Source organism: Achromobacter sp. HZ34 (assembly GCF_002209485.1).
Classification (GTDB): Bacteria; Pseudomonadota; Gammaproteobacteria; order Burkholderiales; family Burkholderiaceae_B; genus Bordetella_C.
On record NZ_NJIX01000001.1, the window covers coordinates 1 to 57,671 of the forward strand.

Annotated in this window: 38 protein-coding genes and 1 tRNA gene (1 of these 39 running past the window's edge); 30 read left to right on the forward strand and 9 right to left on the reverse strand. The window is 64.3% G+C overall.

Annotation, left to right across the window (positions count from 1 at the left end):
• Positions 1-27 precede the first annotated feature (27 nt).
• The 9 genes from CEY05_RS31370 (at position 28) to CEY05_RS00045 (ending at position 15,379) form a co-directional block, all read left to right on the forward strand.
• Positions 28-5,934: a VCBS domain-containing protein gene (locus tag CEY05_RS31370; protein WP_304528855.1), complete on the forward strand. Its 5,907-nt coding sequence runs from the start codon at positions 28-30 to the stop codon at positions 5,932-5,934.
• 102 nt (positions 5,935-6,036) lie between these two features.
• Positions 6,037-6,112, forward strand: a tRNA-Ala gene (locus tag CEY05_RS00010).
• Between the two features lie 552 nt (positions 6,113-6,664).
• Positions 6,665-8,149, forward strand: coding sequence for a TolC family outer membrane protein (locus CEY05_RS00015; RefSeq protein ID WP_088596158.1), 1,485 nt, complete (start codon positions 6,665-6,667; stop codon positions 8,147-8,149).
• A 6-nt stretch (positions 8,150-8,155) separates the two neighbouring features.
• Positions 8,156-8,383 (forward strand): hypothetical protein, encoded by a 228-nt coding sequence (locus CEY05_RS00020; RefSeq protein ID WP_088595353.1) that lies wholly within the window; start codon positions 8,156-8,158, stop codon positions 8,381-8,383.
• Positions 8,361-10,538 carry a type I secretion system permease/ATPase gene (locus tag CEY05_RS00025; protein WP_088595354.1) on the forward strand — a complete coding sequence of 726 codons (2,178 nt, stop codon included), beginning with the start codon at positions 8,361-8,363 and terminating at the stop codon, positions 10,536-10,538. Before CEY05_RS00020 ends, CEY05_RS00025 begins: the two co-directional genes overlap by 23 nt.
• Positions 10,535-11,983, forward strand: a complete 1,449-nt coding sequence (locus CEY05_RS00030; RefSeq protein WP_088595355.1) for an HlyD family type I secretion periplasmic adaptor subunit — start codon at positions 10,535-10,537, stop codon at positions 11,981-11,983. The genes CEY05_RS00025 and CEY05_RS00030 overlap by 4 nt, the downstream gene beginning before the upstream one ends.
• A gap of 7 nt (positions 11,984-11,990) precedes the next feature.
• Entirely contained in the window at positions 11,991-12,611 is a 621-nt protein-coding gene (locus tag CEY05_RS00035; RefSeq protein WP_233161290.1) for a response regulator transcription factor, read from the forward strand.
• An 83-nt stretch (positions 12,612-12,694) separates the two neighbouring features.
• The gene (locus CEY05_RS00040) at positions 12,695-13,378 is read left to right on the forward strand and encodes a transglutaminase-like cysteine peptidase (protein ID WP_088595357.1); all 684 of its coding nucleotides are present in this window, start codon (positions 12,695-12,697) and stop codon (positions 13,376-13,378) included.
• A gap of 18 nt (positions 13,379-13,396) precedes the next feature.
• A complete protein-coding gene (locus CEY05_RS00045; RefSeq protein ID WP_088595358.1) occupies positions 13,397-15,379 on the forward strand; it encodes a LapD/MoxY N-terminal periplasmic domain-containing protein in 1,983 nt (660 codons plus the stop codon).
• Between the two features lie 66 nt (positions 15,380-15,445).
• Here the strand turns inward: CEY05_RS00045 and CEY05_RS30725 are convergent, their stop codons facing one another.
• Positions 15,446-15,766: a hypothetical protein gene (locus CEY05_RS30725; protein ID WP_143220240.1), complete on the reverse strand. Its 321-nt coding sequence runs from the start codon at positions 15,764-15,766 to the stop codon at positions 15,446-15,448.
• A 201-nt stretch (positions 15,767-15,967) separates the two neighbouring features.
• On the opposite strand from CEY05_RS30725, the gene CEY05_RS00050 reads away from it, so the two are divergent.
• The 8 genes from CEY05_RS00050 (at position 15,968) to CEY05_RS00085 (ending at position 34,748) form a co-directional block, all read left to right on the forward strand.
• On the forward strand, positions 15,968-17,731 hold the full coding sequence (locus tag CEY05_RS00050) for a TolC family outer membrane protein (RefSeq protein ID WP_233161291.1): 1,764 nt from the start codon (positions 15,968-15,970) through the stop codon (positions 17,729-17,731).
• A gap of 6 nt (positions 17,732-17,737) precedes the next feature.
• Positions 17,738-17,953 carry a hypothetical protein gene (locus CEY05_RS00055; protein WP_088595359.1) on the forward strand — a complete coding sequence of 72 codons (216 nt, stop codon included), beginning with the start codon at positions 17,738-17,740 and terminating at the stop codon, positions 17,951-17,953.
• Positions 17,931-20,102 (forward strand): type I secretion system permease/ATPase, encoded by a 2,172-nt coding sequence (locus CEY05_RS00060; RefSeq protein WP_088595360.1) that lies wholly within the window; start codon positions 17,931-17,933, stop codon positions 20,100-20,102. The genes CEY05_RS00055 and CEY05_RS00060 overlap by 23 nt, the downstream gene beginning before the upstream one ends.
• A 2-nt stretch (positions 20,103-20,104) precedes the next feature.
• The gene (locus CEY05_RS00065) at positions 20,105-21,526 is read left to right on the forward strand and encodes an HlyD family type I secretion periplasmic adaptor subunit (RefSeq protein ID WP_088595361.1); all 1,422 of its coding nucleotides are present in this window, start codon (positions 20,105-20,107) and stop codon (positions 21,524-21,526) included.
• A 21-nt stretch (positions 21,527-21,547) separates the two neighbouring features.
• Entirely contained in the window at positions 21,548-22,177 is a 630-nt protein-coding gene (locus tag CEY05_RS00070; protein WP_088595362.1) for a response regulator transcription factor, read from the forward strand.
• 91 nt (positions 22,178-22,268) lie between these two features.
• On the forward strand, positions 22,269-32,003 hold the full coding sequence (locus tag CEY05_RS31575) for a retention module-containing protein (RefSeq protein WP_088595363.1): 9,735 nt from the start codon (positions 22,269-22,271) through the stop codon (positions 32,001-32,003).
• Positions 32,004-32,072: 69 nt separating this feature from the next.
• On the forward strand, positions 32,073-32,756 hold the full coding sequence (locus CEY05_RS00080; RefSeq protein WP_088595364.1) for a transglutaminase-like cysteine peptidase: 684 nt from the start codon (positions 32,073-32,075) through the stop codon (positions 32,754-32,756).
• A gap of 18 nt (positions 32,757-32,774) precedes the next feature.
• Positions 32,775-34,748, forward strand: a complete 1,974-nt coding sequence (locus CEY05_RS00085; RefSeq protein ID WP_088595365.1) for a LapD/MoxY N-terminal periplasmic domain-containing protein — start codon at positions 32,775-32,777, stop codon at positions 34,746-34,748.
• Positions 34,749-34,822: 74 nt separating this feature from the next.
• Here CEY05_RS00085 and xth read toward each other — a convergent pair whose 3' ends face one another.
• The 5 genes from xth to CEY05_RS00110 all read right to left on the reverse strand — a co-directional run bounded on the left by xth (position 34,823) and on the right by CEY05_RS00110 (position 38,283).
• Positions 34,823-35,602, reverse strand: a complete 780-nt coding sequence (gene xth, locus CEY05_RS00090) for an exodeoxyribonuclease III (RefSeq protein WP_088595366.1) — start codon at positions 35,600-35,602, stop codon at positions 34,823-34,825.
• A gap of 108 nt (positions 35,603-35,710) precedes the next feature.
• On the reverse strand, positions 35,711-36,043 hold the full coding sequence (locus CEY05_RS00095) for a hypothetical protein (RefSeq protein ID WP_088595367.1): 333 nt from the start codon (positions 36,041-36,043) through the stop codon (positions 35,711-35,713).
• Positions 36,044-36,149: 106 nt separating this feature from the next.
• Positions 36,150-36,665, reverse strand: coding sequence for a hypothetical protein (locus tag CEY05_RS00100; RefSeq protein WP_088595368.1), 516 nt, complete (start codon positions 36,663-36,665; stop codon positions 36,150-36,152).
• Positions 36,666-36,747: 82 nt separating this feature from the next.
• Complete coding sequence (locus CEY05_RS00105; RefSeq protein ID WP_088595369.1) at positions 36,748-37,236, reverse strand: hypothetical protein; 489 nt, start codon at positions 37,234-37,236, stop codon at positions 36,748-36,750.
• 174 nt (positions 37,237-37,410) lie between these two features.
• Entirely contained in the window at positions 37,411-38,283 is an 873-nt protein-coding gene (locus CEY05_RS00110; protein WP_088595370.1) for a sulfite exporter TauE/SafE family protein, read from the reverse strand.
• A 110-nt stretch (positions 38,284-38,393) separates the two neighbouring features.
• On the opposite strand from CEY05_RS00110, the gene CEY05_RS00115 reads away from it, so the two are divergent.
• Complete coding sequence (locus CEY05_RS00115; protein WP_088595371.1) at positions 38,394-39,170, forward strand: helix-turn-helix domain-containing protein; 777 nt, start codon at positions 38,394-38,396, stop codon at positions 39,168-39,170.
• Positions 39,171-39,308: 138 nt separating this feature from the next.
• Entirely contained in the window at positions 39,309-39,737 is a 429-nt protein-coding gene (locus CEY05_RS00120; protein WP_088595372.1) for a molybdopterin-binding protein, read from the forward strand.
• An 87-nt stretch (positions 39,738-39,824) separates the two neighbouring features.
• Here the strand turns inward: CEY05_RS00120 and CEY05_RS00125 are convergent, their stop codons facing one another.
• Both CEY05_RS00125 and CEY05_RS00130 read right to left on the reverse strand, forming a co-directional pair.
• A complete protein-coding gene (locus tag CEY05_RS00125; RefSeq protein ID WP_088595373.1) occupies positions 39,825-41,294 on the reverse strand; it encodes an NAD-dependent succinate-semialdehyde dehydrogenase in 1,470 nt (489 codons plus the stop codon).
• Complete coding sequence (locus CEY05_RS00130; protein ID WP_088595374.1) at positions 41,291-42,553, reverse strand: 4-aminobutyrate--2-oxoglutarate transaminase; 1,263 nt, start codon at positions 42,551-42,553, stop codon at positions 41,291-41,293. The genes CEY05_RS00125 and CEY05_RS00130 overlap by 4 nt, the downstream gene beginning before the upstream one ends.
• 191 nt (positions 42,554-42,744) lie before the next feature.
• Between CEY05_RS00130 and CEY05_RS00135 the strand changes: the two genes are divergently transcribed.
• The 7 genes from CEY05_RS00135 (at position 42,745) to CEY05_RS00165 (ending at position 51,538) form a co-directional block, all read left to right on the forward strand.
• On the forward strand, positions 42,745-44,238 hold the full coding sequence (locus CEY05_RS00135) for a PLP-dependent aminotransferase family protein (RefSeq protein WP_088596160.1): 1,494 nt from the start codon (positions 42,745-42,747) through the stop codon (positions 44,236-44,238).
• Positions 44,239-44,435: 197 nt separating this feature from the next.
• Positions 44,436-46,196 carry an allophanate hydrolase gene (gene atzF / locus CEY05_RS00140; protein ID WP_255407740.1) on the forward strand — a complete coding sequence of 587 codons (1,761 nt, stop codon included), beginning with the start codon at positions 44,436-44,438 and terminating at the stop codon, positions 46,194-46,196.
• A gap of 154 nt (positions 46,197-46,350) precedes the next feature.
• A complete protein-coding gene (locus tag CEY05_RS00145) occupies positions 46,351-47,364 on the forward strand; it encodes an ABC transporter substrate-binding protein (protein ID WP_088595376.1) in 1,014 nt (337 codons plus the stop codon).
• A 3-nt stretch (positions 47,365-47,367) separates the two neighbouring features.
• On the forward strand, positions 47,368-48,210 hold the full coding sequence (locus CEY05_RS00150) for an ABC transporter permease (RefSeq protein WP_088595377.1): 843 nt from the start codon (positions 47,368-47,370) through the stop codon (positions 48,208-48,210).
• Between the two features lie 3 nt (positions 48,211-48,213).
• A complete protein-coding gene (locus CEY05_RS00155; RefSeq protein WP_088595378.1) occupies positions 48,214-49,035 on the forward strand; it encodes an ABC transporter ATP-binding protein in 822 nt (273 codons plus the stop codon).
• Between the two features lie 41 nt (positions 49,036-49,076).
• Positions 49,077-50,828: an AtzE family amidohydrolase gene (locus CEY05_RS00160; protein ID WP_088595379.1), complete on the forward strand. Its 1,752-nt coding sequence runs from the start codon at positions 49,077-49,079 to the stop codon at positions 50,826-50,828.
• Positions 50,825-51,538, forward strand: a complete 714-nt coding sequence (locus CEY05_RS00165; protein ID WP_088595380.1) for a GntR family transcriptional regulator — start codon at positions 50,825-50,827, stop codon at positions 51,536-51,538. The genes CEY05_RS00160 and CEY05_RS00165 overlap by 4 nt, the downstream gene beginning before the upstream one ends.
• A 75-nt stretch (positions 51,539-51,613) precedes the next feature.
• On the opposite strand, the gene CEY05_RS00170 is transcribed toward CEY05_RS00165, so the two are convergent.
• Positions 51,614-52,537 (reverse strand): LysR family transcriptional regulator, encoded by a 924-nt coding sequence (locus tag CEY05_RS00170; protein ID WP_088595381.1) that lies wholly within the window; start codon positions 52,535-52,537, stop codon positions 51,614-51,616.
• A gap of 235 nt (positions 52,538-52,772) precedes the next feature.
• Here CEY05_RS00170 and CEY05_RS00175 point away from each other — a divergent pair, with 235 nt between their 5' ends.
• The 4 genes from CEY05_RS00175 to CEY05_RS00190 form a co-directional block, all read left to right on the forward strand.
• Positions 52,773-54,938: an FAD-dependent oxidoreductase gene (locus tag CEY05_RS00175; RefSeq protein ID WP_088607510.1), complete on the forward strand. Its 2,166-nt coding sequence runs from the start codon at positions 52,773-52,775 to the stop codon at positions 54,936-54,938.
• A complete protein-coding gene (locus CEY05_RS00180) occupies positions 54,935-55,795 on the forward strand; it encodes an N-acyl homoserine lactonase family protein (protein ID WP_088595383.1) in 861 nt (286 codons plus the stop codon). Before CEY05_RS00175 ends, CEY05_RS00180 begins: the two co-directional genes overlap by 4 nt.
• Before the next feature lie 67 nt (positions 55,796-55,862).
• Positions 55,863-56,843 carry a tripartite tricarboxylate transporter substrate binding protein gene (locus tag CEY05_RS00185; protein ID WP_088595384.1) on the forward strand — a complete coding sequence of 327 codons (981 nt, stop codon included), beginning with the start codon at positions 55,863-55,865 and terminating at the stop codon, positions 56,841-56,843.
• A 20-nt stretch (positions 56,844-56,863) separates the two neighbouring features.
• Positions 56,864-57,671, forward strand: the 5' portion of a protein-coding gene (locus tag CEY05_RS00190) for an MmgE/PrpD family protein (RefSeq protein ID WP_088595385.1). It continues 599 nt past the right edge of the window; the window shows 808 of its 1,407 coding nt (coding positions 1-808); it begins with the start codon at positions 56,864-56,866; the stop codon falls past the right edge of the window.

Genomic DNA, 57,671 nt, shown 5'->3' on the forward strand with positions numbered 1-57,671 from the left:
GGTCATGGCGGCACGGCCACCAAGTCGGTGTCTGTCACGATCAACGGTACGGACGATGCGGCGATCATCACCCCGCACGCGGTGGGTGCTGACGCGGGTACGGTCAAGGAAGACACGACGCTGACCACCAGCGGCAAGCTGGATATCGTCGATCCGGATGCTGGCCAGGCGGTCTTCGTGGCTCAAACCGGCACCGCCGGAACCTACGGTTCGTTCACCATGGGTACGGATGGAACCTGGTCGTACACGCTGAACAACAGCAGCGCCGCGGTTCAAGCGCTGGGCCTGGGCGACTCCAAGACGGAAACGTTCACGGTCGCTTCGGCTGACGGGACGACCAGCAAGGTCACGATCACGGTCCAAGGTACCAACGACGCGCCGGTTATCAACGCTCCGGCCGGTTCGACCGCTGGTTCTGTGACGGAAGACGGCACGCAGACGGCTACGGGTCAGTTCAGCAAAACGGACGTTGACACCAACGACACCCACACCTGGACGGTGGACGGCAATGCGAAGGGCACTTATGGCACCTTCAGCGTTGACCAGACCGGCAAGTGGACGTACGCGCTGGATAATGCTGCTGCTCAACAGCTGACTTCCAAGGACCACATCACTGAGACTTACACAGTCAAGGTCGATGACGGCCACGGCGGTACGGCGACGAAGTCGGTCGCTGTTACGATCAACGGCACGGACGACGCTGCGATCATCACCCCGCACGCCGTGGGTGCGGATGCTGGCACGGTCAAGGAAGACACGACCCTGACCACCAGCGGCAAACTGGATATCGTCGATCCGGACGCCGGCCAAGCGGTCTTTGTTGCTCAAACCGCGACGGCTGGTACCTATGGTTCCTTCACCATGGGTACGGATGGCACGTGGTCCTACACCTTGAACAACAGCAGCGCTGCGGTTCAAGCGCTGGGCCTGGGTGAATCCAAGACGGAAACGTTCACGGTTGCCTCCGCCGATGGCACGACCAGCAAGGTCACGATCACGGTCCAAGGCACCAACGACGCGCCGGTCATCAACGCGCCGGCGGGTTCGACGGCCGGTTCGGTAACCGAGGACGGCACGCAGACGGCTACGGGCCAGTTCAGCAAAACGGACGTTGATACCAACGATACGCACACCTGGACGGTGGACGGCAACGCGAAGGGTACCTATGGCACCTTCAGCGTTGACCAGACCGGTAAGTGGACCTACACGCTGGACAACACGGCCGCGCAAGGATTGACCACGAAGGATCACATCACCGAGACCTACACGGTCAAGGTGGATGACGGCCACGGCGGTACGGCGACGAAGTCGGTGGCTGTAACAATCAATGGAACGGACGACGCGGCAATCATTACGCCGCATGCCGTCGGTGCTGATGCTGGCACGGTCAAGGAAGACACGACCCTGACCACCAGCGGCAAACTGGATATCGTCGATCCGGATGCTGGCCAGGCGGTCTTTGTTGCTCAAACCGCGACGGCTGGTACTTATGGTTCGTTCACCATGGGTACGGATGGCACTTGGTCCTACACCTTGAACAACACTAGCGCTGCGGTTCAAGCGCTGGGCCTGGGTGAATCCAAGACGGAAACGTTCACGGTGGCTTCGGCCGATGGCACGACCAGCAAGGTCACGATCACGGTCCAAGGCACCAACGACGCGCCGGTCATCAACGCGCCGGCGGGTTCGACGGCCGGTTCGGTAACCGAGGACGGTACGCAGACGGCTACGGGCCAGTTCAGCAAAACGGACGTTGACACCAACGATACGCACACTTGGACGGTGGACGGCAATGCGAAGGGTACCTATGGCACCTTCAGCGTTGACCAGACCGGCAAGTGGACGTACACGCTGGACAACACGGCCGCGCAAGCATTGACCACGAAGGATCACATCACCGAGACCTACACGGTCAAGGTGGATGACGGCCACGGCGGTACGGCGACGAAGTCGGTGGCTGTAACAATCAATGGAACGGACGACGCGGCAATCATTACGCCGCATGCCGTCGGTGCTGATGCTGGCACGGTCAAGGAAGACACGACGCTGACCACGAGCGGCAAGCTGGATATCGTCGATCCGGACGCCGGCCAAGCGGTCTTTGTTGCTCAAACCGCGACGGCTGGTACTTATGGTTCGTTCACCATGGGTACGGATGGCACTTGGTCCTACACCTTGAACAACACTAGTGCTGCGGTTCAGGCGCTGGGCCTGGGTGAATCCAAGACGGAAACATTCACGGTGGCTTCGGCCGATGGCACGACCAGCAAGGTCACGATCACGGTCCAAGGCACCAACGACGCTCCCGTCATCAACGCTCCGACCGGCTCGACGGCCGGTTCCGTGACGGAAGATGGCACGCAGACGGCCACCGGCCAATTCAGCAAGACGGATGTCGATACCAACGACACCCACACCTGGACGGTGGACGGCAATGCGAAGGGTACGTATGGCACCTTCAGCGTCGACCAGACCGGCAAGTGGACCTACACGCTGAACAACACGGCAGCGCAAGTACTGACCACGAAAGACCACATCATCGAAACCTACACGGTCAAGGTGGATGACGGTCATGGTGGAACGGCCACGAAGTCCGTTGCCATCACCATCAACGGCACGGACGACGCAGCCATCATCACCCCGCATGCCGTGGGCGCCGACGCCGGCACGGTGAAGGAAGACACTACCCTGACCACCAGCGGCAAGCTCGACATCGTCGATCCTGACGCCGGCCAGGCCGTCTTCATCACCCAGAGCACGTCCGGTACCTATGGCACCTTCACGCTGGGCACCGACGGTACCTGGTCCTACGCGCTGAACAACACCAGCGCCGCGGTACAGGCGCTGGGCCTGGGCGAATCCAAGACCGAGACGTTCACCGTTTCCGCCGCGGACGGCACGACCAGCAAGGTCACCATCACCGTGCAGGGCACCAACGACGCCCCGGTCATTCAGGTGCCGACCGGCGGCACGGACCAGGGCAACGTCACGGAGGACGGCACCAAAACCGCCTCCGGCCAGCTGGCTCGTGTCGATGTCGATACCAACGACGCCGCGACGTGGACCATCCAGGGCGCCAACAAGGGCACCTACGGCAGCATCGCCGTCGACGCAACCGGCAAGTGGACCTACACACTGGACAACACGGCTGCCCAATCCTTGCGTGCGGGTGACAAGATCACCGAAACCTACACCGTCAAGGTCGACGACAGCAAGGGAGGCACCGATACCCACGTCGTCACCATCACGATCAACGGCACCAACGATGTGCCGACGATCGTCGGCCATGGCGGCGACGGCGTCGGCGATCGCGGAACGGTTGTCGAAGACCTCACGCTCAGCGCTACCGGCAAGCTCGACACGACCGACGCCGACACTGGTGAAAGCTACGTCAAGGCCCAGACCATTCAGGACACGTACGGCACCTTCAGTATCGATGCGAACGGCAACTGGACCTACACCCTGGATAACAACAACGCCACGGTGCAGGCCCTGTCCGGTGCCCAGTCCTTGACCCGCACCTTCACCGTCACCTCCATGGACGGTACGGCGACGCATCCGGTCACGGTCACCATCGCCGGCGCCAACGACGCACCTGTGTCAGCCGCCAACTCGACGCACGTCGAAGTCGGCACCACTCACGTGTTCAGCCTGTCCGAATTCGCTTTCTCGGACAGCAAGGGAGAGAGCGACGCATTCCAGAGCGTCATCATCAGCCGCCTGCCCACCGTCGGTTCGCTGACGTACAACGGCTCCGCGGTAACGACAGGCATGGTGATTACCGTGGCGGACATCTCGTCCGGCAAGTTGGTCTACACGCCTGGATCGTCGGGGGGCGATACGTCCTTCGGCTTCCAGGTGCGCGATGCCGGCGGCACCGCCAACGGCGGGCAGAACACCTCCGGCGAGTACAACTACAGCATCGTCACGGACAACCTGATCCGCGGGACCAACGACGATTCCAGCGCCGGCAGCCTGACAGGGGGCTCGGGCGACGACGTCATCATCGGTGATGCCGGCGGTTCGAAGACCACCGTGGTGCCGGGCAAGAACTACAACGTTGCCCTGGTCATCGACCACTCCGGCAGTATGGCGTGGGGGCTGGACGGTGGTACGAACCCGTCCAGCGGGCAGGATCGTATGACATTGGTGAAGTCGGCGCTGCTGAATTTGCTCAATACGCTGGACACCCACTCGGGCGGCGTCGTGAACGTGGCGCTGATCGGCTTCGGCACGACAGCGGATAGCACGATCCAGGTGCAGAACCTGACGACCGCCAATGTCTCCACGCTGATCAATGCCATCAATGCGATGACGGCGACCGGCGGCACGAACTACGAAGCAGCGTTCAACAACGCCGTGACCTGGTTCAACGCGCAGACGGCGGCAGGAAAGACCGGTTCGAACTACGAGAACATGACGTATTTCCTCACCGATGGCGATCCGACCTACTACATCACCAGTAGCGGCAGCCGCGGCGGCGATGGGTCGACCACGGACGCCACCACGCTGCAGGAGTCGATCAATGCCTTCAAGGCACTGAGCGCCGTGACCAACGTCAACGCCATCGGTATCGGCGACGGCGTCAGCCAGCAGTATCTGCAGTTCTTCAACAATACGGCCAGCGGCAGCACGGCCACCGTTTCGGTGGGCGTCGGGACCAGCACCAACACGGTCCTCGCGAATTTCGACAACCTGTCCAGCACCGGACTCAACAACGTGTCGGGCTGGACGTTTACGTCGGGCGGCACGGGCAGCAGCGTGTCGCGTCCCCTCACCGGCTACAGCAACGGTACGCTCTACCAGAACCTGCAGATCACGGACGTCAACGGCAGCGGCGATACGAAACTGACGAGCCAGAATTTCACCATTTCGGGCACCAAGACCACCCTCAGCTTCGACGCTGGAACGGCCAACTTCAACTCGGGCGACGTGTTCAAGTGGGCCATCGAGAAGCTGAATTCGTCGGGTGGCTGGGACACGGTCCAGTCCGGCTCGACGAACAGTCCCTTGTCTTCGTCGACATTCGAAACCAACATCCTGGCCGCCGGTACCTACCATCTCGTGTACTCGGTAGCCGACAACACGTCTGGTTCGGGCAACGCCACGGTGAACATCGACAACATCACCACGCATGCCTATACGTCGACCATCACGGGCCCGGCAGGTACCGCGGACATCGCCCACCAGGCGAGCGATCTCGATACCGTGTTGCAAGGCGGCAGCACCACTACCACGCCGGCAACGGTCGGCGGTGACACCATCGACGGCGGTGCCGGCAACGACATCATCTTCGGTGACACCATCAATACCGATGCACTGTCGTGGACGGGTCACCCGGCGGGGTCCCACGATGGCCAGGGCATGCAGGGCCTGGTCGACTTCCTGACCTCGACCAATGGCCATGCGGCGACCAACACGGAGCTGTACGACTACATCAAGGCCCACAGCGATGACTTCAACGTCAGCGGCGATACCCGCGGCGGCAACGACACCATCCGCGGCGGCACCGGCGATGACCTGATCTACGGGCAGGGCGGCAATGACACCATCATCGGTGGCCAGGGCAACGACACCTTGTACGGCGGCGCCGGCAGCGACACCTTCAAGTGGGAGCTGAACGACCAGGGTACGGTGGCCAAGCCCGCGGTGGACACGGTCAAGGACTTCTCGGCGGATACGCCAGCGAACGGCGGTGACATCCTGCACCTGGGTGGCTTGCTGCAGAATCCGGCCGACTCGGATCTGTCCAAGTACCTGAACTTCAGCAAGGACGGCAACAATACCGTGCTGAAGGTCAGTACGGCCGGTGACGTGGCACACGGTTTCGACCAGAAGATCATCCTTGAAAACGTCGACCTGGTTGGTACCAAGACCGACCAGCAAGCCATCATCAATGACCTGATCCAGAAGGGGAAACTGCAAGGACATTGATGAAAAAAAAGCGTAGGTGCCGCCTCGTCAGGGCGGCGCCTCGCTGCATCCCTTTCTGTGTGCGCATGAGAAATTTTCTGGTATAGTGCTGGACTTGCTTGTGGGGCGGTAGCTCAGCTGGGAGAGCGTCGCGTTCGCAATGCGAAGGTCGGGAGTTCGATCCTCCTCCGCTCCACCATCAAGCCCAGATCAAAAAGCCTTGGACCACACAGTCCAGGGCTTTTTTTTGCGCCGAAGCTCGAAAGAGGCCTTCGCGTCATCCGCAATCCAGACCATCGAGTACCGATCGCGCCAGCACGCAGTCCTGCGTGCGCGCGGCGTGCCCGCTCACCCCACCCATGAATTTGTTGCACAACTGTGTCACGGCGCGGGCGGGTCCTCAGAATTGCCTATTCGGCCAAGACTTTCTGCGATCAGTTACGAAAATTACATCTATATTTGACGCAAGTTTGCGATCTTTGCCCGGGGCTAACGATTTTTTGCAGGAAGATAGGGTCAACTGGCCTAAGTCCCTCATCCTTTTGCACCATAGATTTACATATGTGACCACACAAACGCGTAAACACCTTCCATACTTTTCAAGACTACGAGACTTTCTGAAATAAACAGCTTGTCCGCGTTGTTACGTTTTTCCGGGTGGATTCATATGTTGTGCCAGAAGTATTTCATCGCATTCATCGCTGCGGTGCCGCTGACTGCGCTCGCCCAGCCGGGTCCGGCCGCGCCGAGAATGCCTTCCACACCTCCAGGCACCACGCCCGTGGCCCAGGCCTCGGACGGCAAGAATGCCGCGACTCTGAACCAGATCGTCGAACAAACCTTGTTGACGAATCCTGAAATCCAGGCGCGCTACCACGATTTCCGCGCGTCGCTGGAAGGGCAGAACGTGTCCAAGGCGGGTTTCCTGCCCCAAGTCAATACACAGGCGTACTACGGCCGCATGTGGCAGAGCAATCTGCCCAATGACGGCAACGCCAGCTGGAACCGGCCCGGATACACCGTCGAATTGCGGCAACTGATTTTCGACGGCTTCCGTACCAGCAGCGACGTCAAGCAGACTGGCTTCGAGAAGCTGTCGCGCTTCTACGATCTGCTGGCGACCAGCGATGACGTGGCCTTGACCGCCACCACGGCCTACCTGGACGTGCAGCGCTATCGCGACCTTGAATTGCTGGCACGTTCGAATTACCGCCTCCATGAGGAAACGCTCAAGCAGATCCGCGAGCGCGCGGATTCGGGCGTAGGGCGGCGGGTCGACTTCGAGCAGGCGGGCGGCCGCCTGGCCCTGGCGCAGACCAATCTGATGACCGAGAGCGCCAATCTCAACGACGTCACCGCGCGCTTCCGGCGCGTGACCGGCCTGGATGTCCCGCCGACCCTGGCGGCGGCGCCGCGCCTGGAGGACAGGCTGCCGAAGAATCCAGCCAATTTCGACGACTCCTTGCGCAGCAATCCGCAGATCCTGTCCAAGCAGGCGCTGGTGCAGTCCTCGAATGCCGGTGTGCAGTCGGCCAAGGGCAATTTTTCGCCCAAATTCGAATTCGTCGCGTCGACGGGAACGGACACCTCGCAACCGGGCCCGGATTACAAGAACACGCGCAGCACGCAGGCCCAGGTCTTGATGACTTACAACCTGTATCGCGGCGGCGGCGACTCGGCGCGCCTGCGCCAGGTATCGGCGCAAAGTTATGCGGCACGCGACGTGCGGGACTACACCTGCCGGAACATCCAGCAGGACTTGGCCATCGCCTGGAATAACGTCGTTCACCTGCGCCAGGCCTTGCCTTTCCTGCGCGATCATGAAATCTCGACGACGAAAGTGCGGGACGCGTATCGGCAACAGTTCCAGATCGGCCAGCGCACGCTGCTGGATTTGCTGGACACGGAAAACGAGCTGTTCGAGTCGCGTCGCGCCTTGACCAATGCGCTGTACGACTTGCAAGCCGCGCAGTACCGTTGGCTGGCGTTATCGCACAAGTTGCTGCCCACCCTTGGATTGCGTCCGGCCAAGGACGAGACGCCCGAGGAGAACGGCAAACTGCAGCTCAGCGAAGACGTGATCAAGCTCTGCAATTCGACCGTGCCGAATGCCGAGAGCCTGGAGCCCGTCAAGGTGATCTATCAGGATGGCGCGAAGCCGCCTGAGTTAGTGCCGGCGGGTACTCAACCTCTGCAATCCGCTCCGGGGCAACCGGGGGCAACTCCGAAGTGGTGACCTGCTATGGCAACTCAAGACAACGGCGGTCAGGACAATGGTTTCGCGAAGCTGGACGTGGAGTTCGTCCGGGTGCTGGAAGATTTGATCGACGCCCTTATCGCGAACGGCGCCCTGCGCCTGACCGATCTTCCCGAGCATGCGCAACGCAAGCTGACCGAGCGCAAGCGTCACCGCGCGAAATTATCTGAACACCTGGACTTGTTGAGCGATGAAGACGGACAGATCATTTGACAGGTCGATCGACTCGTGGCGCGTGGACCCGCGCTCGACGCATGACGACCCACTGCTGGAATGCCTGGTCGAACTGACCCGCATGCACGGCGTTCCGGCAACGCCGCAGGCGTTGTCCGCGGGCCTGCCGCTGGTGGATCAACGGCTAACACCAGCGCTGATAGCGCGTGCCGCGGCACGGGCACGCCTATCCGCGCGCGTGGTGCGGCGCCCCATCCAGGAGATTCCAACCGATATCCTGCCGGCCATCCTGCTGCTGCACGGCGAACGTGCCTGCCTGCTGCTGGAAGCGCGGGACAACGGCTATCTGATCAGCCATCCCGAACTGGGTGGCGGTTCGATCGAGATTTCCGCGCAGGAACTGGCGGAAGACTATACGGGCATGGCCTGCTATGTCCGTCCGCAGTTCCGCTTCGACGCCCGTTCGCCCGAGGTGTCCAAGGTGCGGGGCCGCCATTGGTTCTGGTCGGCCATCTTCGAAAACCGGCGCCTTTACCGGGACGCCATCGTCGCGGCGGTGCTGATCAACGTCTTCGCCATGGCCATGCCCTTGTTCACGATGAACGTGTACGACCGCGTGGTACCCAATAACGCGCTTGAAACGCTATGGGTGCTGGTGGTGGGCATTGCCGTCGTGGTCATCTTCAATACGATATTGACCACGGCGCGCTCGCACGTCATCGATAGCGCCAGCAAGCGGGTCGACATCAAGCTGTCGGCGCTGATCATGGAGCGGGTGCTGGATCTGCGCATGGAAGGGCGGCCGGTGTCGGTCGGCTCCTTCGCCGCCAACTTGCGGTCCTTCGAGTCCATTCGTGACTTCATCGCGTCGGCCAGTATCACGACGCTGGTGGACCTGCCTTTCGTCATCCTGTTCCTGGCGGTGCTGGCCTGGATTTCGCCCTGGATGCTGATTCCGCCTATCGTGGCCATCGTCCTGGTCGTGATGGTGTCGGTGGCCGCGCAGTTCCGTATGGAGTCGCTGACCATGGCGACCTATCAGGCGTCTTCCCAGCGCAATGCCACGCTGGTGGAAGCGTTGACCGGGTTCGAGACCGTCAAGACGCTCAATGCGCAGGGCACCATGCAGCGTAACTGGGAGCGTTCCACCGAGTACATCGCCAGCATCAGCAGCAAGCTGAAGCTGATCTCCAGCACTACCGTGGGCTTCGTCGGCGCCATGCAGCAGCTGGTGTCGGTCGCCACCGTGACCGTCGGGGTGTTCCTGGCCCATGATTCGGCGATCTCCATGGGGGGCATCATTGCTGCATCGATGATTTCCGGCCGCTGCCTGGTTCCGCTGGGCCAGGTCGCGGGCTTGATGATGCAGTACCAGAATGCCCGTACGTCGCTGGGCTCGATCGACAATTACATGAAGCTGCCGGTCGAACGGCCGGAGACCAGCGAATTCCTGCATCGTCCGGTGTTCGCGGGCGCCATTGAATTCCGCAACGTGTCCTTCTCCTATCCGGGCGCGGCGCAGCCGGTGTTGAACAACGTCTCCTTCAAGCTGGCGCCCGGGGAAAAACTTGGCATCATCGGCCGCATCGGCTCGGGCAAGACGACGCTGGAAAAGCTGATCCTGGGCCTGTACCAACCCACCGAGGGTACCGTGCTGCTGGACGGCGTCGACACGCGCCAGATCGATCCCGCCGATCTGCGGCGGGCGATAGGCTACGTGCCCCAGGATCCGGTCCTGTTCTACGGCAGCCTCAAGCACAACATCGCCATGGGGGCGCCGTTTGCCGACGACGCCAGCATCATCGCCGCGGCGGACGTTGCCGGCGTGAGCGAGTTCGCCAATATCCACCCCGACGGTTTCGATATGCTGATCGGTGAGCGGGGCGAGTCGCTGTCAGGCGGGCAACGGCAATCCGTCGCGGTGGCGCGATCCCTGATCAACGATCCGCCGGTATTGCTGCTGGACGAACCCAGCAGCAATATGGACCACCAGAGCGAATCGCGGCTGCGGCAGCAACTGACGGCGGCCAGCGTCAACAAGACCATGCTGCTGATTACGCATCGCACGGCCTTGCTCGACCTGGTCACACGCCTGATCGTCATCGATTCCGGACGCATCATGGCCGACGGCCCCAAGGACCAGGTCGTCGAAGCATTGCGCACCGGCCGCGTCGTCAAGGGAGCCAGCGTATGAGCGCGACGCCTGCTCCGAACCCCAATCGGAATCCGCATCCGCAACAGGGCAGATCTTTCCTGGGCAGCCTGGTGCGCTTGCCGCGGACGTTCTTCGTCAAGCTGTTCGACCGCTTGCTGGACGGCGAGGAACGCGGCAAGCCGAAGGTTTCCTCCGGCTACGTCAACAGCGCCGAATGGGCGATCTACACGTCCGACGCGCGCGGCGCCCGGATACTGTTGTGGACATCACTGACGGTCGTCGGCATCCTCATCATATGGGCCATCTTCGGGCCCATCGATGAAGTGGTGCGCGGCGATGGCAAGGTGGTGCCTTCCCGCCAGGTGCAGATCATCCAGAGCCTGGATGGCGGCGTGGTCAAGGAGATCCTTGTCAAGCCCGGCCAGGATGTGGAGCCCGGCCAAGTCTTGCTAAGGATAGATCCGACGCGTTTCGCTTCCTCCCTGGGTGAAAACCAGGCGGAGTACCTGTCCCTGGAAGCCAAGGCCGCGCGCCTGACGGCACTGGCGACGGGCGAGCCCTTCAAGGTGCCGGACGACGTGCTGCAGAAATTGCCGCAAGCGGCCGAGGCCGAGCGCAATGCCTGGGTCCAGCGCACCAATGAACTGAACGCCACGGTGAGCGTGGCCCAGGAGCAGGTCAAGCAGCGCCAGCAGGAACTGCGCGAGACCCAGGCCAAGCGCGACCAGGCCGCGACGACGTGTTCGTTGACCTCGCGCGAACTGTCGGTGACGCGACCGCTGCTCAATAGCGGCGCCGTTTCCGAGGTCGACTTGCTGCGCCTGCAGCGGGACGTGGCGCGCAGCTGCGGCGACCAGAAGGCGGCGGAGGCGCAGATCGACCGCATCCAGGCGTCCATCCAGGAAGCGCTGAGCAAGACCAAGGAAGCCGAGCTGAATATTCGCAACCAGGCGCGTAGCGAACTGTCCGACACCAATACCAAGCTGCGGACCCTGGGCGAAACCAAGTTGGCGCTGGACGACAAGGTCAAGCTGTCGGAAATCCGCTCGCCGGTGAAAGGCACGGTGAAGACCCTGTTGGCCAATACCGTCGGCGGCGTCGTGCAGCCCGGCAAGGACATCATCGAGATCGTGCCGACCGACGACTCGCTGCTATTGGAAGTGAAAGTGCAGCCGCGTGACATCGGCTTCCTGCATGCGCAACAGAAGGCCGAAGTGAAGTTCACGGCTTACGACTACTCGATCTACGGCGGCCTGGAAGGCGTGGTGGAACAGATCGGTGCCGACACCACGACGGACGAACGGGGCAACTCGTTCTACATCGTGCGGGTTCGGACGTCGAAGGCCGCGGTGGGCGACATGCATCTGCCCATCATTCCCGGCATGGTTGCCGAAGTGCATATCCTGACGGGCAAGCGCACGGTTATGCAGTACCTGCTCAAACCTATCTTGCGTGCCAAAGAGAATGCTTTCACCGAACGCTGATGTAGCGATGATTCCTGTTCTGTTAGTGACGCACGACGACCTGCTGTGGAAGTACTGGTCCAGCGTGGATGCGCGCCGGTGGGTGCCGGCACGCGCGCGTACGCTGGCCGAACTGGCGGGCTGGCGCGAACGCGGCCGTTCGCTGGTGGTGGTGGATGCCGATTTGCCCAGGCGGCCGGCGTGGACTTCCGAGCTATGGACCGAGGCCTTGGCGGACCTGCGCGTGGTGGTTGCCAGCGCGCGGCCGCATGACGACCAGGGCGCCAAGGTGCTGGCGTCGGGCGCCGTCGGCTACTGCCATACCTATACCCCCATACGATCGCTGGAGCAGATCCTGGATGTGGTCGATTCCGGGGAGATCTGGATGGGCCGGTCGCTGGTGACGCGCCTGCTGCGCCTGGTTGACACGCGCGCCAGCAAAGCCAGCCAGTGGCAGCCGGAAACGCTGACGGAGCGGGAAGAGGCCGTGGCGCAGCGCGCGGCCGTCGGCGAAGCGAACGTCGAGATCGCGGCGGCGCTGGGTATCACGGAACGTACCGTCAAGGCGCACCTGACATCGGTGTTCGACAAGCTGGGCGTGTCCGACCGTTTGCAACTGGCGCTCAAGGTGCACGGTATCAGTCGCTGACCTGGATGGCGGCGGGCCGGGTCCGGGCCATGGCGGGGACGCCAGTCCTATGAAAGTGTGCGGCTCTACACTGCGTTTTCGCGATGCCACGATCCTTACGCCTGCGAGTCTCTTTCGCCTTGTGCTGGATGGCCTTGCTCTGCCTGGTCTGCGGCGGGGGAATGAGTGTTGCGCTGGAGCTGGACAGCCACAAGCTGGAAAGCGAGGCGGCCAGCCGGTATGGCGCCAAGGGCAGCGCAAGAGTCGGCGCCTGGCTGCAGCTGCTGCAGGCCGACCGGGCCATGGCCGAGGCGGACAAGCTGGCCAGCATCAACGATTTCTGGAATCGCAACGTGGCACAGGCCGACGACCAGACCGTCTGGGGGACCGCGGATTACTGGGCGACGCCGCTGGAAGCGCTGGGCAAGGGCGCCGGCGATTGCGAGGACTTCGTCATCGGCAAGTATTTCTCCCTGATCAAGCTGGGTGTGCCGACCAGCAAGCTGCGCTTCGTCTACGTGCGGGCACGCGTGGGTGGCCCCCAAAGCACTGAGCAGGTGGCGCATATGGTGCTGGGCTATTACCCGGCCCCCGAAGCCATGCCCCTGGTGCTGGACAGCCTGGTGTCCGGCATCTTGCCGGCCTCGCAACGGCGCGACCTGGTACCCATCTTCAGTTTCAATGCCGAAGGCGTCTACGTCGACGGCAAGCAAGCCGCACCGGTCGACCGTATCGGACGCTGGCGCAATCTGCTGCAGCGCATGGAGCGCGAAGGCATCCAACAGTAGGCCCGCGGAAAGCGAACCATGTCCATACTTCGACAACTTCTTTTGAGCATCACGCTGGCCATCGTCATCATCCTGCTGGGGACGCTGGCCTTGAGCGTGACCGCCGCGCGCGACTATCTTTCGGGGCAGTTGCAGGTGCAGAGCAACGATGCGGCGGTATCGCTGGCGTTGTCGCTGTCACAGCCCGCGAACAGCGACCGCATCACGCAGGAATTGCTGCTGTCGGCCCTGTTCGATGGGGGGCACTTTTCCCTGGTGAAGCTGACGGATCCGGAAGGTAAAGTCATCATCCAGCGTGCGTCGGCCGCCACGGCCGCAGTGCCGGGCTGGTTCCAGCGCCTGGTGCCGCTGTCGGCCAAGTCGGCCACCCATGTGGTGACGGACGGCTGGCGGCAGCTCGGCGAGGTCACGCTGACCGCGACCGATGTCTACGCCTGGGAAACCCTGTGGGAAAGCAGCCTGCGCATGATCCTGCTGGTGGTGAGCGCCGGCGTGCTGTGGGCGCTGTTTGCCTTTGCGCTGGTGCGTTGGATCCAGAAGCGCCTGTTGGGCGAGGTAGGCGATCAGTTGCGTGCGATCGGGCGCGGGCAGTGGGGCCAGCACCTGGCGCCGCGCGTACCGGAATTGAGCGGCATCACCGAGGCGCTGAACCAGACGCGTGAACAGCTGCGCGCCAGTGCGGATGAGCAGAATGCCAAGATCGAATCTTTGCAGATCGAAGTCAACCAGGACCCGGTGACGGGCTTGGCCAATCGCAAATACTTTATCAACGAGTTCCGGCGCGAACTGGATGGGGATACCGCGAATACCGCGCCCACCCCTTCGGATGCCGCGATGCCAGGCGGCCATGTCCTGGTGTTTCGTCAGCGCGATCTGGGGGCGATCAACCGCCACATGCCGCGCGACTTCGTCGATCAATGGCTGCGCACGCTGGTGGATCGCCTGCGGGCCATGCTGGCCGGCATGCAGGTAAACGCGCCGGTGCTGGCGCGCTTGAATGGCTCGGACTTCGCGTTGCTGTTGCCGCATTGCTCCGCGCCCAAAGCCATCATGGTGGCCGAACGCCTGCGCGCGGAGCTGCGCACGGCGCGCATACCGGTGGGCGAGGGCGGTTTGTGCCGCTGGGTGCAGGCGTTGGCGGACTACGCGCCGGGCGCCCAGGTCGGCGATCTGTTGGGCCGGCTGGATTACGCCCTGATGCGGGGAGAAAGTGCAGGCGACGACCATGTGCAGCTGACGTCGGACGATGAACCGGTGTTGTCGGCCAATAGCGAGTCGTCATGGCGCCAGATCATCACCGCGGGTATCGAGCGGGAGCGTTTCACGCTGTCGCTGCAACCGCTGTCCTATATAGATGGGCAAGTGCTGCGGCAGGAAGCCACGCTGATGCTGCATAGCGTGGATGCCTCCGAACCGATTCCGGCGCGGCTGTTCATCCCGGCGGCGATACGCCTGGATCTGGCCGCGGATTGCGATATGCAGGCCGTGCGCCTGGCCCTGGATTGGCTGGAAAAGAATCCAGGTGAATTGACGGTGCGCTTGTCGATGGCGTCATTGGGACATCAGGATTTCCTGGCGCAGCTGGAGCGCCTCGTGTCCGGGCGGCCGGGCCAGGCCAGCCGGCTGATCGCCGAAGTCGACGCGCACGCCTTGGTCGAACGCCACGCCGATGTGGTGGCGCTGAGCCGGATCGGTGTGATGACGCGCATGCGGGTGGGTGTGCGGCGCCTGGCGCAGCAGTTCAACGCCTTGAGCCAGCTGCATGATCTGCAACTCGCCTACGTGAAGCTGGGCGGCGGTTTTGTCGGCGGCATGGCGCACAGCATAGGCAGCCAGCAGTTGACGGTGTCGGTGCTGGAGACGGCGCGTGCATTGAATATCGCCGTCTACGCCGAGGACGTACCCGACAGCGTGACGCGCAATATCCTGGCCAATCTGGGGATCACCATCATGAGCGGTCCGGGGGTGGACTTATCGCGCGGCACAGGGACGATGACCTGAAAAAAAACCGGTCCCTGACGGTCTGCCGATTACTATTTTTGTAACATCAATGGGAAGAATATTTGCTCATCCATAAGCAGGATGGCCAACCCGGCTCATATCTGCACTTGATGCGTCTGTTTGGTATGCAGCACTGGAATCCTGAGGAATATTTTGTAATCCACAGTTTTTGCCAGTTCTCGTAACTGTGAACAGAATTAAGTCTAATTGATTCAGCAAAAAATGAAATCTAAGAGACGGCTGATCAATTTCCTGCAAATAACCGTTATTTAAGCTCGAACGGCGGTCGCAACAGCAAATTGTTGCGTTCGCTGTCGGCCGTGCTTTCGCTTGAATTTCGGAAAAAGCCAGCGAATCTTCAGAAGAGTGTGAAGAAATGAAACGCAATAATGTGCGTTTCTTCGCAGTTGATGCGTCCCCATCCTGGCCCCACAATCCCGCCCCACTGCTCGCCCGGGTTCCCATCACTCGTTTGGACTAAGAAAAATTACGCATTCCAGACGATCAGGACACACGCCTGAATGTTGCCAGAGGGAATTCAGTCGTTACTTAAGTCACGTTTTGTTTTTTGGCTATTCAGGGAATGTCATGTCTTCTTTTCGTCTGAAATCCTCGGTGGCACTGGCTGTCATGGCGCTGTCCGGCGTAGCGGTCGCGCAGCACGCACCCATCCCGGCAGGTCAACCTGGTGCCGCGAAGCCGGCCACCTGGATGAACTTCAATAAGGCGACCCCACCGGCGGTTGCCAAGCCCGCACCGGCCGTGGCGCAAGCCGCGCCCGTCGCCACTCAGCCTGCGCCCGCCGTTTCACCGGTCAAGCCGGCCGCGCCCGCTGTCGCGCAGGCCAAGCCGGTCACGCCGCCCGCGGCACCTGCGAAGGCGCCCGCGACCGCACCTGCGCCTGCGACCGCCTCCGTATCGTCGGCCAATGGCGGCACCACGATTTATCAGGTCGTCGAGCAGACTTTGCTCAGCAACCCGGAAATCCAGGCGCGCTACCACGACTTCCGCGCGACGCTCGAAGGCCAGAACGTGGCTCGCGCCGGTTTCCTGCCGCAGGTCAACGCCCAGGGCTACTACGGCCACGAATGGCAGAACCATCTGCCCGGCGATGACTCTTCGCAGAACTGGAAGCGCCCCGGCTACAACCTGGAACTGCGCCAGTTGCTGTTCGATGGCTTCAAGACCAGCAGCGACGTCAAGCAGGCCGGTTTCGAAAAGCTGTCGCGCTTCTATGACCTGCTGTCCACCAGCGACGACATGGCCATGACCGCCGTGCAGGCCTATGTCGACCTGCAGCGCTATCGCGACCTGGAACTGCTGGCTCGCACCAACTATCGTCTGCACGAAGAAACGCTCAAGCAGATCCGCGAACGGGCGGATTCCGGTGTTGGCCGGCGCGTCGACATGGAACAGGCCGGTGGCCGCCTGTCGCTGGCGCAAACCAACCTGATGACGGAAAGCGCCAACCTGAACGACGTGACGTCGCGCTTCCGCCGCGTCACCGGCATGAGCGCGCCGACCACGCTGGCCGCCACGCCCAAGGTGGACGAGAAGCTGCCGAACAAGCCGTCGAACTTCGACGACTCCCTGCGCAGCAATCCCAGCATCCTGTCCAAGCAGGCTCTGCTGCAAGCCGCCGACGCGGGCAACCAATCGGCCAAGGGTGCGTTCTCGCCCAAATTCGAATTCGTGGCGTCCTCGGGTACCGACACCTCGCAGCCAGGCAGCGACTACCGCAACGTGCGCAGCTCCAACGTGCAGGTCATGATGACCTACAACCTGTACCGTGGCGGCGGCGACTCGGCGCGAATTCGCCAGACCGCCGAGCAGGGCTACGCCGCGCGCGACGTGCGCGACTACACCTGCCGCAACGTGCAGCAGGACCTGGCCGTGGCCTGGAACAACATCATCCACCTGCGCCAATCGCTGCCTTACCTGCGTGACCACGAAGTGGCCACCACCAAGGTGCGCGATGCCTATCGCCAGCAATTCCAGATCGGCCAGCGCACGCTGCTCGACCTGCTGGACACGGAAAACGAACTGTTCGAATCGCGCCGTTCGCTGACCAATGCGCTGTACGACCTGCAGACCGCCCAGTTCCGCTGGCTGGCCCTGTCGCACAAACTGCTGCCGGCACTGGGCATCCGTGCGGCCAAGGACGAAACGCCGGAAGAGAACGGCAAGCTGGCCATGACCGACGACATCATCAAGACCTGCAACTCGACGGTCGCTGACGAAAGCCGCCTGGACCCGGTCAAGGTCCAGTACGGCAGCGGCAACGCACCGCCCGAGTTCGTGCCTGCCAACGCCGATGGCGGCAGGAACGCCCCGGCCGGCGGCAAGTGGTGATTCATCGTGGCGATCAACGAGGGAGATGATTTTTCCAGGTTGGACGCGGACTTCGTTCGAGTCCTGGAAGACCTGATCGACACCTTGATCGCCAACGGCACGCTGCGCCTGACGGACCTGCCGGTCCAGGCGCAGCAGAAGTTGACGCGTCGGAAACAGCAGCGGGCACGCTTATCCGAACATCTGGATTTGCTTGGTGATGAAGACGGACAAGTTATTTGACCGCTCGCTGGATTCCTGGCGTGTCGATCCTCGCAGTACCCATGACGACCCCTTGCTGGACTGTCTGGTCGAATTGACCCGTGTGCACGGCGTGCCGTCCACGGGGCAGGCCCTGTCGGCCGGTTTGCCCTTGGTGGACCAGCGCCTGACGCCGGCACTGGTGCCGCGTGCCGCGGCCCGGGCCCAGCTGGCTGCGCGGGTGGTGAAGCGGACGCTGCGGGCGATTCCCACGGATGTGCTGCCCGCCATCCTGTTGCTCAAGGACAATCGCGCCTGCCTGTTGCTGGAGGTGCGCGACGGCAAGTATCTGATCAGCCATCCGGACGTGGGCGCCGGCGCCGTGGAAATCGACGACGGCCAACTGGCCGAGGACTATATCGGCCTGGCGTGCTTCGTACGCCCGCAGTTCCGCTTCGATGCCCGCTCGCCCGAAGTGAACAAGGTGCGCAGCAAGCACTGGTTCTGGGCCGCCATCTTCGAGAATCGGCGACTGTACCGCGACGCCTTGCTGGCCGCGCTGCTGATCAACATCTTCGCCATGGCCATGCCGCTGTTCACCATGAACGTGTATGACCGCGTCGTGCCGAACAACGCCATCGAGACCCTGTGGGTGCTGGTGACGGGCATTACGATGGTGGTGATCTTCAACACCATTTTGTCCACCGCGCGTTCCCACGTCGTCGACAGCGCCAGTAAACGGGTGGATGTACGCCTGTCTTCGCAGATCATGGAGCGCGTGCTGGACCTGCGCATGGAAGCGCGGCCGGTGTCGGTCGGTTCCTTCGCGGCCAATCTGCGCTCTTTTGAATCGGTGCGTGATTTCATCGCCTCGGCCACCATCACCTCGCTGGTCGACCTGCCGTTCATCGTGCTGTTCCTGTTCGTGCTGTCCTGGATCTCCCCCTGGATGATCCTGCCGCCGATCGTCGCCATCGTGCTGATACTGCTGGTCTCGCTGGCCGCGCAGGCACGCATGGAAGCATTGACGATGTCGACCTACCAGGCCTCGTCGCAGCGCAACGCCACGCTGGTCGAGGCCCTGTCGGGCTTCGAGACCGTCAAGACGCTCAATGCCCAGGGCGCCATGCAGCGCAACTGGGAGCGGTCCACCGAGTTCATCGCGCAGGCCAGCGGCAAGCTCAAGCTGATTTCGTCGACCACGGTGGGTTTTGTGTCGGCCATGCAGCAGCTGGTGTCGATCTCGGTGGTGGTGATCGGCGTATATCTGGCGCACGATTCCAATATTTCCATGGGCGGCATCATCGCCGCGTCCATGATCAGCGGCCGCTGCCTGGTGCCGCTGGGCCAGGTGGCCGGTCTGCTGATGCAGTACCAGAACGCCCGCACCTCGCTGGGTTCGATCGACAACTACATGCAGCTGCCGGTGGAGCGTCCCGAGTCGGCCCAGTTCCTGCATCGCCCGGTGTTCAAGGGCACATTGGAATTCCGCAACGTCAGCTTCACCTATCCCGGTGCGGCGCAACCGGCCTTGAATAACGTTTCCTTCAAGCTGGCGGCGGGCGAGCGCATCGGCATCATCGGCCGCATCGGCTCGGGCAAGACGACGCTGGAAAAGCTGATTCTGGGCCTGTACCAGCCGCAAGAGGGCATCGTCCTGCTCGACGGCGTGGACGTACGGCAGATCGATCCGGCCGACCTGCGCCGTGCCGTTGGCTATGTGCCGCAGGATCCGGTGCTGTTCTACGGCAGCCTCAAGCACAATCTGGCCATGGGCGCGCCGTTCGCCGACGACGCCAGCATCCTGGCGGCCGCGCAGGTGGCGGGCGTGCATGAGTTCGCCGACGTCCATCCCAATGGTTTCGATATGGTGATCGGCGAGCGCGGCGAATCGCTGTCCGGCGGCCAACGCCAGGCCGTGGCCGTGGCGCGCGCGCTTATCAACGATCCGCCGGTGCTGCTGCTGGATGAGCCCAGCAGCAATATGGATCACCAGAGCGAGGCGCGCTTGCGCGCCCAACTGGCCGCGGCCAGCGCGCAGAAGACGCTGTTGCTGGTGACGCACCGCACGGCGCTGCTGGAACTGGTCAGCCGACTACTGGTGATCGATAACGGGCGCATCGTGGCCGACGGTCCCAAGGACCAGGTCGTCGAGGCCTTGCGCGCGGGCCGCGTGGGTCGGGGGAGCTGAGCATGAACACCGACGCCATCAAGCCGCGCCGTTCCTTCCTGGGCACGTTGCTGCGCCTGCCTTACCTGCCGTTCATCTGGCTGTTCAACCTGCTGATCTTCGGCAGCGAACGCAATCATCCCAAGGTCAGCACCGGCTACGGCAGCAACGCCGAATGGGCCATCCACCAGGCCGAGGCGCGCGGCGCCCGCGTGTTGCTGTGGACGTCGCTGCTGGTGGTCGGTGGCCTGCTGGTTTGGGCCTATTTCGGCTTCATCGACGAAGTGGTGCGCGGCGACGGCAAAGTGGTGCCGTCGCGCCAGGTCCAGGTGGTGCAGAGCCTGGACGGCGGCAGCGTCAAGGAAATCCTGGTGCGGCCGGGGCAGCAGGTCGAAGCTGGCCAGGTGTTGCTGCGCATCGATCCGACCCGCTTCAACTCTTCCCTGGGCGAGAACAACGCCGAATATTATTCTCTGCTGGCTAAGGCAGCGCGCCTGCATGCCCTGGCTACTGGCGATGTCTTCCAGGCGCCGGCCGAGGTACTGGCCAAGCTGCCCGCCGCCGCGGAAAGTGAGCGTAACGCCTGGATCCAGCGCACCAACGAATTGAATGCGACGGTGGCGGTGGCCAAGGAGCAGGTCAAGCAACGCCAGGAAGAACTGCGCGAGACCGAGACCAAGCGCGACCAGGCAGCGACGACCTGCTCGCTGACTTCCCGCGAAATGGCAGTGACCCGGCCCCTGCTCAAGAGCGGCGCGGTGTCGGAGGTGGACCTGTTGCGCCTGCAGCGCGATGTCACCAAGAGCTGCGGCGACGCCAAGGGGGCCGAGGCGTCCATCGACCGTATCCAGGCGTCGATCAAGGAAGCCCAGAGCAAGGTGCAGGAAGCGGAGCTGAACATCCGCAACCAGGCCCGCAGCGAACTGATGGATACCAATACCAAGCTGGCTACGCTGCACGCCGGCCAGGTGGCGCTGGCCGACAAGGTGAAGCTGTCGGAAATCCGTTCGCCGGTGCGCGGCACGGTGAAGACGCTGTTGAACAATACCGTGGGCGGCGTGGTCCAGCCCGGCAAGGACATCCTGGAGATCGTGCCGACGGACGACACGCTGCTGCTGGAAGTGCGCATCAACCCGCGCGACGTGGGTTTCCTGCACCCCCAGCAGAAGGCCGAGGTCAAGTTCACTGCCTACGACTATTCGATCTACGGCGGCCTGGAAGGGCAAGTCGAGTCGATCGGGGCCGACACCATCACGGATGAACGAGGTAATTCGTTCTACATCGTCCGCGTACGGACGGCGCAGTCCAGCCTGGGCAATGGCACCATGCCCATCATCCCCGGGATGGTGGCCGAAGTGCATATCCTGACGGGCAAACGGACGGTCCTGCAATATCTGCTCAAGCCCATCCTGCGCGCGAAGTCGAACGCATTCACCGAACGTTGAGACGCTAAAAGGGAGCTCGCCATGCAAGTCACCCCGGTTCTGTGCGTCACGCACGATGATTTGCTCTGGAAACACTGGTCGGGCCTGGATACGCAGCGCTGGCTGCCGGCACGCGGGCGCACCTTGGCCGACCTCGGCCGCTGGCGCGAACAGCGCCGCAGCCTGGCCATCGTGGATATGGATCTGCCGCGCATGCCTGTCATGGGCAGCGAGGCGTGGAACGACGCCATCGGCGGCCTGAAGGTGGTGGTGGCCAGCGCGCGGCCGCATGATGAACAGGGCACCAAGGCGCTGGCCTCCGGCGCGGTGGGCTATTGCCACACCTATGCGCCCGCCGAGGCCTTGGCCCAGGTGCTGACCGTCGTGGGGGCGGGTGAGATATGGATGGGGCGCTCTCTGGTGCAGCGCTTGCTGCGCCTGGTCGAAAGCCGTGCCGGCAGCCAGGAAGTCTGGCATAACGATGTGCTGACCGAGCGCGAGAACGTAGTGGCGCGCCAGGCCGCCGTGGGCGACAGTAATCAGGAAATCGCCACTACCCTGGGGATTACCGAGCGTACCGTCAAGGCGCATCTGTCGGCGGTCTTCGAGAAGCTGGGCGTGAGTGATCGGCTGCAACTGGCCCTGCGCGTGCACGGGATTTCCCGGGTCTGAGCAGAAAAAATCCAAAACCTGTCCTTGAGGACAATATCGACTTTCGCAGGCCATCTTTAGTATTGCGCCATCTAAAACCGGAGCAATCCAAATGGCCAATACCCAACCCGCAGTCGTCACCCAAGTCACCGGTCGTGCTTGGATCCGCAATGCTGATGGTTCCTTGACCGAACTGCATGTCGGCAGCCGTGTGCCCGCCGATAGCGATGTGGTCACCGCAGGTGGCGCCACTGTCGCCCTGCAGGTCAACGATGGATTGCCCCTGGTGATCGGCGAGAACCGCGACGTCTCGTTCAACGCCGACATGGCCGGCCAACCGGTCGACCCCAAGGAAGCCAGCGTGGCGCCCCCGCAAGGGACCGAATCCGACCGCCTGCTGGCCGCCCTGAACTCCGGCCAGGATCCGTTCGACAACCTCGAACCGACGGCCGCCCTGATTTCCGGTGGTGGTGACGGCGGCGGCAGCAGCTTCGTGCGCCTGGCCCGCGTCGTCGAGTCGACCACGCCGCTGGACCTGGTCAATGGCGTCAGCGCCGCTCCCGCCGTCAACGTCGGTATCGCCGACGCTGCCTCCTCGACCACCGCGCTGAACGATGCGCCCAACGCAGCCGATGACGCCCAGGCCACCACCGAGCGCGCCACCGTCAGCGGCAACATCCTGACCAACGACACGGATCCCAACGGCGACGCCCTGGCCATCGTGTCGGTGGGTACCGCCACCATGGTGACCGGCGGCGTGACCGTGGCCGGCAGCAACGGCGGCACCTTTACCGTGTTCGCCGACGGCAGCTACGTCTTCAATCCGGGCGACGCTTTCCACCAGCTGGCCGCCGGCCAGAGCGCGACGTCGTCGGTCAGCTACACCGTGACCGATCCGTTCGGCGCCACGTCGACCGCCAACCTGACGGTCACCATCAACGGCCTGAATGACGCCCCGACTTCGACCGCCCTGGCGGCGCAGAACGCGGTGGACGCGCAGAACAGCGTCAACCTGAACGTGTCCGGCAACTTCGCCGATGTGGATAATGGCGATCGCCTGACGTTCTCGGCCACCGGCCTGCCGCCCGGGCTGACCATCGACCCCGTCACCGGCGTGATCTCCGGCAACATCGATCATTCCGCTTCGCAAGGCGGCGACCATGGTGTGTACACGGTCATCGTGACCGCCACCGACCTGCTCGGCGCCACGTCCAGCCAGACCTTTACCTGGAATATCACCAATCCCGCCCCCACCGCGCTGGGCGATGCGGGCACGGCCACCCAGGACGGCGGCATCGAAGTGTCGGCCGCCAACGGCGTGCTGCGCAATGACACGGATCCCGATGGCGATCCGCTTTCGGTCGGTGCCGTCAATGGCAATACCAGCCTGGTCGGCCAGGCCGTGGCCGGCGACCATGGCGGCAGCTTCACGCTGAACGCCGACGGCAGCTACACCTTCAATCCGGGCGAAGATTTCAAGGCCCTGCACGGCGGCGAAAGCGCCACCACGTCCATCACCTACACGGTGACCGACGGCGAAGGCGGCACCTCCACCGCCACGCTGACGGTGACGGTCAACGGCGCCGATGATGTTGCCGTCATCACCCCCGAGGGCGACAGCGGCGACCATGGCGCCGTCAAGGAAGACGGCGTGCTGGAGACCGCTGGCAAGCTGAACGTCGTCGATCCAGATGCCGGCGAGGCCGCCTTCCAGGTGCAGACCAATGCGGCGGGCCAGCACGGCACGTTCAGCATCGATGCCGACGGCAACTGGCACTACGCATTGAACAATGATGACGCCAAGGTGCAGGCCCTGGCGGCCGGCGAGCAACTGACCGAGACCTTCACGGTCCGCTCCATCGACGGCACCACCAGCACGGTGACGGTAACCATCGACGGCACCAACGACAAGCCGACCGTCAGCGGCGAAGCGGCCGGCGGCGTGACCGAAGACGGCGCGCAGACCGCGACCGGCCAGTTGACGGTGGCTGACGTCGATACCTCCGACACCCATACCTGGGCGGTGCAGGGCGACGGCAAGGGCGCCTACGGCTCCTTCACGATCGATGCCGCGACCGGCCAGTGGACGTACATCATCGACAATGACGCCGCCCAAAAGCTGACGTCCAGCGACGCTATCAAGGAAACCTATACTGTCCAGGTGGATGACGGCCACGGCGGCGTGACTACCCAGGACGTCACCGTTACCATCCAGGGCACCGATGACGGCGCGATCGTCTCGCCCCATGAGGACGGCGCCGACGCGGGGGCCGTGCAGGAAGACACCACGCTGACGGCCGGCGGCAAGCTCGATGTCGTCGATCCGGACGCCGGCCAGGCGGCCTTCCATGCGCAGACCGATACGGCGGGCAAGTATGGCACGTTCAGCGTCGACGCCGACGGCAACTGGTCCTACAAGCTGACTAACGACGCCGCCAATGTGCAGGCGCTGGCCGCCGGCCAGACCGAGACCGAGGTTTTCCAGGTCACCACCATCGACGGCACGACCGCCGACATCACGGTTACCGTGGTCGGTACCAATGACGATCCCGTCATCGCCGGTCCCGCTGCAGGCTCGGTGAAGGAAGACGGCACCAAGACGGCTACAGGCCAATTGACCGTCAGCGACGTCGACGTGGGCGATACGCACACCTGGAGCACGGTGGGCGACACCAAGGGCACCTACGGCACCTTCAGCGTCGACGCCAACGGCAAGTGGACCTACACCCTGGACAACAAGGCCGCGCAGGCGCTGACGTCCGCCGACGCGATCCAGGAAACCTACAAGGTGCAGGTCGCCGACAACCATGGCGGCACCACCGTCCAGGAAGTCACCGTCACCATCCAGGGCACGGATGACACGGCCATCGTCAAGCCGCACGGCTTGCTCGACGGCTACGGATTGACTACCGAAGACCTGATCAAGTCCACCAGTGGCAAGCTGGATGTGACGGATCCGGATGCGGGCCAGGCGGTATTCCAGGTGCAGAAGGACACGGCCGGCACGTATGGCGTGTTCTCTATCGACGCCAGCGGCAAGTGGACCTATGTCCTGAACAACGACGCCGCCAATGTGCAGGCGCTGGGCCTGGGCGAAACCAAGACCGAGAAGTTCACGGTCGCTTCCGCCGACGGCACGACGGCCCAGGTGACCGTCTATGTGGTCGGCACCAACGACGCGCCGGTCATCAGCGGACAGGCCACGGGTGCGGTACAGGAAGACGTGTTGAAGTCGGCCACCGGCCAACTGGTCGCCACCGATGTCGACGCGCATGACGGCGCCAGCTGGAGCGTCTTTTTGGGCGGCAAGGGCGCCTACGGCTCGCTGGCCATCGACAGTAGCGGCAAGTGGACCTACACGCTGGACAATGCGGCTGCGCAGAAGCTGGGTGCCGCGGATACCGCTACAGAGAAATTCACCGTCGTGGTCAGCGACGGCAACGGCGGCCTGGACACCCAGACCGTGACCATCACGGTGCAGGGCACCAACGACGCCGCCGTCATCACCGGCACCAAGATCGGCACCGTGGTTGAAGACGGCGTGCTGGGCGCCAGCGGCAAGCTTAACGTCACCGACGTGGATCAGGGGCAGTCGTCCTTCGAGGCGCAGACCAACGTCGCCACCGATCATGGCACGTTCTCCATCGACGCCAAGGGCAACTGGACCTTCACGCTGAACAACGCCAATGGCGATGTGCAGGCGCTGGGCTCCACCGAGCACCTGACGGAAACCATCACCGTCAAGTCCTTCGATGGCACCGAAAGCCAGATCGTCGTGACCATCCAGGGCACCAACGACCTGCCGGTGATCAGCGGCGAAGCCGTGGGCACCGTCAAGGAAGACGACATCAAGTCGGTGACCGGCCAGCTGAATGTCAGCGACGTCGATACCCACGATACCCATACGTGGAGTGTGGTGGGTGCCGGCACGGGCACCTATGGCACCTTCACCGTGGATCCCGCTACGGGCCAGTGGACCTACAAGCTGGACAATGCCGCGGCGCAGGAACTGACTTCCAAGGATTCCATCACGGAAACCTATAAGGTCGAGGTCGAGGACAGCAGCGGCGGCAAGACCTACCAGGATGTCACCGTCACGATCCAGGGCACTGACGACGCCGCCATCATCACGCCGCATGGCCCTGTGGGCGACTACGGCGCCGTGGTCGAAGACGGCAAGCACCAGGAAGCCGGCGGCAAGCTGGACGTGGTCGATCCGGACAAGGGCGAGGCCGTGTTCCAGGTGCAGGGCGGTACCGCCGGCACCTACGGCACGTTCACGATCGATGCCAACGGCAACTGGCACTACTCGCTGAACAATGCCAGCGACGCGGTACAGGGCCTGAGCGAAGGCCAGTTGGTCAAGGACCAGTTCACGGTGCATTCCGCGGACGGCACGCCCTCGCAGGTGACGATCCTGATCACGGGCACGAATGACGCCCCGGTGATCGGCGGCACGGCTGTCGGCACGGTGGTGGAAGACAAGGTGTATAGCATCGACGGTCAACTGACCGTGACCGATGTGGACCTGCTGGACACCCATACGTGGTCGGTCAATGGCGACGGCAAGGGCGCCTACGGCAGCTTCGCGGTGAATGAGACCACGGGCAAGTGGACCTACACGCTGGACAACGCGGCAGCGCAGTCGCTGGGTGAAGGCAAGACGGCCACCGAGTATTACTATGTTCAGGTTAGCGATGGCCAGGGCGGCGTCGACACGCAGAAGGTGACCATCACCATCGAAGGCACCAATGACGCTGCCGTGATCACGCCACACCTTACGGGCGACGACAAGGGCACGGTCGTGGAAGACGGCGGCCTCTTCACCGGCGGCTGGACGGGCGGCAACCTGGATGTCAAGGATGTCGATACTGGCGAATCCAGCTTCCAGACCCAGGACAACGTCAAGACCGACCACGGCACGTTCTCGATCGGCGCGACGGGTGTCTGGACCTATGTCCTGAACAGCAGCGACCCGACGGTGCAGGCGCTGGCCGCTGGCCAGAAGATGAGCGAAACCATCACCGTGCATTCCGCCGATGGCACGGCCAGCCAGGTCGTTGTCACCATCGTCGGTACCAATGACAATCCGGTCATCGGCGGCGTGGTCACCGGTAACACGGTCGAGGACACCATCAAGACGGCGACCGGCCAATTGTCGGTTTCCGACGTCGATACCACCGATACCCACACCTGGACGGTCTTGGGCGGCGGCAAGGGTACGTATGGCTCCATCTCGGTGGATGGTGACGGCAAGTGGACCTACACGCTCGATGACAAGGCTTCGCAGTCGTTGGGCGAAGGCAAGACGGCCACCGAGTACTACTACGTGCAGGTCAGCGATGGCCACGGTGGTTACGATACCGAGAAGGTGACGATCACCATCGAAGGCAAGAACGATCCGGCGGAGATCTTTCCGCATCGGGCTGGCGACGACAAGGGTTCGGTCACCGAGGACGGCGGCTATTCCGGCGTGCGCGCCTCGGGCGATCTGGATGTCAAGGACGCGGACGCGGGCGAAGCGGTCTTTCAGAAGCAGACCAACGTCACGACCGACCATGGCACGTTCTCCATCGATGCATCGGGCAGCTGGAACTACGTCCTGAACAACAGCGACAGCGCTGTCCAGGCGCTGGGCGTTGGCAAGTCGATGACGGACGTCATCACGGTCAAGTCCGCCGATGGCACGGAAAGCCAGGTCGTCATCACGATCAACGGCACCAACGATACGCCGGTGATCAGCAACACCAGCGTCACCACCGGTGCGGTGATCGAGGACAGTGTCACTCACGACAAGGCCACCGGCCAGTTGGTTGCTACGGATGTCGATACGGGCGACCACCTGACGTGGGGCTTCGTGGCCGGCAAGAACGGCGCCGGCGCCTACGGCAGCCTGACCATTGGCGACAATGGCCAGTGGACCTACACCATCGACAACACCAAGACCCAATCGCTGGGCGATGGCGTGTCCAAGACCGAGACGTTCAACGTCCAGGTCAGCGACGGCCACGGCGGTGTGGTGCCGCAGACCATCACGGTCACGGTGCAGGGCACCAACGACAACCCGGTGATCAGCAACACCAGCGTGAGCACCGGTACGGTCATCGAAGACGACATCGCGCACAACAAGGCCACCGGCCAGCTGGTCGCTACCGACGTCGATACGGGCGACCACCTGACGTGGGGCTTCGTGGCCGGCAAGAACGGCGCCGGCGCCTACGGCAGCCTGACCATTGGCGACAATGGCCAGTGGACCTACACCATCGACAACACCAAGACCCAGTCGTTGGGCGATGGCGTGTCCAAGACCGAGACCTTCAACGTCCAGGTCAGCGACGGTCACGGCGGCGTGGTGCCGCAGACCATCACGGTCACCGTGCAAGGCACCAACGACAACCCGGTAATCAGCAACACCAGCGTGACCACCGGTACGGTTATCGAAGACGACAGCGCGCACAACAAGGCTACCGGCCAACTGGTCGCTACCGACGTCGATACGGGTGACCACCTGACGTGGGGCTTCGTCGCCGGCAAGAACGGCGCCGGCGCCTACGGCAGCCTGACCATTGGCGACAATGGCCAGTGGACCTACACGATCGACAACACCAAGACCCAGTCGTTGGGCGACGGCGTGTCCAAGACCGAGACGTTCAACGTCCAGGTCAGCGACGGCCACGGCGGCGTGGTGCCGCAGACCATCACGGTCACGGTGCAAGGCACCAACGACAACCCGGTAATCAGTAACACCAGCGTGACCACCGGTACGGTCATCGAAGACGACAGCGCGCACAACAAGGCTACCGGCCAACTGGTTGCTACCGACGTCGATACGGGCGACCACCTGACGTGGGGCTTCGTGGCTGGCAAGAACGGCGCCGGCGCCTACGGCAGCCTGACCATTGGCGACAATGGCCAGTGGACCTACACGATCGACAACACCAAGACCCAGTCGTTGGGCGATGGCGTGTCCAAGACCGAGACCTTCAACGTCCAGGTCAGCGACGGTCACGGCGGTGTGGTGCCGCAGACCATCACGGTCACCGTGCAAGGCACCAACGACAACCCGATAATCAGCAACACCAGCGTGACCACCGGTACGGTTATCGAAGACGACAGCGCCCATAATAAATTCACGGGCCAGATGTCCGCCTCTGATGTCGATACGGGCGACAATCTCACGTGGTCGCAGATTGCCGACAATAACGGCGGCGGCAAGTACGGTACGTTCTCGATCACCGCCAATGGCCAGTGGACCTACACGGTCGACAACAGCAAGGTGCAGGCACTCAGTAGTTCCGACCAGGTACACGAGAAGTTCACGGTCCAGGTCAGCGACGGCCACGGCGGCTTCGACACGAAGGTGGTGGACGTGACGGTGCAGGGCACCAACGATGCGCCCACCGCAGCGGATGGGTCGGCCAACTTGACTGTCGGTTCGACGCACACGTTCACCACCAGCGAGTTCTCCTTCTCGGACGGCGCAGGCGAGCACGACAGTCTGCAGAATGTGATCATCACTCGCGTTCCTGACAGCGGCTCGCTGACCCTGAACGGCGACCCCGTTCACGCTGGCCAGAGCATTTCCGCCAGCGAAATCGGGGCCGGCCACCTGGTCTACACGCCAGCGGCTGGTGGCGGCGATGCTTCCTTCGGCTTCCAGGTGCAGGACAATGGCGGCACCGCCAACGGTGGCCATGACACGTCGGATACCTATACGTTCAACCTGGCAACCGACGGCGTGGTGAACGGCAGCAATACCGGCACCAGTGTCATCAACGGCGGTTCGGGCAACGACATCATCGTCGGCGACCAGGGCGGTACGAACACCATCATCGTTCCCGGCAAGAACTACAACGTGGCCCTGGTGATCGACCATTCGGGCAGTATGGGCGACAGCGCCGATGGCACGCGGAACGGTGACAGCCGTCTTGAAATCGTCCAGGATGCATTGCTCAACCTGCTCAAAACGCTGGACACGCACAACGGCGGTGTGGTCAATGTCGCGTTGATCGGTTTCGGCGACAACGCCGACAAGACCATCACTGTCGATAACTTGACCGTCGACAACGTCAAGACGTTGATCGATGCCATCAAGGCGTTGACGGATACTGGCAACACCAACTACGAAGCGGCATTCAACGCTGCTGTGAAGTGGTTCAATGCGGAGGCAAGCGCAGGTCACACTGGCGCCAACTACGAAAACATTACGTACTTCCTGACCGACGGCGAGCCGACACGCTACATCGACGACAAGGGCAATGTCGCGGGCAGCAATGACAGCGACCAGACCATCATGCAGGAGTCGATCAATGCCTTCCAGGGATTGAGCAACATCAGCCAGGTGCACGCCATCGGTATCGGCGACGGCATCAGCGAGGATTACCTGAAGTACTTCGACAACACGGTGACTGGCGGCACGCAGAATTCAACCATCACGTTCGGTTCGACAACTTCGACGTTGGGTAATTTCGAGAACAGCAGCGGCTTGAATAACGTCAAGAACTGGACGACCGACAGCGTCACTTCGTCGAGCGCTATCAAGACGGTTACGGACGGGTTCATCTTTACGAACACCTACGCCGCGTTGACCGATACTTACCAGACGACCGGCGCCCAGAACGCTTCCACGGTAACCACTTCGCAGATCACGCTGAGCGGCCCCAGCAAGCTGCAATTCGATCTGGAAACCGCCGGCTTCACCTCTGGCGATCGCTACACCTGGACCGTAATGCAGAACGTCAATGGCGTGTGGACCGCTACCACCATGACCGGTACGGGCACGACGGGGCTGAATAGCTGGAAGACGATCACGACCGACATGCTCGGTGCTGGCCAGTACAAGCTGCAGTTCTCGGTACTGGACAACAGCCGCAGCGGGGCATCTGCGCAGTTGCTGATCGACAATATCCAGGCCGTGGTCTACGCTGCCATCACTGCACCTGCGGGCGATGTGGACATCGTGCACAAGGGTTCGGACCTCGACACCGCCCTGCAGGGCGGCAGCACGTCGCACGATCCGGCGCCGGTCAACGGCGACACCATCAACGGCGGTGACGGCAACGACATCATCTTCGGTGACACGATCAATACCGACAGCCTGGCGTGGGCCGGCCATGCGGCGGGTACGCATGACGGGCAGGGAATGCAGGGCCTGATCGACTACCTGACGGCGACCACTGGCCATGCGCCGACGGAAGCGGACGTCTACCAAGCCATCCAGAACAGCATCAACCCGGCTACCGGTGCCAGCACCTTCGATGTCGCGGGTGATACCCGCGGTGGCGATGACGTCATCCACGGCGGCAACGGCAACGACATCATCTTCGGCCAGGGCGGCAACGACGACCTGTACGGTGACGCCGGCAACGACATCATCTACGGCGGCGAAGGCAACGACACCCTGCACGGCGGTGCCGGCAACGATGTCCTGTTCGGTGGCAACGGCAACGACATCCTGATCGGCGGCCAGGGCGATGACATCCTGGTCGGCGGCGCGGGCAGCGACACCTTCAAGTGGGAGTTGAACGACCAGGGTACGGTGGCGCATCCGGCGGTGGACACGATCAAGGACTTCTCGACGGCCCTGCCTTCGGCCGGCGGCGATGTCCTGGATGTGGCCGGCCTGCTGCACAACCCGGCCGATGGTGACCTGAGCAAGTTCCTGCACTTCACCAAGGACGGCGCCAACACGGTCATCCAGGTAAGTACGACCGGCCAGGTGGCCACGGGCTTCGACCAGAAGATCGTGCTGGAAGGGGTCGACCTGACCAACGGTGGTGCGCTGAAGAACGACCAGGCGATCATCAACGATCTGCTGCAGAAGAACAAGCTGCACGGTCACGACTGATGTAAGGCAGTATCCGGGCGTTGTCTTGCGATTTGCAGGGCGATGCCCGGAGTTACGCTCCGTTGTACGATGCCTAGCCTCCTCCGTCCGCGCGCCGCCTTCGCCTTGTGCTGGATGGCCTTGATCTGCCTGGTCTGCGGCTGGGGGATGAGCGGTGCGCTGGAGCTGGACAGCCACAAGCTGGAAAGCCTGGCGGCCAGCCGGTATGGCGCAAAGGGCGCCGAGCGGGTGGCGTCCTGGCTGCAACTGCTCCAGGAAGACCGCGACATGGCGGAGCCCGACAAGCTGGCCAGCGTCAATGATTTCTGGAACCGGCGTGTCATGCAGGCCGAGGACCAGGTCGTGTGGGGTGTGCCCGACTATTGGGCCACACCGCTGGAAGCCCTGGGCAAGGGCGCTGGCGACTGCGAAGACTACGTCATCGGCAAGTATTTCTCCCTGATCAAGCTGGGTGTACCCACCAGCAAGCTGCGTTTCGTCTATGTGCGGGCGCGCGTCGGCGGTCCGGAAAGCACCGAGCAAGTGGCGCATATGGTGCTGGGCTATTACCCGGCCCCCGATGCCATGCCTTTGGTGCTGGACAGCCTGGTGTCCGGCATCCTGCCGGCCTCGCAACGGCGCGATCTGGTTCCCATCTTCAGTTTCAATGCCGACGGCGTCTACGTCGACGGCAAGCAAGCCGCGCCGGTCGACCGTATCGGTCGCTGGCGCAATCTGCTGCAGCGCATGGAGCGCGAAGGCATCCGACCGTAAGCCCGCGGGAAGCGAATCATGTCCATCCTCCGACAACTTCTTTTGAGCATCACGCTGGCCATCGCCATCATCCTGTTGGGAACGTTGGCGCTGAGCGTGACCGCCGCGCGCGACTATCTTTCGGGGCAGTTGCAGGTGCAGAGCAACGATGCGGCGGTGTCGCTGGCGTTGTCGCTGTCGCAGCCGGCCAACAGCGATCGCATCACGCAAGGACTGCTGGTGTCCGCGCTGTTCGATGGAGGGCATTTTTCCCTGGTCAAGCTGACGGACCCCCAGGGCAAGGTCGTCATCGAACGCAGCACGGAGACGACCGCTGCCGTGCCGGGCTGGTTCCAGCGCCTGGTGCCGCTGTCGAACAAGTCGGCCACGCACGTGGTGACGGACGGCTGGCGGCAGTTGGGCGAAGTGACGCTGACGGCCACTGATATCTACGCCTGGGAAACGCTGTGGGGCAGCAGCTTGCGCATGATCGTGCTGGTGATCTCGGCGGGCGCGGTGTGGGCGCTGTTTGCCTTTGCGCTGGTGCGCTGGATCGAAAAGCGCCTGCTGGCCGAGGTGGGCGAGCAGATGCGCGCCATCGGGCGCGGCCAGTGGGGGCAGCATCTGGCGCCGCGGGTGGCGGAGTTCAGCGGCATCACCGACGCACTGAACCAGACGCGCGAACAGCTGCGCGCCAGTGCGGATGAGCAGAACGCCAAGATCGAATCGTTGCAGATCGAGGTCAACCAGGACCCAGTGACGGGCCTGGCCAATCGCAAGTACTTCATCAACGAATTCCTGCGGGAGCTGGACCCGGACCGTGCGTTGACGGGGGCGGGCGCCGCCATGCCGGGCGGGCATATCCTGGTGTTCCGCCAGCGCGACCTGGGCGCCATCAATCGCCACATGCCGCGCGAGTTCGTCGACCAATGGCTGCGCACGCTGGTCGATCGCCTGCGCGCCATGCTGGAGAACATGCAGGTGGGCGAGCCCGTGCTGGCGCGCTTGAACGGGTCGGACTTCGCGCTGTTGCTGGCGCATTGCTCGGCACCCAAGGCCATCATGGTGGCCGAGCGTTTGCGGGCGGAACTGCGCGCGGCCAGGATACCGGTGGGCGAGGGCGGACTGTGCCGCTGGGTGCAGGCCCTTGCCGACTATGCGCCGGGCGCGCAGGTGGGTGATCTGCTGGGACGCCTGGACTATGCCTTGATGCGTGGCGAGAGTTCGGGCGACGATCACGTGCAGCTGACGTCGGACGATGAGCCCATGTTGTCGGCGAATAGCGAATCGTCGTGGCGCCAGGTTATTACGGCCGGCATCGAGCGCGAGCGTTTCACCCTGTCCCTGCAACCGCTGTCTTTCCTGGACGGGCAGTTGTTACGGCAGGAGGCGACGTTGATGCTGCATAGCGAAGATGCGTCCGAACCGATTCCGGCGAAGCTGTTCATCCCGGCGGCGATCCGCCTGGATTTGTCGGCCGACTGCGATATCCAGGCGGTGCGCCTGGCCTTGAGCTGGCTGACGATGAACCAGGGCGAATTGACCGTGCGGCTGTCGATGCCTTCACTGGGACATCAGAACTTCCTGCTGCAGCTGGAACGCATGTTGGCGGAGAAGCGCACGCAGGCCGGCAGGCTGCTGGTGGAAATCGATGCGCACGCCTTGGTGGAGCGCCATGCCGAGGTGGTGGCGCTATGCCGCGTGGCGGCGAAGTCGGGGATGCGGGTAGGGGTGCGGCGCCTGGCGCAGCAGTTCAATGCCTTGAGCCAGCTGCACAATCTGCAGCTGGCTTATGTGAAGCTGGGCGGCGGGTTCGTCGGCGGCATGGCGCACAGCATAGGCAGCCAGCAATTGACCGTATCGGTGCTGGAGACCGCGCGTGCCTTGAATATCGCCGTCTATGCCGAGGATGTGCCGGATGCCGTGACGCGCAATATCCTGGCCAACCTGGGAATCAATATCATGAGCGGACCGGGGTTGCAGCAGCGGCCCGATGCGGGGATGGTGGCCTGAGGCGGCGGTCCGCGCCGGCGGCGCGGGTTCCCGCTCGGGGTCGTGCTGCCCCGACGTCATGGCGGGGGGCTTCTTTAATCTTTCAGCGTGGCGATGACCGGCGCGTGGTCGGAGGGCTGGGGATTGCCGCGCGGCGCTTTGTCCACCACGCATGCGGTGCAGTCCTGCGCCAGGGCATTCGACAGCAGCACATGGTCGATACGCAGCCCCGCGTTGCGGCGAAAGCCCATCATCCGATAGTCCCACCACGAGAAGGTTTTCTCCGGCTGTTCGAACAGCCGGAAGGAATCGACCAGGCCCAGGTCGATCAGGGCAAAGAAGGCGTCCCGCTCGGGCGCGGACACCAGCACCTGGCCTTCCCATTTGGCGGGATCGTGTACGTCGGCGTCGGCCGGCGCCACGTTGTAATCGCCCAGCACCGCCAGGCGCGGATGCAGGTCCAGTTCGCCCTTGAGCCATTCATGCATGGCGGCGAACCAGCGCAACTTGTACTCGTACTTGTCTGTTCCCACGGCCTGGCCGTTGGGGCAGTAGGCGCAGATGATGCGGATATCGCCGCCGGGTGCCGGCACCGTCAGCGCCAGCACGCGCTGCTGCGGATCTTCCAGTCCCGGGATGTTGCGGACCATCCCCGTCCCGGCCTGCCGCGACAGAATCGCCACCCCGTTATAAGTCTTTTGCCCCGCCCACACCGCGTGATAGCCGGCCTGCGTAAACGCTTCCACCGGGAACTTGTCGTCGGTCAGCTTCAATTCCTGCAAACAGAGCACATCGACCGGATTGGCCTGCAGCCATTCGAGGACTTGCGGAAGACGGACGTTGAGGGAGTTGATGTTCCAGGTGGCGAGTTGCATGTTTTTTGGTGGATCAAGAGTTCTGGCGGTTTCTGGCCGGTGAGCCAGCGGATGATAACGCGCCTTGGCGCATGCTTCCTTGAACCCAACCGGGCGGGCAAGCCGCGATCACGCTTGCTTGGGACTGGCGCGCCGTTTGGCGGGGCCGAGCAGGTCGGATTTCAAATCGCCCAGTTCCACGACGCAGGGCTCGATGGAAAGGGCATTCCTGAAGTCTTCCCAGACGCCGTCCAGGCAACTGTTGGGCTTCTTGAGACTGTCCCGCAGCTGATGAGCAGTCAGGGCGAGGGCGCGCAGGCGTTTGATTTCGTGGAGCAGGGTCAGGATATCGTCCCAGACTACCTCGTCTTGATAGGAGCAGGGTGCCCGGTCGGCCGACGCCTCGTAACGGGCGCGAATCTTGGCCAGGTCGGCAGCGGTGAGGGGCGAACGGAAGGGCATTGCGGCGTCAAAGTACTGTACATAAATACAGTATATCTGGCGTGTGCCGTTTGACGTACCGCGGATACAAATCAATCGCTGGCCGATTTCCTGATGAGCAAGTCGCTCAGTGGGCCAGCTTGAAGTAGTCCGCCGTCAGTTCGTGCCACTCTTCCCGTGCGTTCCACAGGACGGCCATGGGCATCATCCAGGGGAAGTCCATGTGGGAGACGACACGCAGGTCGTCTTCCCGGAGGCGGCCGTTGGGATGGATGCGGCCTTCGATGATGCGGCGGCGGCGGATCATTTCTTCGTCCAGGTTTTCCAGGACGAGCAACTGCATGACTTCATCACGCATATGCTTCAGGAACGTATCGATACGCATGTCGGCGAACAGCAACTCGGCTTGCCGCATGCCGGCGAGGAACTGGCGCGACTGGTCCAGCGTGATTACACCGGTGACCCAGCCGGACGCCAAGGCATCGCTGACGCTGTTGTAAACAGCCAGGCGCTTGTCGAACAGGTCGCGATTGGACTTGCTGCGCGACACGCGCAAGCTGGCCGCGGCAATGAAGGCGCCACCCAGCGCAACGCAGGGTCCTGTGAAGGCCTGGGAAAGCCCGGCAAAGGTATTGAAGTCCAAGTTCTCCAGCCTCTTGGTCGTATGTCCTATGGTTTACGACATTCGACATCTGGACTTAAGGCTGGCCGAAGAAGACACGCCATTATTCCGCGGATTGCTGGCTGGTGTGCCGCGCGGGAACAGATGCTGGATTTTGCGAAGTTATCTTTTGCACACTGATGTAGATGCCGACCAGCATGATGAGAATAGTGGCCGTCCACTTGTAAATATCGGTGTGCGATTTTTCGATGTCCTGGCGCAACTTGGAAATATCCAGCTTCGCGTCAAGGCTGGCCACCGCGGTCCGTAGCGACGAGGTGTCCTCCTTCAGGGCCGAAACGTCTGTCTTAAGTGATGACACGTCGGTTTTAAGGAATGACACGTCTGTTTTGAGCGATGACACGTCTGTCTTGAGCGATGAAACGTCTGTCTTCAAAGAGGAGACATCACTTTTGATAGTCGCAACGTCGCCTTCAATACGGCCCAAGCGTATATCTATGACGTCGACACGATTTTCAAGATGATCAAGGCGCATGTCGTCATTGTGTGCAGGCAGGTTCGACGGGTCAATGGAATCTTGCTGGTTACTCATTCTCGCTCCAATCTGTTATGTCCTTGTGGGACAGGGTGGATAACAGCGTACGGAGCAGTTGGTGTCGGTTTGCCTTGAACCATTCCCCAGCACCGTGCCTGAAACGGCACGGGTACGTTTTGAGCCGCCCAGTGGCCCACTGACGCGGCAGTGTGGGCGTGGGCCGATGCCTGTTCAGCGTATGAGCATCGCGAGCAGCACGAGCACCAGCAAGCCCACGTAGACGCGGGCATGGACGCGGTCTGGAACCTTGCCTATGAAGGGGGAGGTCAGGCGTATGCCCAGCCAGGAACCGGCGATGAGGATCAGCAGGGCGCGCAGGTCGACGTAGCCGATATGCCATGCGCCCAGTGCCGGGGCCTGCCACGCGAGTACGACGTAGGCCGCCGCGCCGGCCAGGGCCACGGGCAGGGACAGGGGATTGGCCATGGCGGTGGCGCGCGTCATGTCAGCGCCACGCCGGCGCATCAGAGGCACCGTCATGACGCTGCCGCCCACGCCAAGAAAGGCGGCAATCACGCCGATGACCAGGCCGATGGCGGTGTCCGGGCCGATGCGTGATCTCATGGGAGGATCCTGCCGGCCGACCGAGCCGACAGGGCTGCTCGATCCGGCGCCCGCATTCCCGGCAGCCGCAGCCGGGCGGGACATGAAGCCTGGCCGAAACACGCAATCCAGTATCGTCAACGCCAGATATGCCGCAAAGGCCCAGCGCAGGCTGTTGCCATCCACCAGGGTGGCCGCCGCGGCGCCGGCGGCCGCGCCGAGGGCAATAGGCGCCAACAGCGGCCGCACCCTGGGCCATTCGATATTGCCCGCCCGCTGATGCCGCCGCGTCGCCATCGCCGCGCCAAAGATCATCACGCATGTGGACGTGGCCACCGCGATCTGCATGGCCGCCACGGCCGCCGGGCTGCCCGGTGGATGGGTCAGGGTAAGCAGCTTGTACAGCAAGGGGACGACGACAAAGCCACCGCCAAAACCGAACAGGACAGTGGTAACGCCGGCCAGGCAGCCGAACAGGGCCAGAAGAAAATAGAGCGACATGGAGAGCAATCCACCTACACGGAATGCAATCAGCTTACCTACCCCGAGGATGGCAAGCTTGCGAGAATGGGTCGATAATGCTCGACTTTCAGCCACCCCGCCCGCATCGAATGCGCAACGTTTTCCTGGATTCCGTCGATGCCGTGGCGCGTCCCGTCCTGGCGATCAGCACTGACTATCCGCATGGCATCCTGCTGGATACGCACAGCCATCGCCGCGCCCAATTTCTCTATGGCTCGACAGGGCTGATGGAGGTGGGCACCGATGATGGCGCCTGGGTCGTACCCTCGGACAGCGGCGTCTGGATACCCGCCGGCAAGCCGCATCGCGTAAGAATGGTGGGGGTGACCACACGCAGCCTGTACATCGAGCCCGCAGCGGTGCCACGCAAGAGCGAACAATGCGAAGTGCTGAAGGTATCGCCCCTGTTGCGCCAACTGCTGCTGGCCAGCAGCGATATCCCGGCGGAGTACGACCACAAGGGGCGTGATGGAGCCTTGATACGTCTGGTGCTGCATGAAGTCGCCCGCGCGCCCGCATTGCCATTCTTCGCGCCGCTGCCGCGCCATCCCGCCCTGGCCGAGCTGTGCGTCGCGTTTCTGCACCAGCCGGGGATACGCGACCTGCCATCGGACTGGGCTCAACGCCTGCACAAAAGCGAACGCAGCTTCAGCCGCCTGTTCCGCCAGGAAACCGGCATGGCCTTTGGCCAATGGCGTCAGCAGGCCTGCCTGCTGGCCGCGCTGTCGCGCCTGGCGGAAGGGCAGTCGGTGACCTCGGTGGCATTGGAGTTGGGTTATGACAGCCCGGCCGCATTCTCGACGATGTTCCGCAAGCGCCTGGGGCAGCCACCCTCGGCCTTCGGGCCGGATCGGCGGCAAGGTTGAATTCAGCTACGCTAGCAAGACTGCAGCCGGACAGCAGCAAGCCATGGCTCAGCCGTCCGCCCGGCGGCTGTGCCCGGCGCCACTGCCGCGGACAACATCCCGCAACCACACTTCGCAACCGAACCCCCGGAGATCCCCATGAAAACCAGCGCCCGCAACCAGTTCCCCGGCACCATCGCCAGCGTCAAGACCGGCGCGGTCAACGATGAAATCGTGCTGCGTACCAAGGAAGGGCTGGAAATCGTCGCCATCATCACCCACGCCAGCACGGTGGCGCTGGGCCTGGCGCCGGGCAAGGCAGCCTATGCGCTGGTCAAGGCCTCGTCCATCATCGTGATGATGGATGCCGACAAGGTCCTGGTGTCCGCGCGCAACTGCCTGCGCGGCAAGCTGTCGGCCGTGACCAAGGGCGCCGTCAACGCCGAGGTGCAGATCGACACGCCCGACGGCGCCCGCGTCGCCGCCATCGTCACCAATGAAAGCGCCGACCGCCTGGGCCTGGCCACGGGCAAGGAAGCCGCGGCCATCTTCAAGGCATCCAGCGTGCTCATCGCCGTGGATGATTGAGACGGAGGCTGACGGTGCCCGGCGTCGGTAGTACGTAGCGCCGGGCCCAGGTCCGGCGATGGGCCCCTGGCGGGGCCCCCGCCCGCATCAATCCTGCATGCACACGTACTTGGGTTCGAGATACTCCTCGATCCCGTGGCGTGAACCTTCGCGGCCCAGGCCGGATTGCTTGACGCCCCCGAACGGCGCGACCTCGTTGGAGATCAAGCCGCTGTTGACGCCGACCATGCCGGTTTCCAGGTTCTCGCTGACGCGCCAGATACGCCGGCGATCCTCGGTGAAGATATAGGCAGCCAGGCCGAACTCGCTATCGTTGGCCAGGGCCACGACCTCTTCCTCGGTCTCGAAGCGGAACAGCGGCGCCATCGGGCCGAAGGTTTCCTCCTGCGCCACGCGCATGGCCTGCGTCACACCCGTCAATACGGTGGGCGTGAAGAAGGTGCCGCCCAGCGGATTGGGCGTGCCGCCCACCGCCACCTTGGCGCCCTGGGACAAGGCGTCATCGATGTGCTGCTGTACCTTCTGGACAGCCTTGTCGTTGATCAAGGGCCCTTGCGTGACGCCCGGCTCCAGGCCGTTACCCACGCGCATGGCACCGACCGCCGCCACCAGGCGTTCGACGATGCGATCGTAGATACCCGCCTGCACGTAGATACGGTTGGCGCACACGCAGGTCTGGCCGGCGTTGCGGAACTTCGAGGCGATGATGCCCTCGACCGCCCGCTCCACGTCGGCGTCGTCGAACACGATCAGCGGTGCGTTGCCGCCCAGTTCCAGCGACAGCTTCTTGATGGTCGGCGCGCATTGGCTCATCAACAGGCGGCCGACGTTGGTCGAACCGGTGAAGCTGAGTTTACGCACGACGTCGCTTTCGCACAGGGCCTGGCCGATGGCCACCGCATCGCCGGTGACGAACTGCAGCACGCCTGCCGGTATGCCGGCTTCGATCGCCAGCACGCCCAGGGCCAGCGCCGTCAGCGGCGTCAGTTCGGCGGGCTTGACCACCATGGTGCAGCCAGCGGCCAGCGCCGGGCCGACCTTGCGGGTGATCATGGCCGCCGGGAAATTCCACGGCGTGATGGCGGCGCAGACACCGACCGGCTGCTTCAGCACGACGATGTGCTGGCCGGGCCGCTGGCCTTGCAGTACTTCGCCATCCACCCGCTTGGCTTCTTCGGCGAACCATTCGACGAACGAGGCCGCATAGACGACTTCACCTTGCGCTTCGGCCAGGGGCTTGCCCTGTTCGCGCGTCATCAGCATGCCCAGGTCGCGCTGGTGCTGCAGGATCAGGTCGTTCCAGCGGCGCAATATGGCCGAACGGTCCTTGGCCGTGCGCGCTCGCCAGGCGGGCAGGGCGGCCGCGGCGGCCTGGATGGCGCGTTCGGTTTCGGCGCGGCCCATATAGGGCACGCTGCCGACTTCCGCGCCCGTAGCGGGATCGGTCACCGCCAGGCTGCGGCCGTTGTCGGCGCCCACCCACTCGCCGTTGATCAGGCCACGGTCGCGCAGCAGATCGGGGCGGGTCAGTGCGATGGTTTCAAGTGTCGTGCTCATGCTTGCAAAGCCTCGTCCAGGATGCCCAGGGCGCGTTCGAATTGCGCTTCGGGGATGGTCAGCGGATACAGGAAGCGGATGACGTTGCCGTACATGCCGCAGCTCAAGAGGATCAGGCCGCGCTCCTGCGCGCGCTGCTGGACGCGGCGAACGGCGTCGGCATCCGGCTCGCCGGCGGCGGTGCGCAATTCGATGGCGACCATCGAACCCTGGGCGCGGATATCGACGATGCCCGGGTTCGTTTTCTGAGCAGCGCGCAGGCGGCCCACCAGGCGCTCGCCCAGGGCGGCGGCGCGTTCGCACAGTTTTTCTTCGGCGATCACGTCCAGCACGGCGTGCGCGGCGGCAACGGACAAGGGGTTGCCGGCATAGGTGCCCCCCAGGCCGCCGGGCGCCGGTGCGTCCATCACTTCGGCGCGGCCGCAGACGGCAGACAGGGGCATGCCGCCCGCCAGGCTCTTGGCCATGGTGATCAGGTCCGGCTGCACGCCATGGTGCTCCATGGAGAACAGCTTGCCGGTGCGGCCGTAGCCGGTCTGCACTTCATCGGCGATGAGGACGATGCCGTGCTCGTCGCACAGGGCACGCAGGCCCTGCATCAGTTCCGTCGGGGCGACGTTGAAGCCGCCTTCGCCCTGCACCGGTTCGATGATGATGGCGGCCACGCGCTTGGGATCGATGTCTGCCTTGAACAGCAGGTTGATCGCGGCCAGGGAATCCTTGGCACTGACGTTGCCCAAGGTGCTGGGGAAGGGCACGTGATAGACCTCGCCTGGGAAGGGACCGAAGCCCGCCTTGTAGGGCTGGACCTTGCCGGTGAGCGCCAGCGTCATCATGGTGCGGCCGTGGAAGCCGCCGGCGAAGGCGATGACACCCGAACGGCCGGTGTGGGCACGGGCGATCTTCACGGCATTCTCGACGGCTTCGGCGCCGGTGGTGAAGAACGCGGTCTTGGCCGGGCCCTTGATCGGTGCCGCGGCGTTGATGCGCTCGGCCAGCGCGACCACGCTTTCGTAGGGGACGATCTGGTACGCGGTGTGCGTGAAGCTTTCGAGCTGGGCGCCGATGGCGGCGGCGATGCGCGGATGGCGATGGCCGGTATTCAGCACGGCGATGCCGGCGGCGAAGTCGATGAACTCGCGGCCTTCGACATCCCAGATGGTGGCGTTTTCGGCGCGTGCAGCATAGAAGTCACACATCACTCCCACGCCGCGCGGGGTGGCGGCCAGGCGGCGGGACTGCAGATCGGCGTTTTTCATGAGTGGAGGCGTTTCAGGTAGGGGTTCGGGGGAAAACCTGATTTAATGGCGAATTGGCCCCTTCCGAAAGATCCAGTTCGATCAAATGGATGGAGCCAATTGCAATTTGAACCAGGCCGCACGCCGTCCGGGGCGCCTGGGCAGGAAAGTCGGGCGCAGTCAGGAACAGTCAGGAACAGGATGGAGCCTTGATCAAGTCGATTTGCGCCGATCTGGTGTTGCAGCGTCTGGCCCCCTCGGGGGCGGGGTCGCTGAATCGCCAGCTATACGACTGCCTGCGTGGCGCCATCCTGGATGGCAGCCTGCCGCCGTCCAGTCCGCTGCCCGCGTCGCGCGACCTGGCGCGTGAGATCGGCATGTCGCGCAATACAGTGCTGCACGCCTACGAGCAGTTGCGCACCGAGGGTTACGTCCATGCCCGCGTCGGCAGCGGTACCTTCGTGGCGGAGACCGCGCCGGACAGCTACCTGAGTGCCGACCGCCAGCAGGGCTTGCAGGCGGCGCTGCGGGCGGCCGCCGACCAGCCTGTTGTCGCCAACGCGCCGGTACGCCTGGCGCGACGTGCCCGGGCGCTGCTGTCGAACGTCTCCGCGGCGCCGGCCCAATGGGGCGCCTTCATGCCCGGCGTGCCGGACGTGACCCAGTTTCCGAACCGCCATTTCAGCCGCATCCTGTCGCGCTTGTGGCGCGATCCCGCCCCCCAACTGCTGACGTACGCGCACGGCGGCGGCCATCCGGCCTTGCGCGCCGCCATCGCCGAACACGTCCGCGTGGCGCGCTCGGTGCGCTGCGAGCCCAGCCAGATCCTGGTGACCGAAGGCGTGCACCAGGCCATCGACCTGAGCCTGCGCATGCTGGTCGATCCACGCGAGACCGTCTGGGTGGAGGAGCCGGGCTATTGGGGCTTCCACAAGGTCCTGCAGATGGTGGCGGCGGTAGTCAAGCCTTTGCGCGTGGAGGCCGAGGGCAGCGGCTGGCCGGCCGGCAAGGTGCCGCCACGGCTGATTTTCGTGACACCCTCGCATCAATATCCGCTCGGACTCGTGATGAGCCTGGCGCGGCGGCGCGAGTTGCTGGAATATGCCCGCGCATCGGGCAGCTGGATCGTCGAGGACGACTACGACAGCGAATTCCGTTATGCCGGCCGTCCCATCCCGGCCATGCAGGGCCTCGAGGAAGACGCGCCCGTCATCTACATCGGCACCTTCAGCAAGACGCTGTTCCCCGGTTTGCGCGTGGGCTATATGGTGCTGCCGCGCGCCTTGGCCGAGCCGTTTCGTAGCGCCCACGCGGACCTTTACCGTGAAGGCCACGGCTTGACGCAGGCCGCGTTGGCCGAGCTATTGGAGCAGGGCCACTACGCCGCGCACATCCGCCGCATGCGGGTGCTGTACGCGCGCCGCCGCGCCTTGCTGGAAGGGCTGATCAACCGCTATCTGGGACCGGAGTACCTGGACCCGCAATCGAGCAATGCCGGGCTGCACCTGGTGCTGCGCCTGCCGCCGGATTGCGACGACGTGGCCATCACTGCGGCGGCACAGGCGCGCGGCGTACTGACGCGGCCCTTGTCGCGCTACTACATGCATCCTGGTGGGCGGCGCGGGCTGCTACTGGGCTATGCGTGCGTCCACGAACGCGACATCGCCCCGGCTTTCCATACCTTGCGAGCCTGCTTGCCACGGTGATCGCCGGGCACTGAGCTGGTGCATCGCGCTGCATTGGTGCGTAACCGGGCACGCCCACGGTGCGCGGCAGTAGGTCGACGCACGCATTTCCATTGACGCCGCCACACACGCAAAGTTGGCATAGCCTTTGCTTTAGACCGTCTTGTACACAAGTTTGGATTTCTGATTCCCGGATCCGTCTTTCCGTGCGAGACAACGTGGCTTCTACCTTTCCCGCTTCTTCTCCCAGCCCTGCGCCCGCGGCTTCCGGTACGCCGGACTGCGCCTGGATCACGCGCTTGAATCCGCCGATGGCGATGACACCCGCGGTGGCGGGCGTGGCCTCGACCGGGGCCACCACGGCACCGGGCACGGCCGCTGCCCCACTGGCGGGGCTGCGCTTCGCCGCCAAGGACAACATCGATGTTGCCGGTGTGCCGACGACCGCCGCGTGCCCGGCGTTCGCCTACGTTCCGGCCGAGCACGCAACGGTCATCCAGCGCCTGCTCGACGCCGGCGCCGCGCTGGCGGGCAAAACCAATCTGGATCAGTTCGCTTGCGGGCTGAACGGCAGCCGTTCGCCTTACGGCGCGGTGCCCAATAGTTTCGATGCACGCTACGTCAGCGGTGGGTCGAGTTCGGGTTCCGCTTATGTCGTAGCCACCGGCGCCTGCGATTTCGCATTGGGTACGGACACGGCCGGATCGGGCCGTGTGCCCGCGGGCCTGAACAACATCGTGGGCCTGAAACCCAGCAAGGGCTTGATCTCCGCGCATGGTGTGGTGCCCGCCGCGCAAAGCGTGGACTGCGTGTCCATCCTGGCGCGTACGGTGGCGACGGCGGTAAGCGTGCTGCAGGTGGCGCTGGGCTACGACCCGCGCGATCCCTATTCGCGTGAACTGGCCATGGCGACGGACGCCTTGCCCGCCGCTTTCCGTTTCGGCGTGCCCGCGCAACTGGAATTCTTCGGCGATACGTTGGCGCAGACCGCCTTTGACGACGCCATCGCCCGCCTGGCCAAGCTGGGAGGCATACCGGTGCCCGTGGACTATACCCCGCTGGCCGAGGCCGCCAGCCTGCTCTATGAGAGCGCGCTGGTGGCTGAACGCTATGCCGCCGTGCGCGACTTCTTCGATGCCCGGACGGAAACCGTCATCGAACCGGTGCGCTCGATCCTGGCGGCTGGCAAGGACTACGACGCCGCCCAGGTCTTCCAGGCCCAGCACCGACTGCGCGCGCTGGGCCAGCAGGCGGCCGCGATGTGGCGCGGCATCGATGTGCTGTGCGTGCCGACCGCGCCGACCCACTGCACCCTGGAAGCCATGGCGCGGGATCCGGTACAACGCAATCGCGAGCTGGGCCAATACACGAACTTCGTCAATCTGCTGGACTATGCCGCCTTGTCCGTGCCGGCTTGCATACGGCCCGACGGCCTGCCTTTCGGCATCACCTTGATCGGCCAGGCCGGCAGCGACTGGCAGCTGGCGGACCTGGGCCAGCGCTTTCACCACGACACCGGCTTGACGCAGGGAGCGACCGGCGCCGCGCTGCCGGCGCCGCGGCCGGTGGCGGCGTTGCAGCCGTCGCCCGCGACGCACCTGGCGCTGGTGGCCGTGGGCGCGCATTTGAGCGGCCTGCCGCTGAACGGCCAACTCACCGAGCGTGGCGCTGTCCTGGCGCAGCGCACCACCACCGCGCCGCATTACCGCCTGTATGCGCTACCCGGCACGGTGCCGCCCAAGCCCGGCCTGCAACGCGTGGCCGCCGATGGCGCCGCCATCGAGGTAGAGGTGTGGCAAGTGCCGCTGCAGGCTGTCGGCAGCTTCCTGGCGCTGGTGCCCGCCCCTTTGGCGCTGGGCAGTGTCGAACTGGCCGACGGCCGCTGGGAGCATGGTTTCGTGTGCGAGGGCCACGCGCTGGCGGCCGCGCTCGATATCACCGCTTTCGGTGGCTGGCGAGCCTACGTGGCCACGCTTTGAGACGACGCTTTCAGACCAGGCCTCGATACCAAGCCTCGATACCCAACCTCGATACCCAACCTCGATACCCAGCCTGGATCCCAAGCTCTCCCCATCCAGGCCGATTCTTCACCTTCTCCCCGCTGACCGTTAACCCCGACTACTGGAGTTGCTCATGACCAAGCCCATCATCAAGACCGCCGCATTGCCCGATGCCGGCCGCCGCCGCACGTTGCTGACCGGGGCCGCGGCCCTGGGCGTGATGGCCGCGCCGGCCTTCGTGCGCGCGCAGTCCTCGCCGAAGATCCGCATCGGCTTCTGGCCGGTGGCGGCGGCGCTGCCGTTCTTCGCGGCGGTGGAGAAGGGCTATTTCAAGGAAGCCGGCCTGGAAGTCGAAGTGCAGAAGTTTGCCGGTGCGCAGCAGGTCATGGAAGGCATGCTGGCCGGCCGTTGCGATGGTAGCGCCAACGGTGTCGGCTCGGCCAACCTGGCCATCGGCGAAATTGCCCAGCCCGGCATGTTCAAGATTTTCTGCACCAATCCCAGCAATGCCAAGAACGTGCTGGAAGAGTTCCTGGTGGCCAAGGACAGCCCCTACAAGACGGTGGCCGACCTGAAGGGCAAGAAGATCGCCAGCGGCCCCGGCATCCAGAACGTCACGCTGGCCAAGACCATGCTGGAGCGCGCCGGCGCGACCGGCGCCACGGTCGTCGAACTGCCGATCGGCCAGCATGTCGCCGCCATCGTGGCCGGCCAGGTCGACGGCGTGTACACGCTGGAACCCACCGGAACGGTAGGCCGCCTGAACGGCACCACGCGCGTGCTGGAGGCCGGTGTGGTGGCCCACTACATCCTGGGCGATCCCCTGGCGCCCTGGCACGGCGGCGCGGCCAGCCTGACCACCGATTTCATCAAGAAGTATCCCGAGGCCAGCAAGAAATACATCGCGGCCTACAAGCGCGGTATCCAGCTGGTGCGCGAGAACCCCGAGGAAGCCCGCCAGTATCTGAAAGGCTATACCTCCATCGAAGGCGCGCTGACCAAGGAAGTGCCGCTGGCAGCCTACATGACCTACGACGAGTACAAGCCCAGCGATCTCGAATACTTCCAGAAGTTCTACGACCTGTTCACCGAGAAGGGCATCTTCTCGCAAAAGGTCGACGTCGCGAAACTGATCTACAAGGCTTGAACCATGTCCAAGGCTCCTCCACCCGTCCCGGCCGCGGGCAACACGGCAGGCTGGGCGCCGCCCGTCTCCAACGATGCGGCAGCGCCGAAGCCGCCGCTGCGCGACCGACTCTTGCCTTTCGTCGGGCCGGTCGTGTTGTTCATCATCTGGGATCTGGTGGTGCGGGCCGGTCTCATCAAGGCGATCCTGCTGCCCAGCCCGGCCGACACGCTGGTGGCCCTGGTCACCGGGCTGGCCGGCGGCCCGCTGCTGACCGACTTCGCGGTCACCGTGGCCCGCACGCTGGAAGCCTTCGTCATCGCCGCCGTCGTCGGCATGCCGCTGGGCGTGCTGTTGGGCAGCAACGAGAAGGCCTATCGCAGCGTCGAGTTCCTGATCGACTTCTTCCGCTCGACGCCGTCATCCGCGCTGATACCGTTATTCCTGCTGATCTTCGGCGTCAGCGACATCAACAAAGTGGCCATTGCCGCCTTCGGCGCCTTGTTGATCGTCGTCTTCAATAGCGCGTACGGCGTGATCAACGCGCGCAAGCAAAGAGTCATGGCGGCCAAGGTGATGGGCGCGTCGCGCTGGCGCATCTTCAAGGACGTGCTGCTGTGGGAAAGCCTGCAGCCCAGCTTCGTCGGACTGCGCTCGGCCGTGTCGATGGCGCTGGTCATCGTCATCGTGGCGGAGATGTTCATCGGCTCGGAGAACGGTCTGGGTCACGCCATCATCGACGCCCAGCAGGTGCTCAACGTCAAGACGATGTACGCGGCCATACTCGCGGCCGGCGCGCTGGGCTATGTGTTGAACATCCTGTTCCTGGTACTGGAACGCCGCGTCGTCCACTGGAGTGGAAGGTAAGCCATGAGTACTGTCCTGAATCCCCCGGCATTCGCCGATGTCCCCAAGCCGCGCTTCCAGCCCGGTCCGGCGGGCACGCATATCACCATCCGCGGACTGACGAAGTATTTCGCCGGCTGGCCGCTGTACGAAAACTTCGATCTCGATATTCCGAAGAACAAGATCGTCTCGGTGTTCGGCCCCAATGGCTGCGGCAAGAGCACCTTGATCAACATGATCGCGGGGCTCATCCCCATCGATCGCGGCGAGATCCTGTTCGACGGCAAGTCGCTGAAGGACACCCGCATCGGCTATGTGTTCCAGAACTACCGCGAGGCGCTGTTCCCCTGGATGCGCACGATAGACAACATCGCATATCCGCTGCTGCTGGAAGGCAAGAGCAAGGCCGAGGTGGATCGCCGCATGGAGGAACTGGTGGCGTCTTTCGACGTCAAGTTCGACTTGAACCGCTATCCGTATGAACTGTCCGGTGGCCAGCAGCAGACCGCGTCCATCATGCGGGCGCTGGCGCCGCGGCCGGAAGTGCTGTTCCTGGACGAGCCGTTTTCCGCGCTGGATTTCGAGATGACGCTATTCATCCGCGAGAAGCTGCAGGAAGTGTTCATGCAGACCGGCACCACCATGCTGCTGGTGTCGCATGATCTGGAAGAGGCCGTCTATCTGGCCGATCAGATCCTGCTGCTGACCAAACGGCCCACCAAGGTGGCGGAAATCCTGGAATACTCGGATGCGCGGCCACGCACCGTGGAAACGTTGTCCCAACCCAGCTTCATCGCCGCCAAGAAATTGAGCCTGGAGATCTTCCAGCGCGAAGTGCGCCGGTAGGCACGGCGTTGCAGGCCTTCACGTAGTAACCAAGGATAGCAATGACGGAAGAGACTCGTGTTCTGGATTTCGTGACTGCCAGCGCGGCGTTGCTGGATCTGCCGCTGCCGGCCGATCGCGCGCAACGCGTGGCTGCCCATCTAGGGCGCACCCGCAGCATGGCGGCCGCGCTGGACGCCGCGCCCCTGGGCGTGGAGGACGAGCCGGTGGCCCTGTTCTGCCCGGCGCCGTTTCCCGGGCAGCAGGACGGGGCAAATGCGGCGGACGACCCCTTTGACGCGCCGGCCAAGGCGATGGCGATGGCCGACGCGACTGGGAACGCCGCGCGGCAGGCCGCGACTGCGGCTGCGAGTCCGGCTGCGGCTGCGACTGCGGCTGCGACGCCGGCCGCCGCCGCGGCAGCCGACGGCACGGACACCCTGGCGCGCCTGGCGGCCGTCGCGCGCGGCGAGTTGCGCGCCCGCGACTGGCTGGAGCAATGCATCGCACGGCTCGACGCGGTGGACGCACGCGTCAACGCCTTCACCCTGCGCACGCTGGACCGCGCCCGCCGCGAAGCCGACGCCATCGACGCCCGGCGCGCGGCCGGTGAGCCCCTGCCACCGCTGGCGGGCCTGCCTTACGCAGTCAAGAACCTGTTCGACATCGAAGGCGAGGTGACGGTCGCCGGTTCGATAATCAATCGCGACCACGCGCCGGCCACCGCCGACGCCGTCCTGGTACAGCGCCTGCGCGATGCCGGTGCCGTGCTGGTGGGCGCCTTGAACATGGACGAGTACGCCTACGGTTTCACCACCGAGAACACGCACTACGGCCCCGCCCACAACCCGCATGACACGCGCCGCATCGCCGGCGGTTCGTCCGGCGGTTCCGGCGCCGCCGTGGCGGCCGGGGAAGTGCCGCTGGCGCTGGGGTCGGACACCAATGGGTCCATCCGCGTGCCGGCATCGCTGTGCGGCGTGTGGGGCCTGAAACCCACCTTCGGCCGTTTGTCGCGGCGCGGCACTTATCCCTTCGTCCACAGCATCGACCACCTGGGGCCCTTGGCGGACTCGGCCGGCCTGTTGGCGCTCGCCTACGACGCCCTGCAATACGCCGACGCGCGCGATCCGGGCTGCCATGCGCGGGCCGTGCAGCCCGCCGTGCCTGCGCTCGAAGACGGCGTCGACGGCTTGCGCGTGGCCATGCTCGACGGGTATTTCGAAGACAACGCCACCGAGGCCGCGCGCGCCGCCGTGCGCATGGCCGGCAAGGCACTGGGCGTGCAGGCCATGGTCGAATGGCCCGACGCCGGCCTGGCGCGGGTCGCCGCCTTCATCATCACCGCCGGCGAGGGCGGCAGCCTGCACCTGGACGATCTGCGCCATCGCGCCGACGAATTCGAGCCGCTGTCGGTCGACCGCTTCATCGCGGGCGCGCTGCAGCCCGCCCATTGGCTGGCGCGCGCGCACCGTTTCCGCCGGGTGTACCAGCAACGGGTGCTGGCCTTGTTCCAGAAGTGGGATGTGTTGCTGACGCCGGCCACGCCCGTGCCTGCCTTGCCCATCGGCACGGAGTGGCTGGACGTGAACGGGACGACGCAACCGGCCCGCGCGGCGATGGGCCTGCTGACGCAACCCATTTCCTTCGCCGGATGCCCGGTGGTGGCCGCGCCGGTGTGGCCCGACGGCACGCAAGGCTTGCCCCTGGGCGTGCAGATCATCACCGCGCCCTGGCGCGAGGACACAGCGCTGCGCGCGGCGCGTGTCCTGGAACGCAGCGGCGTCGCCGGCCCGCGGCCGGCCTCGTTGTGAAATTGGGTTCGCCCCAGGCCGTGCCCGCGGCGCACCGCACCCGTGCCGCGGATGTCTACGAACTGCTCAAGCGCGACATCGCTGATTTTCGCCTGGTGCCGGGCGACCGCTTCACCGAAGGCGAGATCAGCGACCGGCTGGGCGTGTCGCGCACCCCGGTGCGGCAGGCCCTGTTCCGGCTGCAGCAGGAAGGCTTCGTCGAAGTGCTGTTCCGTGCGGGCTGGCGGGTGTTGCCATTCGACTTCAAGCAGTTCGAGCAGCTTTACGACCTGCGCATGGTGCTGGAATGCGAGGCCTTGCGGCGCCTGTGTTCGGGCGCGCCGCGCATCGACCGGGGAGCGCTGGACGCCCTGAGTGACATCTGGCTGGTGGCACCGCAAGACCGCTGCCAGGACATGGCGCAGGTCGGCCTGTGGGACGAGGCCTTCCATTGCACCTTGGTCAGTGCCGCCGGCAACGAGGAAATGGCACGCGTGCACCGCGACGTCACGGAACGGATCCGCATCATCCGCCGCCTGGACTTCACGCAGCGTCCGCGGGTGGAAGCCACCTACGACGAGCATGCCCGCATCCTGCGCGCCGTGCAGGCGCAGCGCGCGGACGAAGCGTGCCGGCTGCTGACGGCGCATATCGCCTCCAGCCAGGCCGAAGTGCGCAAGATCACCTTGCACGAGGTGTATCTGGCCCGCCAGGCGCACGGCGCAGCGTAGTAATGCCCAGGCCCTGGCAGCCAAACCATGCCAACGTTGGGCCAGGACGGATCGTGCCCGTCAAGGCTTGATGACTTAGCCCCGCGCCGTCGCTTCGTCCCAGGCCGGATCGCTGCTGATGAGGTCGGTCAGGAAGTCGATGAAGGCCCGTACCTTGGGCGACAGGTTCTTGCCCGGCAGATACACCGCGCTGACGCGCGGCCCCTGCGCCACATAGTCCGTCAGAATCGGCCGCAGGCGCCCGCTGCGCAGGGCGTCGGCGGCGATGAAGTTGCTGATCATCGCCACGCCCAGGCCTGCTGTCGCGGCCTCCAGCAGGGATTCCGCGTTATTGATGTTCAGGCGTCCCGATACCGTCTTCGCCACCGCCTTGCCGTCCTTGAGGAATTGCCATTCCCGATAGCGGCCCGTATGCATCATCACGTACGCCAGGCAGTGGTGGTGGTCCAGGTCCTCGGGCGTGGCGGGTTCGCCATGGCGCGCCAGGTAATCGGGCGAGGCACAGGCGACGAAGCGCAGATGGCAGAGATGCCGCGCGATCAGGCGCGCGTCGGCGGGCTCGCCGATCTGCACCGCCACGTCGATGCCTTCGTAGGCCAGGTCTATCATGCGATCGCTCAGCTCGGCATCCAGGACCAGGTCCGGGTAGCGCTCGATGAAGCCGCTGAGCGCCGGCACGATGACGCGCCGGCCGAACCCCACCGGCATGTGCAGCCGCAGCCGTCCGTGCGGCGCGGCACGTGATCGATTCAGCGAGTTCTCGGCATCGTCGACATCGGTGAGGATCTGCTGGCAGCGCTCGAAGAAACTGGCGCCGTCGTTGGTCAGTCCCACCGAGCGGGTCGTGCGGTGCAGCAGCCGCACGCCCAACTCCTGTTCCAGGCGGGTGATCGCCTTGCTGACGGCGGATGACGTCAGTCCCAGGTGCTTGGCCGCGTCGGTGAAGCTGCGTGTTTCAGCCACCTTGGCGAAGACGCGTATCGCGTTCAGGTTTTCCATGTCCCCTCCGTTCGGATTTTTGAATCCGATTCAGCAGTGTTGTGCATTCTAGCGAATTGGCCCATGCGCCAAGCTGAATCCCCTTGGCTCCTCCGGATGGATGAGCCGTAGACATTGATGAATCCTGGTCAGCAGTGTTTTTATTTTCAGCCGATTGATCCGCGGACACGCGGGAATTTAGACTGGCTCCATCAATAAGCGCTGACCTTCCAAGTCCGCCAAAGGAGACACTGCAATGCTGCTTGAACAGCCTGGCATGGTGGGCGGCCTGCGCCTGAAGAATCGCGTGGTGATGGCGCCGATGGGCACCAACTACAGCACCACCGATGGCCTGTCCACCGAACGCGACAAGCAGTACTACGCGGAGCGCGCCAAGGGTGGGGTAGGCATGATCATGACCGAGGCCATGGTCGTCACCGAACAGGCCCGGCCGCACAACAATTCCCTGTGCTGTTATCACGACCGTTTCATCCCCGGCCTGGCCAGCATCGTCGAAGCGATCAAGCAGCACGATTGCCACGTGTTCGGCCAGCTCAATCACCGTGGCGCGCTATTACGCCGTTCGGTATTGAATATGGAGCCGGTGGGGCCCTCGCCGTGGATCAATCCCAACACCGGCGACGCCGTGCGGCCGCTGGCCGTGGACGAAATCACGCAAATCCAGAAGCTGTTCGTCGCCGCCGCACGCCGCTTATGGCGCGCCGGTTATGACGGCGTGGAGATACACGCGGCCAACGGCTATCTGTTCCAGCAGTTCTTCAGCCCGCGCATCAACCATCGTGACGATGCCTATGGCGGCAGCATCGAGAACCGCATGCGTTTTCTGCTGGAAACGATGGATCGCATGCGCGACGCCTTGCCCGAACTGCGCCTGGTGATCCGCTTGAGCGCCAGCGAGTTTGCCGAAGGTGGCTACGGCCAGGACGAGATCGTCGCGTTGGCGCAAGCGGTGCAGCAGGCGGGGGCCGACGCCATCGACCTGTCCGGCGGCAGCAATGAAAGCCCGCAGCTGTCCAAGTTCTGTATCCAGCCACCGTCCTTCCCGCGCGCCTGCCTGGCGGACGTGGCGCGGCCCATCCGCGCGGCGGTGGACATTCCGGTGTTCGTGGCCGGCCGCATGGTGGAGCCTGCCGACGCCGAATACATGCTGGCATCGGGCGGTGCCGACTTCGTGTCGATCGGGCGCGCGCTGTACGCGGATCCGCACTGGTGCCTGAAGGCTTTCGGCAAGGTGGCGGCGCCGATACGCCAATGTATCGCGTGCAATGTGTGCTTCGAGCGCCTGACGTTGGAGAAGGATGTCGCCTGTGTGCAGAACCCGATGATAGGCACCGAGTTCGAAGCGCTGCCGTATGCCGAACCGCAGTTGTTCGAGCCGCGCTTGCAGCGGGCGCAGGGTGGGGCGCGCCGGGTGCTGGTGCTGGGAGCGGGCGTGGCCGGCATGGAAGCGGCCCGCGTGCTGCGCGGCAACGGTCACGCCGTGGAAGTGTGGGAACGGCAGGAACGCCCGGGCGGCCAGATGCCGCTAGCCTGCGCCGCGCCGGACAAGACCGAGGTTGAGCCGGTCTGGACCTATCGCTGGCAGGCGGCGCAAGCCATGGGCATTCCCGTGCGCATCGGCGTCGACGCGGACGCCGCGGCCATCGCTGCCTGGGCGCCGGATCACATCATCGTCGCCACGGGCGCCAGGCCGGCGCCGCCCCCCTTCGATGTCAGCGGGCTGGATCCCGCCATACGCGTGTGCCACGCCTGGGATGTGCTGGCGGACCTGGACCGCCTGGATCCGCAAACCCGCGTGACCATCGTCGGCGGCGGCATGGTGGGCGCCGAGACCGCCGACGCGCTGCGGGTGCGGGGCATCGCCACCACGGTGCTGGAAGTGCAGCCCACCATCGCCAATGGCATGGCGCGCAACAACAAATTCGAACTGGTCGAACGCTTGCAGGCGGGGGGCATCCGCCTGCTGACGCAGTGCCGCATCCTGGCCGCCATGGGTAAGCACTTGCGGGTGCGGATAGGCGACCAGGCAGCGCAGGACCTGGACATCGGCGACGTGCTGGCTTTCGCCACGGGGCCCCGTCCGGCACTGGACGTCATTGCCGCGGTGGAAGAGACCGGCATTCCCTACGCGCGTATCGGCGACTGCAATGCCCCTGGCGATTTCCTGGCCGCGCTGCGCGATGCCTGGATGGTGGCCCTGGCGGTGGATGGCGACGGCCATGACCGTAGCCAGAGCCAAGGCCAAGGCTGCGGACAAGGCCGGCCTCACAGCCAAGGCCAGGGCCAAGGCCAGGGCCAGGGCCAGGGCCAGGGCCAGGGCCAGGGCCAGGGCCAGGGCCGCCCGGGACAGGTCGGCGCGTCCGCCAATACCGATCACCAACGGAACACGTACGCATCATGACGCAAAACCCGACGCAAAACGCAGCGCAGACCGCATCCACCCCCTTGCCGGAATACGAGGTCTACGCCATTCGCTACGCCACCCGCGAGGCGCGGCGCCAGAATAATTTCATCGGCGGCGATCCGCACGACGGCCCCATGCCCATGGACTACTACGTCTGGCTGGTGCGCGGTAACGGCCGCCTGTTCGTGGTGGATACGGGCTTCGGCCCGGCAGTGGCGGCGAAGCGGGGCCGCACGCTGCTGCGTACGCCGACCGAAGGACTGGCGCTGCTGGACGTCGATGTCGCCACCGTGCCCGAAGTGATCCTGACGCACCTGCACTACGACCATGTCGGCACCTTCGATGCCTTTGCTGCCGCGCGCTTCCATCTGCAGGATGCCGAAATGGCGTACGCCACCGGGCGCTATATGCGCCACAAGCAGTTCAACCACGGCTACGAGGTAGACGAGGTCGCCGGCATGCTGCGCCTGGTCTACAAGGACCGCGTGCAGTTTCATGCCGGTGAGGCCGAGCTGGCGCCGGGCGTCAGCGTGCATCGTATCGGCGGGCACACCGATGGGCTGCAGTGCGTGCGCGTGCACACCCGGCGCGGCTGGGTGGTGCTGGCCTCCGACACCAGCCATTACTACGAACACTTCCAGAAGAAGCGCGTGTTCACCACCTGCTTCCACATCGGCGATGCCATCGAGGGCTATCTGACCTTGCAGCGCCTGGCGGATAGTCCCGAGCACATCGTGCCGGGCCACGATCCGGAAGTGATGCGGCGGTATCCGCCGGCCGCGGCGGATCTGCGCGGCATCGCGGTCCGGCTGGATGCCGCGCCGGTGGAGGCCGGCGCGGACGGCGGATCCTGATGCCACAGGCCTGACAAGCCCCGATAACGACCGACCATAAAACCTATAAGCCACCAAGGAGACCACCATGCCCAGCCTTACCCGTCGTCTCAGCGGCCTTGCCGCCGGCCTGCTGCTGGCCGGCGCCGCCGCCTTGCCCGCCCACGCGGCGGACAAGTACCCCGATCGTCCCATCCGCATGCTGGTGGCCTTTCCCGCCGGTGGCAGCGCCGACATCGTGGCGCGCATGGTGACGCAGAAAGTCAACGAACTGTCAGGCTACAACTTCGTGGTGGAAAACCGCCCCGGCGCGGGCGGCAACCTGGCTTTCGACGCCACGGCCACCGCGCCGGCGGACGGCTACACACTGCTGTTCAGCACCCCCGGCATCGCCATCAACCCCAGCCTCTACCGCAAGGTCGAATACAAGCTGACGGACTTCAAGCCGATTGCGCTGGTGGGCGAGGCGCCCCTGGTGCTGATGGTGCGGCCGGACCTGCCCGCGCATTCGATGCAGGAACTGGTCCAGCTCAGCAAGCAGAAGCCGGACGCGGTGCGTTTCGCCAGCTCGGGCAACGGCAGCTCGTCCCATCTGGCTGCTGAAGTCCTGCGGTCCATGTCAGGCCTGCAGTACCTGCACGTGCCTTACAAGGGTGGCTCAGCGGCCGTCACCGACATGATAGGCAACCGGGTCGACATGACCGTGCTGCCCATCTCCGAAAGCATGCCTTACATCCGCGACCAGCGCCTGCGCGCCCTGGGGCAGACCGGCGCCCAGCGGTCGCCTATCGCGCCGGACGTGCCCACCATGGCCGAAGGCGGTGTGCAGGGCTATTCCGTGACTACCTGGTACATGCTGCTGGGGCCGGCCAAGCTGCCGGACGCCATCGCCACCCAGTTGGCGCAAAAGTTCGACCAGGCCTTGAAGGATCCCGACCTGCAAAAACGCCTGACCAACGCGGGCGTCAGTATCATCAATCAGGGACCGGCGCAGACCGCCGTGTTCCTGCAACAGGAATCCGCCAAGTGGGCCAAAGCCATCGCGGCTTCGGGCACGCACATCGAATAAGGCCGAAGGAGACACAAGAAATGAGCAGTTCACAACCGCCCTTGCTGGAAAACGCCACCCGCGATCTGGCGCGTTTCGCCGCCGCGCTACGCTACGACGACCTGCCGCCCGAGGTGGTGGCCCGTATCAAGAGCAGCGTGCTCGACAGCATAGGGTGCTGCCTGTTCGGCGCCACCTTGCCGTGGACCGGGCATGTCCAGGCCATGGTGCAGGAGGAGGGCGCCACGCCTGTCGCGTCGCTGTTCGGCTATGGCGGCAAGACGTCGGTGTCGCAAGCCGTGCTGGTCAATGCGACGGCGGGCCATGCCTTCGAACTGGACGACATCCATAAGGAGTCGATCGTGCATCCGGGCTCCATCGCCTTGCCGGTGGCGCTGGCGCTGGCCGAGCGCGCGGGCGGCTGGAGCGGCCGCGACCTGATCACCGCGATGGCGGCGGGCTATGAGATCGGCACCCGCGTGGGCAATGCGGCCACCATGCGCCTGTTCTTTCGGGGCTTCCATCCGCAGGGCAGTTCGGGGGTGTTCGTGGGGGCCGCCACGGCGGGGCGCGCGCTGGGGCTGGACGCGGGCCGCATGCAGCATGCGCTGGGCATCGCGGGTTCGCAGGCGGGCGGCTTGATGGCCGCGCAGGAAGGGGCCATGGTGAAGCGCTTCCATTCCGGCCGCGCCGCCCAGAGCGGCGTGTATTCGGCACTGCTGGCCCAAAGGGATTTCACCGGCATCACCGATGTGCTGGAGGCCAGCTACGGCGGCTACCTGAGCACCTATTCCGGCGAGCCCAATGCGGCGCGCCTGACCGATGGCCTGGGTGAGGTATGGGAGACCG

Excerpts from the sequence above, each read along its gene's own strand:
- CEY05_RS00015 (WP_088596158.1), top strand. The coding sequence starts at position 6,665 with ATGCCTTCCACACCTCCAGGCACCACGCCCGTGGCCCAGGCCTCGGAC.
- CEY05_RS00020 (WP_088595353.1), top strand. The coding sequence starts at position 8,156 with ATGGCAACTCAAGACAACGGCGGTCAGGACAATGGTTTCGCGAAGCTG.
- CEY05_RS00025 (WP_088595354.1), top strand. The coding sequence starts at position 8,361 with ATGAAGACGGACAGATCATTTGACAGGTCGATCGACTCGTGGCGCGTG.
- CEY05_RS00030 (WP_088595355.1), top strand. The coding sequence starts at position 10,535 with ATGAGCGCGACGCCTGCTCCGAACCCCAATCGGAATCCGCATCCGCAA.
- CEY05_RS00035 (WP_233161290.1), top strand. The coding sequence starts at position 11,991 with ATGATTCCTGTTCTGTTAGTGACGCACGACGACCTGCTGTGGAAGTAC.
- CEY05_RS00040 (WP_088595357.1), top strand. The coding sequence starts at position 12,695 with ATGCCACGATCCTTACGCCTGCGAGTCTCTTTCGCCTTGTGCTGGATG.
- CEY05_RS00045 (WP_088595358.1), top strand. The coding sequence starts at position 13,397 with ATGTCCATACTTCGACAACTTCTTTTGAGCATCACGCTGGCCATCGTC.
- CEY05_RS00050 (WP_233161291.1), top strand. The coding sequence starts at position 15,968 with ATGTCTTCTTTTCGTCTGAAATCCTCGGTGGCACTGGCTGTCATGGCG.
- CEY05_RS00060 (WP_088595360.1), top strand. The coding sequence starts at position 17,931 with ATGAAGACGGACAAGTTATTTGACCGCTCGCTGGATTCCTGGCGTGTC.
- CEY05_RS00065 (WP_088595361.1), top strand. The coding sequence starts at position 20,105 with ATGAACACCGACGCCATCAAGCCGCGCCGTTCCTTCCTGGGCACGTTG.
- CEY05_RS00070 (WP_088595362.1), top strand. The coding sequence starts at position 21,548 with ATGCAAGTCACCCCGGTTCTGTGCGTCACGCACGATGATTTGCTCTGG.
- CEY05_RS31575 (WP_088595363.1), top strand. The coding sequence starts at position 22,269 with ATGGCCAATACCCAACCCGCAGTCGTCACCCAAGTCACCGGTCGTGCT.
- CEY05_RS00080 (WP_088595364.1), top strand. The coding sequence starts at position 32,073 with ATGCCTAGCCTCCTCCGTCCGCGCGCCGCCTTCGCCTTGTGCTGGATG.
- CEY05_RS00085 (WP_088595365.1), top strand. The coding sequence starts at position 32,775 with ATGTCCATCCTCCGACAACTTCTTTTGAGCATCACGCTGGCCATCGCC.
- xth (WP_088595366.1), bottom strand. The coding sequence starts at position 35,602 with ATGCAACTCGCCACCTGGAACATCAACTCCCTCAACGTCCGTCTTCCG.
- CEY05_RS00095 (WP_088595367.1), bottom strand. The coding sequence starts at position 36,043 with ATGCCCTTCCGTTCGCCCCTCACCGCTGCCGACCTGGCCAAGATTCGC.
- CEY05_RS00105 (WP_088595369.1), bottom strand. The coding sequence starts at position 37,236 with ATGAGTAACCAGCAAGATTCCATTGACCCGTCGAACCTGCCTGCACAC.
- CEY05_RS00110 (WP_088595370.1), bottom strand. The coding sequence starts at position 38,283 with ATGTCGCTCTATTTTCTTCTGGCCCTGTTCGGCTGCCTGGCCGGCGTT.
- CEY05_RS00115 (WP_088595371.1), top strand. The coding sequence starts at position 38,394 with ATGCGCAACGTTTTCCTGGATTCCGTCGATGCCGTGGCGCGTCCCGTC.
- CEY05_RS00120 (WP_088595372.1), top strand. The coding sequence starts at position 39,309 with ATGAAAACCAGCGCCCGCAACCAGTTCCCCGGCACCATCGCCAGCGTC.
- CEY05_RS00125 (WP_088595373.1), bottom strand. The coding sequence starts at position 41,294 with ATGAGCACGACACTTGAAACCATCGCACTGACCCGCCCCGATCTGCTG.
- CEY05_RS00130 (WP_088595374.1), bottom strand. The coding sequence starts at position 42,553 with ATGAAAAACGCCGATCTGCAGTCCCGCCGCCTGGCCGCCACCCCGCGC.
- CEY05_RS00145 (WP_088595376.1), top strand. The coding sequence starts at position 46,351 with ATGACCAAGCCCATCATCAAGACCGCCGCATTGCCCGATGCCGGCCGC.
- CEY05_RS00150 (WP_088595377.1), top strand. The coding sequence starts at position 47,368 with ATGTCCAAGGCTCCTCCACCCGTCCCGGCCGCGGGCAACACGGCAGGC.
- CEY05_RS00155 (WP_088595378.1), top strand. The coding sequence starts at position 48,214 with ATGAGTACTGTCCTGAATCCCCCGGCATTCGCCGATGTCCCCAAGCCG.
- CEY05_RS00160 (WP_088595379.1), top strand. The coding sequence starts at position 49,077 with ATGACGGAAGAGACTCGTGTTCTGGATTTCGTGACTGCCAGCGCGGCG.
- CEY05_RS00170 (WP_088595381.1), bottom strand. The coding sequence starts at position 52,537 with ATGGAAAACCTGAACGCGATACGCGTCTTCGCCAAGGTGGCTGAAACA.
- CEY05_RS00175 (WP_088607510.1), top strand. The coding sequence starts at position 52,773 with ATGCTGCTTGAACAGCCTGGCATGGTGGGCGGCCTGCGCCTGAAGAAT.
- CEY05_RS00180 (WP_088595383.1), top strand. The coding sequence starts at position 54,935 with ATGACGCAAAACCCGACGCAAAACGCAGCGCAGACCGCATCCACCCCC.
- CEY05_RS00185 (WP_088595384.1), top strand. The coding sequence starts at position 55,863 with ATGCCCAGCCTTACCCGTCGTCTCAGCGGCCTTGCCGCCGGCCTGCTG.